This is a genomic window from Exiguobacterium sp. s127, from assembly GCF_018618695.1.
Classification (GTDB): domain Bacteria; phylum Bacillota; class Bacilli; order Exiguobacteriales; family Exiguobacteriaceae; genus Exiguobacterium_A; species Exiguobacterium_A oxidotolerans.
In genome coordinates, this window is record NZ_JACSMO010000006.1 from 1 (window position 1) to 57010 (window position 57010).

58 protein-coding genes and 5 riboswitches (1 of these 63 cut by a window edge) are annotated in these 57010 nt (G+C 49.4%); of the genes, 24 read left to right on the forward strand and 34 right to left on the reverse strand.

Annotated features, from left to right (window positions below; genetic code table 11):
• Positions 1-292: 292 nt before the first annotated feature.
• The 11 genes from KNP98_RS09315 to mtnK form a co-directional block, all read right to left on the reverse strand.
• Positions 293-1204 carry a proline dehydrogenase family protein gene (locus tag KNP98_RS09315; protein WP_051667367.1) on the reverse strand — a complete coding sequence of 304 codons (912 nt, stop codon included), beginning with the start codon at positions 1202-1204 and terminating at the stop codon, positions 293-295.
• Between the two features lie 92 nt (positions 1205-1296).
• A complete protein-coding gene (locus KNP98_RS09320) occupies positions 1297-2601 on the reverse strand; it encodes an NCS2 family permease (RefSeq protein ID WP_029332579.1) in 1305 nt (434 codons plus the stop codon).
• A gap of 134 nt (positions 2602-2735) precedes the next feature.
• Positions 2736-2837, reverse strand: a riboswitch (purine riboswitch).
• Between the two features lie 160 nt (positions 2838-2997).
• Complete coding sequence (gene guaA, locus KNP98_RS09325; RefSeq protein ID WP_088838417.1) at positions 2998-4518, reverse strand: glutamine-hydrolyzing GMP synthase; 1521 nt, start codon at positions 4516-4518, stop codon at positions 2998-3000.
• 129 nt (positions 4519-4647) lie between these two features.
• A riboswitch (purine riboswitch) is annotated at positions 4648-4749 on the reverse strand.
• A 37-nt stretch (positions 4750-4786) separates the two neighbouring features.
• Entirely contained in the window at positions 4787-6859 is a 2073-nt protein-coding gene (locus tag KNP98_RS09330) for a DUF4129 domain-containing transglutaminase family protein (protein ID WP_214811260.1), read from the reverse strand.
• Positions 6856-7938 (reverse strand): DUF58 domain-containing protein, encoded by a 1083-nt coding sequence (locus KNP98_RS09335; RefSeq protein ID WP_088836260.1) that lies wholly within the window; start codon positions 7936-7938, stop codon positions 6856-6858. Before KNP98_RS09335 ends, KNP98_RS09330 begins: the two co-directional genes overlap by 4 nt.
• Positions 7935-8891: an AAA family ATPase gene (locus KNP98_RS09340; RefSeq protein ID WP_029332575.1), complete on the reverse strand. Its 957-nt coding sequence runs from the start codon at positions 8889-8891 to the stop codon at positions 7935-7937. Before KNP98_RS09340 ends, KNP98_RS09335 begins: the two co-directional genes overlap by 4 nt.
• A 369-nt stretch (positions 8892-9260) precedes the next feature.
• Complete coding sequence (locus tag KNP98_RS09345) at positions 9261-10286, reverse strand: ABC transporter permease (protein WP_204251417.1); 1026 nt, start codon at positions 10284-10286, stop codon at positions 9261-9263.
• On the reverse strand, positions 10286-11803 hold the full coding sequence (locus tag KNP98_RS09350) for a sugar ABC transporter ATP-binding protein (RefSeq protein ID WP_214811262.1): 1518 nt from the start codon (positions 11801-11803) through the stop codon (positions 10286-10288). The genes KNP98_RS09345 and KNP98_RS09350 overlap by 1 nt, the downstream gene beginning before the upstream one ends.
• Positions 11800-12879 carry a sugar ABC transporter substrate-binding protein gene (locus KNP98_RS09355; protein WP_214811264.1) on the reverse strand — a complete coding sequence of 360 codons (1080 nt, stop codon included), beginning with the start codon at positions 12877-12879 and terminating at the stop codon, positions 11800-11802. Before KNP98_RS09355 ends, KNP98_RS09350 begins: the two co-directional genes overlap by 4 nt.
• A gap of 19 nt (positions 12880-12898) precedes the next feature.
• Positions 12899-13945: an S-methyl-5-thioribose-1-phosphate isomerase gene (mtnA, locus tag KNP98_RS09360; protein WP_214811266.1), complete on the reverse strand. Its 1047-nt coding sequence runs from the start codon at positions 13943-13945 to the stop codon at positions 12899-12901.
• The gene (gene mtnK, locus KNP98_RS09365; protein WP_214770506.1) at positions 13942-15111 is read right to left on the reverse strand and encodes an S-methyl-5-thioribose kinase; all 1170 of its coding nucleotides are present in this window, start codon (positions 15109-15111) and stop codon (positions 13942-13944) included. The genes mtnA and mtnK overlap by 4 nt, the downstream gene beginning before the upstream one ends.
• Before the next feature lie 76 nt (positions 15112-15187).
• A riboswitch (SAM riboswitch) is annotated at positions 15188-15290 on the reverse strand.
• Between the two features lie 204 nt (positions 15291-15494).
• Positions 15495-15596: riboswitch (SAM riboswitch) on the forward strand.
• 80 nt (positions 15597-15676) lie between these two features.
• Between mtnK and KNP98_RS09370 the strand changes: the two genes are divergently transcribed.
• From KNP98_RS09370 to KNP98_RS09395, 6 genes are all read left to right on the forward strand, one after another.
• The gene (locus tag KNP98_RS09370; RefSeq protein ID WP_088836252.1) at positions 15677-16867 is read left to right on the forward strand and encodes a 2,3-diketo-5-methylthiopentyl-1-phosphate enolase; all 1191 of its coding nucleotides are present in this window, start codon (positions 15677-15679) and stop codon (positions 16865-16867) included.
• The gene (locus tag KNP98_RS09375) at positions 16864-17523 is read left to right on the forward strand and encodes a 2-hydroxy-3-keto-5-methylthiopentenyl-1-phosphate phosphatase (protein ID WP_088836251.1); all 660 of its coding nucleotides are present in this window, start codon (positions 16864-16866) and stop codon (positions 17521-17523) included. Before KNP98_RS09370 ends, KNP98_RS09375 begins: the two co-directional genes overlap by 4 nt.
• Positions 17520-18140 carry a methylthioribulose 1-phosphate dehydratase gene (locus KNP98_RS09380; protein ID WP_088836250.1) on the forward strand — a complete coding sequence of 207 codons (621 nt, stop codon included), beginning with the start codon at positions 17520-17522 and terminating at the stop codon, positions 18138-18140. The genes KNP98_RS09375 and KNP98_RS09380 overlap by 4 nt, the downstream gene beginning before the upstream one ends.
• A 15-nt stretch (positions 18141-18155) precedes the next feature.
• A complete protein-coding gene (locus tag KNP98_RS09385; protein WP_088836249.1) occupies positions 18156-18695 on the forward strand; it encodes a 1,2-dihydroxy-3-keto-5-methylthiopentene dioxygenase in 540 nt (179 codons plus the stop codon).
• 188 nt (positions 18696-18883) lie between these two features.
• Positions 18884-19384 carry an arsinothricin resistance N-acetyltransferase ArsN1 family A gene (locus KNP98_RS09390; protein WP_088836248.1) on the forward strand — a complete coding sequence of 167 codons (501 nt, stop codon included), beginning with the start codon at positions 18884-18886 and terminating at the stop codon, positions 19382-19384.
• Positions 19385-19457: 73 nt separating this feature from the next.
• Complete coding sequence (locus KNP98_RS09395) at positions 19458-20213, forward strand: MBL fold metallo-hydrolase (RefSeq protein WP_088836246.1); 756 nt, start codon at positions 19458-19460, stop codon at positions 20211-20213.
• A gap of 91 nt (positions 20214-20304) precedes the next feature.
• Here the strand turns inward: KNP98_RS09395 and KNP98_RS09400 are convergent, their stop codons facing one another.
• Positions 20305-20952 (reverse strand): pentapeptide repeat-containing protein, encoded by a 648-nt coding sequence (locus tag KNP98_RS09400; RefSeq protein ID WP_088836244.1) that lies wholly within the window; start codon positions 20950-20952, stop codon positions 20305-20307.
• Positions 20953-21161: 209 nt separating this feature from the next.
• Here KNP98_RS09400 and KNP98_RS16250 point away from each other — a divergent pair, with 209 nt between their 5' ends.
• The 3 genes from KNP98_RS16250 to KNP98_RS09415 all read left to right on the forward strand — a co-directional run bounded on the left by KNP98_RS16250 (position 21162) and on the right by KNP98_RS09415 (position 23679).
• The gene (locus KNP98_RS16250; protein WP_214767169.1) at positions 21162-22487 is read left to right on the forward strand and encodes a Y-family DNA polymerase; all 1326 of its coding nucleotides are present in this window, start codon (positions 21162-21164) and stop codon (positions 22485-22487) included.
• Positions 22471-22800 carry a YolD-like family protein gene (locus KNP98_RS09410; protein ID WP_088836242.1) on the forward strand — a complete coding sequence of 110 codons (330 nt, stop codon included), beginning with the start codon at positions 22471-22473 and terminating at the stop codon, positions 22798-22800. Before KNP98_RS16250 ends, KNP98_RS09410 begins: the two co-directional genes overlap by 17 nt.
• Before the next feature lie 66 nt (positions 22801-22866).
• A complete protein-coding gene (locus KNP98_RS09415) occupies positions 22867-23679 on the forward strand; it encodes a ZIP family metal transporter (RefSeq protein ID WP_029332569.1) in 813 nt (270 codons plus the stop codon).
• 107 nt (positions 23680-23786) lie between these two features.
• Here KNP98_RS09415 and KNP98_RS09420 read toward each other — a convergent pair whose 3' ends face one another.
• Positions 23787-25877, reverse strand: a complete 2091-nt coding sequence (locus tag KNP98_RS09420) for a heavy metal translocating P-type ATPase (RefSeq protein WP_088836241.1) — start codon at positions 25875-25877, stop codon at positions 23787-23789.
• Between the two features lie 172 nt (positions 25878-26049).
• Here KNP98_RS09420 and KNP98_RS09425 point away from each other — a divergent pair, with 172 nt between their 5' ends.
• The 5 genes from KNP98_RS09425 (at position 26050) to KNP98_RS09445 (ending at position 29787) form a co-directional block, all read left to right on the forward strand.
• Positions 26050-26886, forward strand: a complete 837-nt coding sequence (locus KNP98_RS09425) for an undecaprenyl-diphosphate phosphatase (RefSeq protein ID WP_214805500.1) — start codon at positions 26050-26052, stop codon at positions 26884-26886.
• 111 nt (positions 26887-26997) lie between these two features.
• Positions 26998-27591, forward strand: coding sequence for a LemA family protein (locus KNP98_RS09430; RefSeq protein ID WP_088836239.1), 594 nt, complete (start codon positions 26998-27000; stop codon positions 27589-27591).
• Positions 27588-28328 carry a TPM domain-containing protein gene (locus KNP98_RS09435; protein WP_088836238.1) on the forward strand — a complete coding sequence of 247 codons (741 nt, stop codon included), beginning with the start codon at positions 27588-27590 and terminating at the stop codon, positions 28326-28328. Before KNP98_RS09430 ends, KNP98_RS09435 begins: the two co-directional genes overlap by 4 nt.
• Before the next feature lie 8 nt (positions 28329-28336).
• Positions 28337-28609 (forward strand): DUF1294 domain-containing protein, encoded by a 273-nt coding sequence (locus KNP98_RS09440; protein WP_369834755.1) that lies wholly within the window; start codon positions 28337-28339, stop codon positions 28607-28609.
• Positions 28610-28824: 215 nt separating this feature from the next.
• Positions 28825-29787 carry an EAL domain-containing protein gene (locus KNP98_RS09445; RefSeq protein WP_214811267.1) on the forward strand — a complete coding sequence of 321 codons (963 nt, stop codon included), beginning with the start codon at positions 28825-28827 and terminating at the stop codon, positions 29785-29787.
• Between the two features lie 41 nt (positions 29788-29828).
• Here KNP98_RS09445 and KNP98_RS09450 read toward each other — a convergent pair whose 3' ends face one another.
• Entirely contained in the window at positions 29829-30854 is a 1026-nt protein-coding gene (locus tag KNP98_RS09450) for an iron-containing alcohol dehydrogenase family protein (protein WP_214811268.1), read from the reverse strand.
• Between the two features lie 145 nt (positions 30855-30999).
• Between KNP98_RS09450 and KNP98_RS09455 the strand changes: the two genes are divergently transcribed.
• The gene (locus KNP98_RS09455) at positions 31000-31824 is read left to right on the forward strand and encodes an aldo/keto reductase (protein ID WP_214805504.1); all 825 of its coding nucleotides are present in this window, start codon (positions 31000-31002) and stop codon (positions 31822-31824) included.
• A gap of 58 nt (positions 31825-31882) precedes the next feature.
• On the opposite strand, the gene KNP98_RS09460 is transcribed toward KNP98_RS09455, so the two are convergent.
• The 3 genes from KNP98_RS09460 to KNP98_RS09470 form a co-directional block, all read right to left on the reverse strand.
• Positions 31883-32596, reverse strand: a complete 714-nt coding sequence (locus tag KNP98_RS09460; protein WP_088836233.1) for a general stress protein — start codon at positions 32594-32596, stop codon at positions 31883-31885.
• A 122-nt stretch (positions 32597-32718) separates the two neighbouring features.
• Positions 32719-33036: a DMT family transporter gene (locus tag KNP98_RS09465; RefSeq protein WP_214767181.1), complete on the reverse strand. Its 318-nt coding sequence runs from the start codon at positions 33034-33036 to the stop codon at positions 32719-32721.
• Positions 33033-33359, reverse strand: coding sequence for a DMT family transporter (locus KNP98_RS09470; RefSeq protein ID WP_088836231.1), 327 nt, complete (start codon positions 33357-33359; stop codon positions 33033-33035). Before KNP98_RS09470 ends, KNP98_RS09465 begins: the two co-directional genes overlap by 4 nt.
• Before the next feature lie 273 nt (positions 33360-33632).
• Here KNP98_RS09470 and KNP98_RS09475 point away from each other — a divergent pair, with 273 nt between their 5' ends.
• Positions 33633-34184 carry a GNAT family N-acetyltransferase gene (locus KNP98_RS09475; RefSeq protein WP_214805506.1) on the forward strand — a complete coding sequence of 184 codons (552 nt, stop codon included), beginning with the start codon at positions 33633-33635 and terminating at the stop codon, positions 34182-34184.
• Positions 34185-34395: 211 nt separating this feature from the next.
• Entirely contained in the window at positions 34396-37152 is a 2757-nt protein-coding gene (locus KNP98_RS09480) for an SH3 domain-containing C40 family peptidase (RefSeq protein ID WP_251135167.1), read from the forward strand.
• A gap of 55 nt (positions 37153-37207) precedes the next feature.
• On the opposite strand, the gene KNP98_RS09485 is transcribed toward KNP98_RS09480, so the two are convergent.
• Entirely contained in the window at positions 37208-37501 is a 294-nt protein-coding gene (locus KNP98_RS09485) for a putative quinol monooxygenase (RefSeq protein WP_029332555.1), read from the reverse strand.
• Positions 37502-37589: 88 nt separating this feature from the next.
• Between KNP98_RS09485 and KNP98_RS09490 the strand changes: the two genes are divergently transcribed.
• Both KNP98_RS09490 and msrA read left to right on the forward strand, forming a co-directional pair.
• Positions 37590-38762 (forward strand): M20 metallopeptidase family protein, encoded by a 1173-nt coding sequence (locus KNP98_RS09490; RefSeq protein WP_214811269.1) that lies wholly within the window; start codon positions 37590-37592, stop codon positions 38760-38762.
• A 70-nt stretch (positions 38763-38832) separates the two neighbouring features.
• Positions 38833-38939, forward strand: a riboswitch (SAM riboswitch).
• Positions 38940-39046: 107 nt separating this feature from the next.
• Positions 39047-39577 carry a peptide-methionine (S)-S-oxide reductase MsrA gene (gene msrA / locus KNP98_RS09495; protein ID WP_088836228.1) on the forward strand — a complete coding sequence of 177 codons (531 nt, stop codon included), beginning with the start codon at positions 39047-39049 and terminating at the stop codon, positions 39575-39577.
• Positions 39578-39974: 397 nt separating this feature from the next.
• Here the strand turns inward: msrA and KNP98_RS09500 are convergent, their stop codons facing one another.
• The 4 genes from KNP98_RS09500 to KNP98_RS09515 form a co-directional block, all read right to left on the reverse strand.
• Positions 39975-40454, reverse strand: coding sequence for a DMT family transporter (locus KNP98_RS09500; protein WP_214767191.1), 480 nt, complete (start codon positions 40452-40454; stop codon positions 39975-39977).
• Positions 40455-40466: 12 nt separating this feature from the next.
• Positions 40467-41144 carry a Crp/Fnr family transcriptional regulator gene (locus tag KNP98_RS09505; RefSeq protein ID WP_214770488.1) on the reverse strand — a complete coding sequence of 226 codons (678 nt, stop codon included), beginning with the start codon at positions 41142-41144 and terminating at the stop codon, positions 40467-40469.
• A gap of 11 nt (positions 41145-41155) precedes the next feature.
• A complete protein-coding gene (locus KNP98_RS09510) occupies positions 41156-41584 on the reverse strand; it encodes a DMT family transporter (RefSeq protein WP_214767195.1) in 429 nt (142 codons plus the stop codon).
• A 350-nt stretch (positions 41585-41934) separates the two neighbouring features.
• Entirely contained in the window at positions 41935-42873 is a 939-nt protein-coding gene (locus tag KNP98_RS09515) for an NAD(P)H-dependent flavin oxidoreductase (protein WP_214811270.1), read from the reverse strand.
• An 83-nt stretch (positions 42874-42956) separates the two neighbouring features.
• Here KNP98_RS09515 and KNP98_RS09520 point away from each other — a divergent pair, with 83 nt between their 5' ends.
• Entirely contained in the window at positions 42957-43472 is a 516-nt protein-coding gene (locus tag KNP98_RS09520) for a gamma carbonic anhydrase family protein (RefSeq protein WP_214767199.1), read from the forward strand.
• 105 nt (positions 43473-43577) lie between these two features.
• Here KNP98_RS09520 and paaX read toward each other — a convergent pair whose 3' ends face one another.
• From paaX to KNP98_RS09580, 12 genes are all read right to left on the reverse strand, one after another.
• Positions 43578-44465, reverse strand: coding sequence for a phenylacetic acid degradation operon negative regulatory protein PaaX (gene paaX, locus KNP98_RS09525; RefSeq protein ID WP_088836220.1), 888 nt, complete (start codon positions 44463-44465; stop codon positions 43578-43580).
• A 76-nt stretch (positions 44466-44541) separates the two neighbouring features.
• A complete protein-coding gene (locus KNP98_RS09530; RefSeq protein ID WP_088836219.1) occupies positions 44542-45312 on the reverse strand; it encodes an enoyl-CoA hydratase-related protein in 771 nt (256 codons plus the stop codon).
• Positions 45309-46517: an acetyl-CoA C-acyltransferase gene (locus KNP98_RS09535; protein WP_214805511.1), complete on the reverse strand. Its 1209-nt coding sequence runs from the start codon at positions 46515-46517 to the stop codon at positions 45309-45311. The genes KNP98_RS09530 and KNP98_RS09535 overlap by 4 nt, the downstream gene beginning before the upstream one ends.
• The gene (locus KNP98_RS09540; RefSeq protein ID WP_214811271.1) at positions 46514-47383 is read right to left on the reverse strand and encodes a 3-hydroxyacyl-CoA dehydrogenase; all 870 of its coding nucleotides are present in this window, start codon (positions 47381-47383) and stop codon (positions 46514-46516) included. Before KNP98_RS09540 ends, KNP98_RS09535 begins: the two co-directional genes overlap by 4 nt.
• A 52-nt stretch (positions 47384-47435) precedes the next feature.
• Complete coding sequence (locus KNP98_RS09545) at positions 47436-48944, reverse strand: aldehyde dehydrogenase family protein (protein ID WP_214811274.1); 1509 nt, start codon at positions 48942-48944, stop codon at positions 47436-47438.
• 16 nt (positions 48945-48960) lie between these two features.
• Entirely contained in the window at positions 48961-49737 is a 777-nt protein-coding gene (locus KNP98_RS09550) for an enoyl-CoA hydratase/isomerase family protein (protein WP_214811275.1), read from the reverse strand.
• Complete coding sequence (locus KNP98_RS09555) at positions 49715-50038, reverse strand: EthD family reductase (protein ID WP_214767211.1); 324 nt, start codon at positions 50036-50038, stop codon at positions 49715-49717. The genes KNP98_RS09550 and KNP98_RS09555 overlap by 23 nt, the downstream gene beginning before the upstream one ends.
• Positions 50039-50053: 15 nt before the next feature.
• Positions 50054-50551, reverse strand: a complete 498-nt coding sequence (gene paaD / locus KNP98_RS09560; protein ID WP_214811277.1) for a 1,2-phenylacetyl-CoA epoxidase subunit PaaD — start codon at positions 50549-50551, stop codon at positions 50054-50056.
• 13 nt (positions 50552-50564) lie between these two features.
• Positions 50565-51350 (reverse strand): 1,2-phenylacetyl-CoA epoxidase subunit PaaC, encoded by a 786-nt coding sequence (gene paaC / locus KNP98_RS09565; protein WP_214767215.1) that lies wholly within the window; start codon positions 51348-51350, stop codon positions 50565-50567.
• Positions 51347-51691, reverse strand: coding sequence for a 1,2-phenylacetyl-CoA epoxidase subunit PaaB (gene paaB / locus KNP98_RS09570; protein WP_029332538.1), 345 nt, complete (start codon positions 51689-51691; stop codon positions 51347-51349). The genes paaC and paaB overlap by 4 nt, the downstream gene beginning before the upstream one ends.
• A gap of 14 nt (positions 51692-51705) precedes the next feature.
• Positions 51706-52677, reverse strand: coding sequence for a 1,2-phenylacetyl-CoA epoxidase subunit PaaA (paaA, locus tag KNP98_RS09575; protein ID WP_214767219.1), 972 nt, complete (start codon positions 52675-52677; stop codon positions 51706-51708).
• A 20-nt stretch (positions 52678-52697) separates the two neighbouring features.
• Entirely contained in the window at positions 52698-53999 is a 1302-nt protein-coding gene (locus tag KNP98_RS09580; RefSeq protein WP_214811279.1) for a phenylacetate--CoA ligase family protein, read from the reverse strand.
• A 335-nt stretch (positions 54000-54334) separates the two neighbouring features.
• Between KNP98_RS09580 and KNP98_RS09585 the strand changes: the two genes are divergently transcribed.
• The 4 genes in view from KNP98_RS09585 to KNP98_RS09600 are tightly spaced (at most 46 nt apart) and all read left to right on the forward strand, a layout consistent with a single transcriptional unit that may run on beyond the window.
• On the forward strand, positions 54335-54730 hold the full coding sequence (locus tag KNP98_RS09585) for a thioesterase family protein (RefSeq protein WP_088836210.1): 396 nt from the start codon (positions 54335-54337) through the stop codon (positions 54728-54730).
• A gap of 46 nt (positions 54731-54776) precedes the next feature.
• Positions 54777-55922, forward strand: coding sequence for a Leu/Phe/Val dehydrogenase (locus KNP98_RS09590; protein WP_214811282.1), 1146 nt, complete (start codon positions 54777-54779; stop codon positions 55920-55922).
• A gap of 14 nt (positions 55923-55936) precedes the next feature.
• On the forward strand, positions 55937-56989 hold the full coding sequence (pdhA, locus tag KNP98_RS09595; RefSeq protein WP_214767223.1) for a pyruvate dehydrogenase (acetyl-transferring) E1 component subunit alpha: 1053 nt from the start codon (positions 55937-55939) through the stop codon (positions 56987-56989).
• A 1-nt stretch (position 56990) separates the two neighbouring features.
• Positions 56991-57010, forward strand: partial view of an alpha-ketoacid dehydrogenase subunit beta gene (locus KNP98_RS09600; protein WP_088836207.1) — the 5' end (the start) only. Its footprint extends 979 nt past the window's final position; the window shows 20 of its 999 coding nt (coding positions 1-20); its start codon is at positions 56991-56993; its stop codon lies beyond the right edge, outside the window.

A 57010-nucleotide genomic window follows, 5' to 3' on the forward strand; every position in this document is an offset into this window, starting at 1 on the left:
AAAGTCACGTTGACGAAGCTTGCGCTTCATTCATTGTTTGTATCCGAAGATACGTTTTTTGCCTCATCGTTCAGTTTTCAAAGTTCGTCATGTCGTATTAGCGACTTTAATAGATTAACAGGTTGTTTTGATTATGTCAACCGTGTTTTTGAAAAGATTTTTCAGCCCCAACAAACCGTTTATAAAAGGCGTCTCGCTGGAACATTTATTAATATAACAACAAAATTCGACAAACACAAGCATTATTTTAAAAAAACTTTACAAAAGCTTGTTTTGCGTTTTACATACAGCATCAGAGTCTTAACATACTCAATAAAGTAAACCCGATATTTGCAGGTCGTTCAGCCAGACGTCTCATCAAGTATGTATACCAGTCTACTCCGTGCGGTACATACACGACAACACGATATCCTGAATTGACCAACTCTTTCTGACGTTGCGGTCGCATCCCTTGAAGCATTTGAAATTCAAAACACTCATCTGAAATGTCAGCTTGTCGAATAAAGTCGAGTAGTTCCTCAATCATATCGTCATCATGTGTCGCGATTTGCGTATAACGTCCTTTCATCAAATTCTGTTTTACTAATAGAAGATAGTTGGCATCTACCATCGCCTTATCCTCGATGTAATGTTCCTTCGACCCCGTATATGCCCCTTTTACGATCCGGGTCATTGGTTCGAGTTGATCTAAGTCAAAACGACTACGGTGCAGATTTGCTTGAAGCGCCACACCAAGGTTCGGGTAAGAGAACTGAAGCACACGGAAAATTTTCAAAATCGACTCAGTCATTTCGTACTCTTCCATGTTGATCGTCACCCGGCGATTCAGCTGAAGTGCGACTTCAAGGATACGTTCCATCTGCATGAGGGCGAGTTCCGGATCTAACCGCACGCCGACGGATGTTAACTTTAATGAAATTTGTCCATCCACTTGTTCTTTCTCTAATCGGTACAAAACATCAATGCATTCATCCGCAATTGCCTTTGCATCCTGCACACTGTGAATAAACTCTCCTAAACAATCAATCGTGACTGCCCGACCCTGCGCATTCAACGTCCGGACTGTTCGGAACGTCTCATCGATTGTTTGCCCTCCTACGAATAATGTTCCCCCTAAAGGTAAGCCGACTGCTCGGGCCACACGAATAAGACGTTTATCAACAGCGAGTCGTTCGAATATCGGACCTGTTAGTTTTTCCAACACGTTCATCACCTCCTGTTTGTTGATTCCCTACTCTCCATAAAAAAAACGCCTTTCTTCTATATAGAAGAAAGACGTCAGCTTAATAAGAAAAATTAGTGTAACCAGATGAAGTATGCTAGGAACCCGAGTGACATAGCGTACATGATCGGGTGCACTTCTTTCGCGCGACCTTTCGCGATCATCGTGATTGGATAGAATAAGAACCCGAATGCGATTCCCGTTGCGATCGAATACGTAAGTGGCATCATGATGACTGTCAAGAAGGCTGGAACTGCATACTCGAACTTTTTCCAATCAATCTGGAGAAGTGAGGATGCCATTAACACACCAACGATGATGAGTGCCGGTGCTGTGACCGGCGCCGTGATGACGGCGAGAAGTGGTGAGAAGAATAAGGCAAGTCCGAAGAATAAGCCGGTTACGATTGCCGTCATTCCTGAGCGACCGCCTGCTGCGACACCTGCACTTGATTCAATGTATGAAACCGTTGTTGATGTTCCAAGGATTGAACCCGCGACTGTTGCTGTTGAGTCAGCGATCAATGCGCGTCCTGCACGCGGAACTTTATTTTCCTTAATTAATCCTGCTTGGTTCGCGACGGCAACGAGTGTTCCCGCTGTATCGAAGAAATCAACGAAGAAGAACGTTAAGATGACGACTGCCATCTGGACAGTAAAGATTTCATTGAAGTGAAGGAACGCTTGTCCGAATGTCGGTGCGATACTCGGTGGAGCTGAAACGATTTCCCCAAGGCTTGACGGAACAGGAATCAATCCAAAAATCATTCCCGCGATTGCCGTCAAAATCATTCCGAAGAAGATGGCGCCTTTAATTCCGCGTGTCATTAAGATCGCTGAAACGACTAAACCGAACACAGCAAGCAATGTTGTCCCTTGACCCAAGTTACCGAGTGAGACGAGCGTCGCTTCGTTTGCGACGACGATTCCACCTGTTTTCAAACCGATGAAGGCGATGAATAAACCGATTCCGGCAGCAACTGCCATTTTAAGTGGTTCTGGAATCGCATTGATGATTGTTTCACGAATTCCTGATGCCGTGAGTACCATGAAGACAAGACCCGATACTAAAACACCGGATAACGCCGTTTCCCACGGGATCCCCATTCCGATGACGACACTGTAGGCGAAGAACGCGTTCAGTCCCATACCGGGTGCGAGAGCAATCGGATAATTCGCGAGTAAGCCCATCGTGACTGAACCGATGACGGCAACAAGCGCCGTTGCACCGAAGACAGCACCAGGATTCATCCCGGCGTCTGCTAACGTATTCGGGTTAACGAATAAGATGTACGCCATCGCGAAGAATGTTGTCATACCGGCGATAAACTCTGTCCGCATGTTCGTACCGAGTCCGTCGAAGTCGAAGAATCGCGCGATCGCGTTCTCCTTTTGTTTAGGTTGTTGCGGTTTCATCTGTGTGCTCATGGTTGCCTTCTTTCCAAATAAGCCGTCTCAAGAAACGAAAAAAACGGCAGTTACCTAAGCGGTAAAAGCCGTTTCTTTAAGCGCACACTAGAATCAGTGCACGCCGTAGTAGGAACCTTTAAGGTGTTCCTGTAGAGACTTCCGGGCCATATCCCCAGAATTATACGGCATTATTTTTTGTTTTTTTAGTAGATGATTTAAAATAAGAACAGACACATCGTAGCATGCTCAAAATGCACGGTCAACCATAAAAACGAAATTTAAGGTCGTATTTTATCCGAACGTTCGGTTTTGAAAGCGTCACAAAAAACTCTTCTTCCTAATTCCTCGGGAAGAAGAGCCATAAAATTACTCCCATTCAATCGTTGACGGTGGTTTCGACGTTACATCGTACAGGACGCGGTTAACATTCTGGACTTCGTTGACGATCCGGACGGAAATCTTCTCGAGCACGTCCCACGGGATGCGTGCCCAGTCCGACGTCATGCCGTCGATTGACGTAACGGCACGGATGCCGACTGCATAGTCGTATGTCCGCTCGTCACCCATGACACCGACTGAACGAAGTGGTGGCAAGACCGTGAAGTACTGCCAGATTTCACGTTCAAGACCGGCTTTTTTGATTTCGTCGCGGAGGATGAAATCAGATTCACGGACGATTTCAAGTTTCTCGTCTGTGATTTCACCGAGGACACGAATGCCGAGACCGGGTCCTGGGAACGGCTGACGCCAGACGATTTCGTCCGACAAACCAAGTTCTTTACCGAGTGCACGGACTTCGTCCTTGAACAACGTATTGATCGGTTCGATCAACTTGAACTGCATGTCTTCCGGCAATCCACCGACATTGTGGTGTGATTTAATCGTTTGTGCCGTATCCGTTCCGCTTTCGATGATGTCCGTATAGAGCGTTCCTTGGGCCAGGAAGTCCATATCCGTCAATTTTGACGCTTCTTCGTCGAAGACGTAAACGAATTCGTTACCGATGATTTTACGTTTTTGCTCCGGATCTGAAATCCCTTTTAATTTGTTCAGGAAACGGTCTTGCGCGTCGATTTTAATGACGTTCATGTGGAAGTGATCGGCAAATGTCTTCATGACACTTTCCGCTTCCCCTTTCCGTAAGAGACCGTGGTCGACGAACATACATGTCAATTGGTCACCGATTGCCGCATGAATCAGTGCTGCGACGACAGACGAGTCGACACCGCCTGAAAGGGCACAAAGAACTTTTTTGTCGCCGACTTCTTCTTTAATCTTCGCGATTTCGATTTCGATGAAGTTCTCCATCGACCAGTCGCCTGTACACTGACAGACTTCGAACAGGAAGTTTTTCAAGAGTTCTTTGCCGAACATCGTGTGGTTGACTTCCGGATGATACTGAACACCATACATTTTTAACTCTTCGTTTTTGATGGAAGCGATCGGGCAGGAAACGTTTGTCCCATCGACGACGAAACCGTTCGGAACCGTTGTGACGAGATCACTATGGCTCATCCAGACCGTCTGCTCGAGTGGTAAGTTTGCATACATCGCGGACGGATCGTTCAGCGTCAATGTCGCTTTTCCGTACTCCCGGTGTCCGGCACGCTCGACTGTCCCACCGAAGTGTTGCGACATCAATTGCATGCCGTAGCAAATACCAAAGATCGGAATTCCGAGTTCGAAGATTTCCGGATCACAGCGGTACGCGTCTTCTGCGTAGACACTGCGTGGTCCACCGGAGAAGATGATACCCGCTGGTGCGATGTCTTTGATTTCTGCTGCCGTAATCTTGTGCGAATGCAGTTCACTGTAAACTCCGAGATCACGGATGCGTCGTGTGATCAATTGGTTGTACTGACCTCCAAAATCGAGGACGAGGATCATTTCTTGGTCCAAATGTGCTTCCAAATCTATTCCCGCCTTTCAAGTTTCATGCGTACCCCTATGAAAAAAACCCACTCTTCCCCCATGAATAAATGGAAAAAGAGCAGGCCGCTTCACAAAAAAATGTATACGAAGGGTCTGCTCCTTCATAGTCAGGTCGTTTAAGGTGACCCGGTAGAGACTCTCGCGCCATATCCGCGAGTATATACAAAGGAGATGCATGTATGATTTACGTTGTTCTCATTGTAACTGTATCAATTCAAAAATATCAACCCTCTACGCGACGAATCATATTTTCGAAATATTCACGTTTCTTTTCGAGCGACAACGTTTCACCACCATAAATCATCCGTTCATAGGCATCCGTCAACGGGCGCATCGCGTACGTTTCGTAATACCCATCGACTTCATGTGCAAGTTCCGCGAGCGTCCGTCCATCCTTATAATTGAACCCTTGTTTATCGAGACGTCGGAGCAAGAAGCGATACATCCGTTTGAATCCTTCCGGTCGTTTGATTTGGCTACGGAAGAAGAGAATTGCGGCCGTTCGTCTGATTGGTTTTCTAAACAGATAGAGGAACACAAGACCGAGCAACGCACCAATGATCGGCCAGACGGGAATCGAACGTTTTTCCGCCTGATTCGCTGTCGTCGCTTGGGCGTCATCGAGAAGATTTTCCTGCGGACGGTTCGGTGTTGCCGTTTCCGTATCTGTCTCTGTATCCCGTTGCGGATTTGATTGTTCCGTTTCGTTATCAGTCTCTTGATTGATCGTATATTGCCCTGTACCGTCAAAACTTACAGTCGGCTCGAGCGGTACCCAACCCGGTCCTTCGATGTAGACTTCGACCCAGGAATGGGCATTTTTGTTTCGGACCGTATAACTCGTGACAGCAGAACCGATGACATCGGATTCGCCACCTGTAAATCCTTTTACCCAGCGTGCCGGTAATCCAGCCGCCCGTAGTAACACAGTTGCTGAAGTCGAAAAGTTATCACAATAACCGAGCTTCGTCTCGAACAAGAATTGATCGACATAGTCTTGATCTTCTGCCGGGACAGCAACATCTTCCGTATTGTACTCAAAGTTTTCTTGCTCGAAGTAATTTTCAATCGCTTTCGCGCGCTCCCACGGTGTTTCTTCATCAGCAACGATCTCAGCCGCTAAATCACGAACCCGGTCCGGTAATGTTCCCGGCAGTTGCAGGTAACGATCTTGTTCCATTTCTGAAAGTTTTACCGGTTCATCCGTTTGGAGTAGTTTTTCAGTAAACAGTGGATACGCGTACTGAATCTGATAATTTTGTTGGCGCGTTGCATCGTCAAGATACGAAATTTTTTGATTTTCCGGGTTGATTAAAAGATTTTGTCGTTGATCAGCTGCCGTCAAGCGCACATTATCTCCATTGTAAGGGACAAACGGCAACTCACGAGCCAACTTGAACGTCGCACTCTCTTCACGTGTCTCGACGTCATCGCCAAAGTGCGAGAAGAAACCACGCCCGTTAATCTCCGGACTTGACTCCGATAAAATCCAACCTTTACCGGTGTAGACGTCCTTCGTCTCGACCCGCCAGTAACGATTCCCTTCACTCTCGACTTGAAAAACTTCCCGGTCGTCCATTTGGAATGGACCACCGAGCTGTTCATCGTTCGAGCCGTATCCGACTTTTTGAATCGCATTCGTCGATGTACCTTCTCCTTCAAAACGTGACGTCCAGTCATACCAACTGTTTTGCCACGTCGCTGTGATGACCGGACTTTGCAGTGCCGCAACGATCGTTACACCGATAATCAACAAGGCACTAATCGGCCGAACGTAAGAGGCAGTCGGTCGTTCATTGATTTCTGTCGCATACAACAAAAGTAATGCCAGGAGGATTGGATACAAGATGAACTGGTCACCCGAGTAATCCGTCCATGTGTCACAATAGGCGATGAAACCGATCACACCGACGGTCAACCCAACAACAAATCCCCGATTCGGGAAGGTTCGGCGACCAAGGTAGCCGATTAAAAAGCTAATTAGACCGATCGATAAGGCGAAGGCCGGTCGTCCCGGCAACTCCCCATTGATGACACGTGATACATCATCCGTAATTTCACCTAATAGTCGCCACGGGGCTTCTTCCGGTGTCAAGATGAAGTAAAAAGACACCATCAAAGCAAGTAGACTGCCACTTAAAAACCACCGTCTTCGGACGTGCGATAGCAGGAGTGGTGTCAAAAGAAGCGGCAAGAAAGGAACGATGCTGTCAAACGTCGTCAGTTCCAGTAGCGGGGGCATGAAGCTCGCAAGTAGTAACGCCGCGAGTAAGTTCCAAATCAGTCGTCGACTCATCGGCTCCCCCTCCTTTCCGGCGTATAGACATGCACGGTCGCTTCCTGTCTGATTTTAGACATCCACATTTCGTTATTCGATTCAAGGTCCGGCGTGATGAAGAGGACGTTTCCACTCAGACGTAATGCTTTTGAGGAATACTCCCACGACTCAATGAAGGACCGGGTCCGACTCGGTTGAGCCGTCATCAAATAATGTGTCAGCTTCGCCCCTTCAAGTGGTAGAGACAGGGACTGGACAGCATGACCGACGAGATGGATCCGGTAATTCAAGCGCCGTTTGTTGAGTTGATCGGTCGCATCGGCAAGCATCGAAATGCTCCGTTCGAACTGCGCATCACTCACCGTTCCTTCATCAAAAACAATTGTCGTTTCCCGCTCTTGTTCCCGTTCAAATGTCTTCGTCATCAAACCTTGGCGTTTCGCCGTTGCCTTCCAATCAATCTGGTTCATCCGGTCGCCACTGACATATTCCCGGACTCCAACGACGGTAAAGGATGACTGCCGCAAATCGAGCGAGACGGGCGAAATTCCGCCGTCCCCCCGATCGTCTTCATGTGGCAACTGCGTCGCGAGCCGTGCCGGTTCTATCGCGAGATATGTTTCGACCGGGTAGAGTTTTTTTCGCATGAATACACCGAACGGATCCGTAATTTCAATCACACAACCAGGAATCTGATACAGTCCACGACGAATCGATGGAATGACATATTCAATCTGTTCCGTCTTCCGGTAATGGGCACGTAACGAGCGCCGAATGTCTAAACGCTCCGCACTCAATGCTTCCGGTACTTCCTCTGTTACTTCGACGGTCCCGACAAGAAAAGGGTATTTTCGTCTAACTTGTAAAACGACAGGAATGTCCGTCCCGGCAATCAACATCTTATTCGAAACTTCTCGCGTCGCGACGGCTTTCGTCACGGGCCAGATTAAAAAAATCGTCCAGTAGACAGTCAAACCTGCCATGACGTAGAACAGTAACGAGGCTACATTTCCACCATCCACACGGGCGTAAATCCACAATGCCGTGACCATCAGGAGCAGGACGGCATAACGCCAGCCGATTTGCCACCGTTTCATAAAGACTCCACGTCGTGTTGAATCGGCACCGCAACTTCTTTTTTCACCTGTTCCAATACCCGTTCAGCCGACTGTCCGTGGTAGCGAGCATCTGCCGTCAAAATCAACCGGTGTGATAAGACGGGTGTCAACAGGTGTTTCACGTCATCGGGTAATACGAATTTCCGCCCTTCCATATAAGCCCAGGCTTGCGCGACTTTCATTAAAGCAATCGATGAACGCGGACTGGCTCCAAGGTAAAGCGAAGCATGCTCACGCGTGGCCTGGACGAGCTGAACGATATATTTTTTAACCGGTTGTGAAACGTGGACTTCCTTGACTTCTTCCTTCATCCGTAACAATTCATCGCGCCCGATGACCGATTCGAGCGTGTCGATTGGTTCATCGCGTTCGAATCGATTCAGCAACTTCATCTCTTGCTGAAAATCCGGATAGCCCATCTTGACTTTGACTAAAAAGCGATCGAGTTGTGCTTCCGGCAATGGATATGTCCCTTCATGCTCAATCGGATTTTGCGTCGCCATGACAAAGAAGGGATTCGGAAGCGTATGGATTTCTCCGTCCACCGTTACATTTGCTTCCGCCATCCCTTCCAGTAACGCCGATTGTGTTTTCGGAGAGGTTCGGTTGATTTCATCCGCGAGAACGATATTGCCCATCAATGGACCCGGACGATACTCAAATTGACTTGTTTTTTGGTTATACATCGAAACACCCGTTAAATCCGAGGGGAGTAAATCGGGTGTGAATTGAACACGCTTAAAAGTCAGGCCGATTGAGCGACTGAATGCGCGCACGAGCATCGTTTTCCCGACCCCCGGTACATCCTCAAGTAAGACATGTCCTCCGGCAAGTAGCGCTGCTAACGATTGTGTAATAACATCTTCCTTACCGACGATTACTTTTTCTACGTTGTCGATGATTGCTTGAATCTCTCTTGTGTATGTTCGCATTGTCAGGCCCCTTGCTCTTTAGTAGTTGAATTTTCTGACTCTTTCTATCTTCTCATACCCGTAGTCCCTTTGGAAAGGCATATGAGTCTCTCAATACGCACAAAAAAGGGGGCGCCGCAAAGCGACTCCCCTTTGTGTTTCAGGAACGATTACATGCCGTAAACCGTTCTTGATTCGTGCAGAGTGCACGTAAAACACGGGTACAATCCGTGTCTATAAACTTATTCCGTTCGTCAAGTCCGGTGATCCTCTTCTACTCGAAGCGACATGCGATCGTTCCCTCTACATTGATAATCATTCATGTGCATCACCATCCTTTCATATATTGAATATTACCGAATCTATTCGAAGTTAAACCTTGTTTTTTAATTATTTTTTTCGAAACCGGTAATACGTCGTTGCTAAAGCAAGTGCAAGGACAAGCCCCTTAATAATATTCAATGAGTAATACGGAACAGATAACATAACGAGCCCATTCTCAAGAATCCCGACTAAGCAGGCTCCGACTAATGTCCCGAGTGCGTTCGGTTTCCCTTGTCCGGCAAACGATGAACCGATGAAGGCAGCCGCGACTGCCGGCATCAAATAGCCGGATCCGGCATTAATCTGTGACGATCCAACCTGCGACGCAAGCAGGATTCCTCCGACTGCCGCGAGTAGTCCGGCAATCACATAGGCCAGTGCCCGGTAACGGTGCACCGGGATTCCCGTCAAGTGTGCCGCCTCCGGGTTTCCGCCGATGATGTATAAGAAGCGGCCGTGTCGTGTATGGTTCAAAAACAGATGCGTCACTGCCACGACGGCGAGCATGATTAGGATGATCCACGGTGCCTGACTGATTTTTAGGAAGGACTCCGGAATCATCCCGACTGTCGGTGTTCCGTCGAGACGGGGCATCCCGGCACTGATTGATCCGCCGCCGGTATACGTCATCGCCACCCCTTCAAAGATGAACATCGTCGCAAGCGTCGCAAACAAGTCGGGAATCTTGAATTTGACGATCAATAACACGTTGACCAGCGCGACGCTTAAGGCAATTAAAATCGCCAAGCCGATCGACAGACCAAGCGGAAGGCTGTACCAGACAAAAAATGAGACGACGAGCGAGCTGGCAAAGGTCGCGGTCGAACCGACCGATAAATCAAAACCGTTGACGGTCAGCGAAACGGTCAACCCGATTGCGATGATCGTCACAATCGAGATACTGCGCAAAATATTAATCAGGTTCGCGCCCTGTAAAAAGCTTGGTGCCGTCACGGCAAAAAAGACGATGAGTGCAAGGATTGCGAGGACGATCCCCCAGTCATTCAAAAAGCGTAACAACCGTTTACCGGATGCGTGTCGTTCCGTGTTTGGTTTTGATTCCGTCGTTGGTTCGTGAAGTACCTCGTTCATCAAGTCATCCCCCCTGTCGCATACAGCAGTAATTGGTCTTCCGTCGTCTCCGACGTATTCGTCTCGAACACGATTTTCCCGTCATACATGACATAAATCCGGTCCGTCACCGCCAGCAATTCATCGAATTCACTGGACGCATACAGAATCGCTTTTTGCTGTCCGGCCAGTTGATCGATCACGTCGAAGATTTCCCGTTTCGCCCCGACGTCGACACCTTTTGTCGGTTCATCGAGCAGCAGGACCGCAGCATCGGCGAGGAGCCATTTGCCGATCGCGACCTTCTGCTGGTTCCCGCCGGATAATCCTTCCACGCGTTGCGTTTCATCCGTTGATTTGATCGCCAATCGTTTGATGATAGCGTTGGCGGCAGTCCGTTCCGTTCCCGTCTTGACCCAACCGAACCGATTGACGAATTGTTTGAGACTTGCCGCGGTCATGTTTTGATAAATCGGATCCGTGACAAGGATGCCTTCTTTCCGGCGTTCTTCCGGGACCAGACCAATCCCGTGTCTGACTGCCTCGTGCGGCGACCGGATAGTCGCCGGTTCGCCGGCTATCCGAATCTGTCCCGCCACAGTCGGAGTCACTCCGAAAATCGTCTTACAGAGCTCGGTTTTTCCCGCTCCGACAAGTCCGGCAATTCCAATCACTTCACCTGCATGAACCGTCAATGACAGCTGATTGAATTCACCCGGGACCATCACTTGATTGAGCTCGAGCAAAGCTTGCCCGACGGTTCGGGTTTGCCGGTCCGTCTGTTGCAAACGTCTTCCGAGCATCTGTTCAACGATTGTCTCTTTCGTTTGCCCGGCTAATGCTTGGCGGGCGACAAGTTTTCCGTCACGCATGACGGAAATCGATTCACAGATTTCAAATAATTCCTGAAGGCGGTGTGAGATGAAAATCACGCCCAATTGTTCGCGTGTCGCGAGTTCCCTGATGATGCGAAACAAACGTTCCGTCTCCCGTTGACTGAGCGGCGCCGTCGGTTCATCCAGGATTAAAAAACGGCTGTCTTGGACGAGTGCCCGGGCAATCAAGACCAACTGTTTGTCGGCAAGGCGCAGTTCACTGACCCGTTGCCGGACATCAATCGAAGACTGGAGTTTCCCGAGCGCCTCCCGTGCAATCTGTTCCAACCGGCGTTGCCGGATGACCCCTTTGAGCTGTCCGTTCGTCAACAAATCGAGGCAAATGTTTTCTGCGACCGTCAAGTATGAAATCAATGCCGTATCGACTTCTTGGTAGACGATTTCAATTCCCGCCCGTTTCGCGGCACGCGGCGAATCGATCGTCAACGGCACACCTTCAAACGAAATCGTCCCGTCATACGCCGCATGCGCTCCCGCCAATACTTTCATCAGCGTCGACTTACCGGCGCCGTTCGCTCCGACGAGCGCATGAATTTCCCCGCGGCGGACGGAAAAGTCAACAGCATCAAGCGCTTTGACACCGGGGAATTCAATTGAAATCCCACGCATCTCGAGCCGGTTCGTCGTGTCCAGATGCGTCATTTCGCAGCATTCGCTTTCCGCAGTTTTTCCATCCACGGTTCATTGAATTTCTCGGATGTGCTCCAGCCCTTGATGATCGTATCGAGATTGTACATCGTCGTATCGGCTTTGAGCGCCTTTTGCTCGACTAATTTAGCGTCCAGATCAAAGCTGTCCGGTGTTTTTTCACCGGCGAGTTTTTTCGCGAGCAGGCGCATGTCCGTCTGTCCGATCAAATGCGGATCAACGGCACTCGTCGACACCCAGTTGCTTCCCTTCTCACGCATCAGGTTGATGTCCTGATTCGAGACATCGATTGAAATCAACGGGATTTCCTGACGTTTATTGTCTTTTAAGGATTTATAGGCGCCTTTCGCGACTTCATCCCAGGCTCCCCAGACGGCATCGATGCTCCCTTTCGGATATTTCGCGAGAATCGCGTTCATCTTCGTCGCGATATCGCCCTGGACATCCTGGAAATTCGTCGGTCCGACCGTTTCAAGCGTCTTGATTTTGCCGTCCGCTTCATACGTCTTATAGATTTCCTGACGGCGGTCAAGCGGTGCAAACCCCGGACCGAACCACAATTTGATGACCCGGACCGGCTTGTCGTCTTTCACTTTCGTCACTTCATCGAGTGAAAGTTCTGCCAGTTTGTGATCATCCTGGAACGTCTCCGTGATGCCTGTTAACGTCTGGTCCTTTTTCTTCGTCACCGTATCAAACGTCACGACCTGAATCCCTTTGTCGATCGCCGGTTTAATCATGTCGTAGGCATAATCTTCTTTTCCGTGCGAGATGATCAGTCCGTCATAATCCTGCTGAACGGCTTGCGCCACCAGTTCCTTGAACTTGACGTCATTGCCTTCGGAAATGAACGTGTTGACCTTAAACCCAAGCGCCTCCCCTTCCGAACGGGCACCGTCTAAAAATTGTTTCGTATGATCATCGGACGCCAGATTGCGGATGACGGCAATCTTGATGTCGCCTTGGACACTTTCCGGCACACCGCTGATTTTTTTCGCCGGTGTCGCTTCACTATTGGCGCAAGCAGCCAGCAAGACCGCCGGTGCGAGTAAGAATGCTAATTTTTTCATCTCGATCTCTCCTGTCTGTTTAGATGACCTTTTGTCCAATCGCCTGTTCGATCGTTTCCACGCTCGGCCGTTCAATGACGCCGAGTTCCGTGATGATCGCCGTGATGAGCTCGTGCGGTGTCACGTCAAACGCCGGATTAAAGACCTTTGTTCCGGCTGGTGCCGTTACTTTCCCCGCCAGTTGCGTCACTTCACTAGCATCGCGTTCTTCAATTTCAATCTCGTCACCTGATAAACTCGTCACATCAAACGTCGACAGCGGCGCGGCGACATAAAACGGAATCCCGAAGGCACGTGCGAGTAACGCCAGCTGGAACGTCCCGATTTTATTGGCCGTATCCCCGTTACGGGTGATCCGGTCCGCGCCGACGATGATGGCGGTGATCTGCTTTTCCTTGATCGTATGTGCGACCATATTGTCCGTGATCAAGGTGACGTCAATCCCTGCCCGTTGCAGCTCCCATGTCGTCAAGCGCGCCCCCTGCAACAAAGGCCGGGTTTCCGACGCATAGACGGATAACGGGATGCCTTGTTCCTTCGCAAGATAAAACGGGGCAAGTGCCGTCCCGTACGCCGCTGTCGCAATCGATCCGGCGTTACAAATCGTCAACACCCGGTCTCCCGCTTGAAACAGCTCCAACGCATGCACACCGATTTGCCGTGACGTCTTGGCATCGGCTTCATAAAGGGCAATTACTTTTTGTTCCAGACGTTTCGGCAGTTCCTCGAGCGTTGTGCTCGAAAGGATAAGCTGATTGAGCGCATCGAGTACGTTCCGCAAATTGACGGCGGTCGGCCGGGTCGCCAGTAACTCCGCCGATACCGTCAACAGTTTTTGTTTGACCTCGTCAAGCGATCCCGTCGTCCGGAACGCTTCCTGCACGAGGACGAATCCACCGAACAGACTGATTGCCGGCGCCCCCCGGACACGAAGTTGTTTAATCGCCTCAACCGCTTGCGCCAAATCATGAATGACTTCGTACCGTTCTTCTTGCGGGAGACGGGTCTGATCAAGGATCTTTAAGCACGCCCGCTCATAGATGACACTACGGATAAACTCGCTCATCGGCTCAATTCCTCCGTCACGTCAAAATTCCGGAGATCGGTAAACGTCTTACATTCGCCGCGCCGTTTAATCAATGCCGTCCCGAGGCGTAACGCATGACGTTTCCGTTCAAGGCGCGTCGCAGCATCCGGAATTTGTTCCAAATCAGCGACCGGTGCCAAACCAATCGTCCGCCGGATCAGTTCACAACCGGCGAAACCGAGCGCGTCTTGGAGAATTGTACTGAGGACATCATCGACAAGCCCGGGTACCGTCCGGAACGGTTCGACGGCTTCCCGTTCCCAAAGTGCCGTGAACGTCGAAGCAAACGTCAGCCAGAACGTATCGATATCCTTCACCCGCGTCTCCCGCAACTCAGCATAGTTCGGATACGCCGCAAAGCAGAGGTGGGCAATGAACTGACCGACATCAAACCCGAACGGTCCGTAAAAAGCGAACTCCGGATCGATGATTTTCGTTTCGCCCGCCGAAGCAAAAATGCTTCCTGTATGTAAATCCCCGTGTAATAAGGCTTCCCCTTTCGTGATGAACAACGTTTCGAGCTTCGCCACTTCCCGCTTCAGTTTTTCGTCCTGCCAGAGCTGCTGTACGTCTGTTTCCAAGCCGCTCTCGATATTGTTTGTTTCCGCGTCGTAAAACGGATCCGTAAAGATTAACTTTTCCGTGATGTCGCATAAATCCGGGTTGTAATAGTCACGTGCGACCTGCTTTTTTCCGACTGGACCGAGCGCAAAATCTGACGTGAAAAATAACGTCCGCGCCAAGTAAGAACCGACATGCTCAGCAAGGAGCGGGTAGGTTTCGCCTGCGAGCAATCCCGTCCGAACGATTTGCAGGTGCGACAAGTCCTCCATCACTGTATACGCTTCTTCATGACTCGCATGAAAGACCCGTGGAACGAATGGCGTCGCGTATTTTGCGAATTCCTTCAGTGCCAACTGTTCGATCCAGGCCCGCTCGAGTGACAAGGGCCAGCTTTCCCCGACGACTTTTGCATAAGGTAATGCCTGCTTCAAGATCAAACGTTCTTTCCCTGCCTGAATCCGGAAGACTAAGTTCAAGTTCCCGTCGCCGATTTCTTCTGCCGTCGCTTCTTCCTGTCCGATCAGTCCGAGTTCCCGGACACGTTTAATGGCGTCTTGTTCTGTAAATGCTTGATATGCCATCTTGCTTCCCCCTTCATTTCTACACAAAAAAACGCCGCTTTTCGTCATAGAAAAGAGGCGCGGGGTATCATCCGTCCTCTTATCTCTCAGACGAATGTCTGTTGGATGTAGCACCGTGCCGGATGGTCGGTTGCTGCGGCGTCTTCGGGCCAATTCCCTCTGCCAACTCACGATAAGAGTCATATGTGGTTGTTGTGTTCGATGTTGATTCGAATATTACGCCCGTCTTAAATCATCTGTCAATTCCAATTTTTAGTGAAAAACCATTTAAAAGACCGCCATCTATAGAAGCGGATTTCAAAAAAAATAAATTTTCAAAAAATTATTTGACATCACGTCCATCTCATGTAAAAATTGCAATTAGATTTCACAATTTCATCCAATTCTTATCAAGAGCAGACGGAGGGACGAGCCCTATGATGTCGCAGCAACCGACCAGTTGGCACGGTGCTAATTCTTGCAGCTAACACGCTGACAGATAAGAGTCCACGCGCAATTTTTCATGGTCTCTTGTCATTGACGAGGGACCATTTTTGTATTTTTTAACAAGGGAGAGACGACAATCATGGCGTACATTACCGCAACTTACCAACTCGGCGTGACCGATCAGTTACCAAAACGGGCAGAGCAAATCGCCCTCGGTCTGACGGTCGGCTCATGGACCGATTTGAATCACTTGGAACAACAACAGCTTGAATCCTTTAAAGGACAAGTCGTCCATACGGAAGAACACGACGGAAAAGGGTATGTCACGATCCGTTATCCGGAACACAACGTCTCACGAGACTTTTCGGCGATTTTGACGACCGTCTTCGGCAAGCTGTCACTCGACGGTCAAATCAAACTGACGGATCTTCAGCTTCCCGCTTCGTTCACACCGGATTTCCCCGGTGCTAAATTCGGCATCGAGGGCGTCCGCCAATTGATCCAAGTCCATGATCGCCCCCTGTTGATGAGCATCTTCAAAGGCGTCATCGGACGGGATCTCGTTTTTTTACGGGAACAACTGGAAGCCCAGCTCGCCGGCGGGATTGATCTCGTCAAGGATGACGAAATCTTATACGACAATCCGCTGACACCGGCACTCGACCGGGCGCGGATTGGACGGGAAGTCCTCGATGCACACTATGAACGGACCGGTAAACGGGCCCTTTATGCGATTACATTGAGTGGTCCGGTCTTCCGCTTGAAAGAGCAGGCGAAACGACTGGTCGAAGCCGGAGCGACAGCCCTCCTGCTCAACACGTTTACATACGGGCTTGATGTCTTGCGGGAACTGGCAGCCGATCCGGAAATCCCGGTCCCGATCTTTAATCATCCGGCGTTGAGCGGTGCCTTGATCGCCAGTCCCGAGTACGGGATTGCCGCCCCGGTCCTGCTCGGAACGTTGCCGCGGATTGCCGGTGCCGACTTGACACTGTTCCCGTCGCCGTACGGGAATGTCGCCCTCGCCAAAGACTTGGCCCGCGGGATTGCCGTCGAAGCGACCCGAATCGGTGAGACCAAAACAATTCTCCCGGTCCCGTCCGCCGGAATCCACCCGGGTCTCGTCGCCCAGCTTGTTCGTGATTTCGGCGTCGATTCCGTCATCAATGCCGGAGGCGGTGTCCACGGTCATCCGCAAGGTGCTGCGGCCGGAGTCATCGCTTTCCGCCAGGCACTGGGCGCAGCACTGGCCGGCGAATCACTGACAAGTGCCGCCCACCGGCACGAGGAATTACGTGTCGCTCTCGATGCTTGGGGGATCACGAAATGACGATCCGGATTTTATGTGACTTTGACGGAACAGTAACGGAGCACGATAATATCATCGCCTTGATGCAGGAGTTCGCTCCGCCGGAAAAATTTGAACCGTTAAAACAAGGTGTGCTCGACCGGTCGCTCTCGATTCAATCCGGCGTCGGACAGATGTTTCAGCTGCTTCCGTCCAGTCAAAAACAGGACTACATTGATTTCTTGATGACACAGGCAGTCATTCGTCCCGGCTTCGACACCTTACTCGCTTTTGCCAAATCAAACGAGATTGATTTTTCCATCGTCAGCGGCGGGATCGACTTTTTTGTCCAGCCGATTCTTGCGGATGTACTGACGGACGAAGCGATTTATTGCAACGGCAGTGACTTCAGCCAGGAGACGGTTCGAATCGAATGGCCGCATGCCTGCGACGCGGCCTGTACAAATCAATGCGGCTGTTGCAAAACCTCGATCGCCCGGAAGCTGAAGCAGAACGGTGACACGATCATCGCGATCGGCGACTCCGTAACAGATTTTGAACTGGCTAAGCAGGCGGATCACGTTTATGCACGGGATTATCTGATCACGCTATGTGAACAGCACGGCATCCCGTATACGCCGTTTGAAAACTTTCATGACATATTGAATCATCTGCAGACAAAGGTGGTGTACACATGACCTTCTTAAAACGATATGAAGAATTACGTGCCGTCAAACAGGAACTTGCAGCACGCGACTGGTTCCCCGGCACAAGCGGCAATCTCGCCATCCGGACAGCCGATCAACCGACTGAATTTCTCGTGACGGCAAGCGGGAAGGACAAACGGCAGGATACACCGGACGACTTCGTCCATGTCGACGCGTCCGGTCAACTGATCGGCGAACAGACGGGTCGTCCCTCTGCCGAAACGTTGCTCCACGTCGAGGTCTTCAACCGAACGACTGCCGGGTGTTCCCTTCACGTCCATACGATTGACAATAATGTCATTTCGGAACTGTACGGCGACCAAGGCGAGATTCGGTTTGCCGGTCAGGAAATCATCAAGGCACTCGGCCGTTGGGAAGAAGATGCGGAAGTCCGTGTGCCGATTATCCCGAACCATGCCGACATTCCGACGCTTGCCGCTGCCTTTGCAGCACATGTACATGCCGAGAGCGGCGCCGTCCTGATTCGCAATCACGGCATCACCGTCTGGGCACCGACTGCCTTTGAAGCGAAAAAACAGTTGGAAGCATTCGAGTTTTTGTTCAGTTACACCTTAAAACTACAAACGTGCCGACAGGCGATTCATTAAAAGGAGGAATTTACAATGGCAACAGTACTTTTCCAACAGACAAACGAACGGTATACGGATCAAAATGAGGTCTCTTCATTCCTTGCTTCACGCGGCGTCTTATATGAACAATGGGACGTCTCGAAGTTACCGGGCGACCTCGTCGAGAACTTTACATTAACGGATGACGACAAACAGACGATCTTAACGACATTCGCGGACGAGATTAAAGATGTTTCGGAACGTCGCGGTTACCAGACGGCTGACATCATCGCACTGTCGGATACGACACCGAATCTCGATGAATTACTCGTCAACTTCCAAAAAGAACACCATCATACCGATGACGAGGTCCGCTTCATCGTCAGCGGCCATGGCGTGTTTGCGATTAAAGACGAGGAGGTCGGCTATTACAACATCGAGCTCAATCCCGGTGATTTGATTTCCGTTCCCGTCAATACGCGCCACTACTTCACGCTCCAGGAAGACCGGAAAGTGGTGGCGATCCGAATCTTCGTCACGACGGACGGCTGGGTGCCGATTTACGAGCGGGACGCCCTGTCTTCAGCAAACTAATTCAGTCCGGTCCGGCCCAAGTCTTCTAGCAATAGAGGACCTGGGCTTTTTTTGTACGGAAACGTCGTCTGACAAACATGTTTGAGGAAAGCGCGTGTACGGAAGCATTTCCTATTCTAGAAACATGCCGTTTGTTTCGTCCATCTCCGATATAATGAAGAAAAGGACACAAAAAGGAGCTGACGTGTATGATGATTCGTCTCGTTCAAGAAACCGACTTACCGGACGTGCTCGCCATATATAATGAAGGAATCGAAGACCGGATCGCGACGCTCGAGACGGATACGAAAGATCTCGCCTTCATGCAGCAATGGTTCAGTGAACGCTCCGAGCGACATGCCGGTTACGTTGCCTATGAAGGGGCAAAGATTCTTGGCTTCATTTCGCTCGATGCCTACAATCCGCGTCCCGTCTATCAGTCCGTCGGCGAACTGTCCGTCTACATCACACGGACCCACCGCGGACAAGGAATCGGAAAACGACTACTCGACATCATCGAAGAACATGCAATCATTCACGGCATGCATAAGCTGATTCTCTTTACGTTCCCCTTCAACCGGATCGGACAAAAACTCTACATCAAAGCCGGATTCCGAATCGTCGGTACCTTTAAAGAACAAGGAATGTTAAACGGGTATTACGTCGATGTCCTGGCCATGGAAAAAATTCTCCCTAAACCGGACCAATGATGTTTTGGATTAAAGGTTCGGCAAGTCGGGAATATGAGACGAGGAAGATTCGTACAAGAAAGGAAGATTGCCTGTGAACATCCAGCAAATTCGAAATGCGACACTCGTCTTGACCTATGCCAACCAAGTTTTTTTAATTGATCCTTTTCTCGGTGAAAAGGGTTCGCTTCCTCCGTTCGACCATACACCGAACACCCACCGCAACCCCCTTGTCGACTTACCGGTCGATGTCTCGACCTTACTCGACCCGGATGCCGTCTTCGTGACACATCTTCACGCCGATCATTTCGATGAGGCCGCAAAACAATTGTTACCGAAGACGGTTCCGCTCTATGCTCAAAACGCGACGGACGCCTCTGTCATTAAAGAGGCCGGTTTCACCGACGTTCAGCCGTTCGACCAGGGTGTGACACTCCGTGATGTCAAAGTTTTCCGCACGAACGGTCAACACGGTGTCGGCGAAATCGGACAACGGATGGGACACGTATCCGGTCTCGTCTTTACACATCCCGATGAGCCGACGCTCTATATCGCCGGTGATACGATTTGGTGTGACGACGTCGATTCTGCGATTGATACCTATGCACCGGATGTCATCGTCGTCAATAGTGGTGCCGCCCAGTTCCAGACCGGTGAACCGATCACGATGTCGGAACGTGATTTATTAGCGGTCCACGCGGCAGCGGCTGAAGCGACGATCATCGTCTCGCATCTCGAAGCTGTCAATCACTGCCTGCTCCGCCGCGATATGATCGCTGACTTTTTAGCAGCAAATCATCTCTCCGCTCACTTTTTGATTCCGGACGACGGCGAGACGCTCTCCTTTTAAGTCTCTCCTTCGAGAGTCGTATGAATACAAAAAAACCGGACGTTTTCCGTTTCCCTAAAAGGAAGAGGAACAGCGTCCGGTTTTTTCATGTTCATTCTTGCGGAATGACAAGACCGAGTAATCGGGCAAATGCGATTGCTTGTCCTTCCGTCACGATCGCCCCTGTCAAAAAGCGTGGATCAATCGTAATCCCCGAGACGTCCGCTTGTCGCAAATCGAGTCCTTTTAACGGAGTTTCAACCCACTGGCTTTCCATCAATTCAACATCCTCAAAACGTAAATCGATGAGTTTCCCTTCGAAGAATTGTGTCTCCCGCATCGCCGTCTGCTCGAACGTTACTTGTCGGAGCGATGTCCGAATCACTTGTAAGTAATTCGCCTGGCATGCTTTTACCGTGACATGATCAAGCGTCGTTTCTTCTAATTGAACCCCCGTCAGGCGACAGTCCTGAAACAGAACGCGATGAAAACGACTGTCACGGAACTGACAACCCGTCAAATCACACTGCTCAAATCGGACATTTTCAAATGACGCGCGATCAAACACGAGACCCGCAAATGAGACATTCCGAAAACAGACTTGATTGGCATCGATCCGCTCCGTCAGCTCGATGGGTAACGTTTCTTTTTCATACAGCATTTGATACAAGTACGGATCATCGATTTCGATTTCTGCAAATGTTTCGACTGCTAAATTATTCGGGACATCCGGTAGATGGATCATCGGTTTTTTCTTCATTCTCTCCCAACCCTTCTTCTTCTCAGTCCTTAGTGTACCAAACCTGTTACCTAAATATGACTCAAGAGGATGATTTCTAAAGTCATGCTGCGCTCTAAAAAGTGATGACATGTACACTCTTTTTCAATTTTTGATTTGAGACACTTTGAGACCGTGCTAGAATCAACATAAATAAAATAAGAACAAACGTTCTAAAAGGAGTGATTTTCGTGTCTTCTGATGCGGACTTTCCAAACCAACGTATTTTTTGCGTGGATAGTGTCTCTTTTTATGCCAGTTGCGAGTGCCATTACCGAAATCTACCACCATTAACAACAAAATTAGCCGTCGTTTCCGATTTAAAACGGAGCGGCTCCGTCATTTTAGCGGCGAGCCCTGCTTTGAAGACGCTTGGTATCAAAACGGCAAGTCGTCTCTACCAGATTGAACAACTCCCGTACAAGGAACGAAAGCAGATTCACCTCGTCGAACCACGCATGTTATGCTACATGAAAACGTCGATTCGTGTCCTCGATGTGCTCCATCAATTCGGACCACCGGAAGCAATCCGGGTATACTCGATTGACGAAAGTTTCATTGACATGACGGGAACGGAGCACCTCTTCGGTACGGATTTTGAAGCTGCTAACCAATTACAGTCAGCTATCCTGGAACAAACCGGCATTCACGTCCGAATCGGGATTGGTCCTAATAACGTCATCGCGAAACTTGCCCTTGATTTACTCGGGAAAAAACAGGGCATTGCGCGTTGTGGTTATGCTGATGTCCCCCGTCTCTTACATGACTTTCCCGTTCGCAAGATGTGGGGGATTGGTCATCAAATGGAGCACCATCTGAATCAATTAGGCATCGAGACGATCGGCGATTTGGCGGCCGCACCATTAGAAACACTACACGAACGTTTTGGTGTCATCGGTGCCGAACTTTGGCATCATGCATGGGGCATCGATCAATCTCCGACGACGATTGATCCGACCGCTTTATTTCGTCCGGCATCATCCCGACAGAAGACGGTTGGTCATGGCGTGACACTGATGCGTGATTATTACGAATACGACCAGATTCGGCTGGTCTTAAGTGAGCTCGCAAGCGATGTCGCAGCCCGCGTCCGCTTTTCCAATCAACTTGGATGGACGGTTCACTTAGGTGTCCGTTACTCGAGACATATCGTCCGGGCAGGATTTTCAAAGCAACTCCGACTCCCTTATCCGACTTCAGACGAACGGATTATCCTGCGGCATATCCTTCAGCTGTTCGAGCCGAACTGGCTCGAACACGAACCGATTCGTTTTTTGTCCGTCTCGCTCGGTCAACTTGTCCCCGACCAAGGTGCACTGCAACTGTCGTTGTTCGAAGACAATACCCGTGTTTGGAAACGCAAACGCTTGTTAAAGGCAATCGATCATGTCAACGTCCGTTACGGGAAGGGAACCATCCGCCTCGCTGTTTCTTTTCTTGATACAAGTGTCGCCAAGCGCCGCCTCCGCTTCGTCGGTGGTCATCCGGGAGGTGACGGCAATGACACGGTATCGTGACCGTGGCAATTTAAAATGGATTCCGTTTTTGATGCCGGAGTACATTCAACTGTTGCGCGACTATTATAAAGATACGCATCGTTTAACACTACCGCCCATCGATGAACAACTTCAAGAATCATGGCAATTCATCCTCGAAGAAGCATTAATGGAAGGAAAAGAACTTGAAATCACGTATTATAAGGAAGGAAGCTATATCACACTGACCGGATTCATCGAACGAATCGAGCGCGAACGAGGACTTCTGTACGTCCGGAGTCAAAATTCGATCGAAATTCCCCTGATGCGACTAGTTCGGATTGAAAACGGGTAGGAGTGACAGTGGGCTTCAATAATGCACTTATCTCTTGAATTATGATTTGAAAGAAGGAATGTTTGTATGTTTGAATGGTTTACTTCACTCCCCGTCGTGATCCAGGCATTACTCGCCGGGATGATGACATGGGGCTTGACCGCACTTGGGGCGGCACTTGTTTTCGTCTTTACGACAATTGAAAAAAAGGTCATGAATATGATGCTCGGCTTCGCCGCCGGTGTCATGATCGCTGCGTCCTTTTGGTCACTGCTCGCTCCGGCGATTGAATTTACGGAACAGGATGGTGGCATCGCCTGGCTTCCGGCTGCAATCGGATTTTTAGCAGGTGGCTTCTTCGTTCGCTTACTCGACTTCGTAACACCACATTTACACTTATCCGCACCACTTGAAAATGCAGAAGGCCCTTCGACCGGTCTTAAAAAGGCAACTCTGCTCTTTTTAGCGATCACCTTACACAACATCCCGGAAGGTCTAGCAATCGGTGTCGCTTTTGGTGCTGCTGCGTTAAATATGGACGGGGCGACAGTCGCTGGTGCTTTGACGCTCGCACTCGGAATCGGAATTCAAAATATGCCGGAAGGTGCTGCCTTATCGATTCCGCTTCGTGGTGAAGGCATGTCACGCCGTCGCGCTTTCAATTACGGTCAAATGTCCGCCATTGTTGAACCGATTGCGGCAATGATCGGGGCGGCTGCCGTTTTCTTCATTCAACCGTTACTGCCTTACGCACTCGCCTTTGCAGCCGGCGCGATGATTTTTGTTGTCGTTGAGGAATTGATTCCTGAATCACAAGCTGAAAACGGCTCGGATTTAGCGACACTCGGTCTAATGGTCGGCTTTACCGTCATGATGATTCTTGATGTCGCCTTAGGCTAAAAACAAACTGATTGAACAAAAAAAAACTCCTTCATCGCCGGTGAAGGAGTTTTCAGATTGATATTGGAATGACTTTTGAGTCCTTACCTTTCAACGTGTACCTTTAATTATTTTTTGAGGATGCGCATCGCATTTAAAACAGCCAGGACGGTTACACCAACATCCGCAAACACAGCTTCCCACATCGTCGCGAAACCAAATGCACCAAACAGGAGAAACACGGCTTTCACGCCAAGTGCGAAGAAAATGTTTTGATAGACAATTTTTCGTGTCGCACGGGCAACCTCAATTGCTTCGACCAACTGCTTTGGTTCATCTGTCATGAGGACGATATCTGCGGCTTCAATCGCCACATCACTGCCGAGTCCGCCCATCGCGATTCCGACATCGGCTCGTGTCAAAACAGGGGCATCATTGATGCCGTCGCCAACAAAGGCCACTTTTCCATCCGCTTGCTTCAAAATCAGTTCGAGTTGTTCGACTTTTTGATCAGGTAATAGTTCTGCTGCAACTTCGTCAATCCCGATTTGACGACCAATCACTTCTGCTGTTGCCAGGCGGTCCCCTGTTAACATAATCGTTTTCTTCACACCGAGTGCCTTGAGGCGAACAAGTGCTTCAACCGTGCTGTCTTTAATGTGATCAGCAATTCGGATGTAGCCCAGGTACGTATCATTGCGTGCGACATGAACGTACGTCCCGTCTGCCGTTTGATCAAGCGTCTCATAACCAAGTTCGTTGAACCAACGGGCATTCCCGGCACGAATCGTATCCGTTCCGAAGCGACCGACGACACCTGATCCTGCGACTTCGCGATACTCTTGAACGGATTCCGTCACTTCACCATAACTTGCATATGTCCGTTGGATGGACTTTGCAATCGGATGATTCGAATGCTGTTCAACAAGCGTTGCCACTTTCAATAATTCTTCGTCTGAACAGGCAACCGGGCGGAGTTCCGTCACTTCAAAGACCCCTTCTGTCAAGGTCCCTGTTTTATCAAAAACGACCGTATCCAGCTGTTGTAATGACTCGAGGTGATTTCCACCCTTCACGAGAATCCCTCGTTTTGAAGCGGCACCAATTCCACTGAAGAACCCGAGCGGAATTGAAATGACGAGCGCACAGGGACAACTGATGACAAGAAAAACAAGTGCCCGGTAAATCCAGTCCTCCCATGTCGCACCCGTGACAAACAATGGAGGCAAGACAGCAAGCAATGTCGCAATCCCGACGACTGCCGGTGTGTAGACACGAGCAAATCGGGTGATGAATTTTTCCGTCGGCGCCTTGTGGCGCGAAGCATTTTCAACGAGATCAAGAATTTTTGCGACCGTTGACTCACTATAGAGACGGTCGACTTGAATCAACAGTCGCCCATCTGTATTGATCGTTCCTGCAAGAATCGTATCGTTCGTGCGGACACGTCGTGGTACTGATTCTCCCGTCAAGGCGACGGTATCGATGAATGCTTCTCCTTCAAGGATTGTTCCGTCGAGCGGAATCTTTTCGCCCGGTCGGACTAAAATTCGTTGCCCGACCTTCACTTGTAACGGACTAATCGTTTGTCCATTTTCAAGAGTTGCCGTCTCAGGACGAATATCCATTAATTCAGCAATCGATTTGCGGGATTGATCGACTGCCCGGTGTTGGAAAAACTCACCGACTTGATAAAACAGCATGACGGCGACCGCTTCCGGGTACTCGCCAATTAGAAAAGCACCAACCGTCGCGATGACCATCAAGAAATTTTCATCAAATACTTGTCCCTGACGAATATTTCGGATCGCGTTTCGTAACACATCCCAACCGATTAAGAAGTAAGCCAGCGCAAATGAGATAAGTTCAATTGAGCTCGGTAAAAAGAAGGCACTGATGAAGGCAACCCCACCGATGCTGTATTGAATCTTTTTCATTTTCGTTAAAAATGGACCGTGGTCATGAACATGACTTTCGTCAGATGGAACGTCACGAGAGACTTCGACGTTCGGCTCTAATTCTTGTACCCGTTTGACGACCGCATCGTATGTTGCGTCATCCGGTGCCTCTCCTTGATAAGTGATATAAAGCTTTTGTCCCGTAAAATCAAGATTTGCCGCTTCGATTCCTTCGACAGTCGAAACACCACGCTCGACCTTCGCCGCACAATTGGCACAATCAATTCCTGAAATTCGTAATCGCTCAGTTTTCGTTTCCATTCCTCCACCTCATTCAAATGTTCGTTTGATTATAAGTCCATCCTACTCTTTTTTTATTCATTCGACAAGGTGTTTTCGTTATCGGTCTTGCGCCCGATATTCAGATTAGTTCTATCTCAGAAGAATGAAACATGATATGTTTTTAGATAGTAAAATATAGAAGGAGAATAACATGACTATCATTGAATTACTTAAAGCACTCTTACTCGGTTTCGTCGAAGGGATGACGGAATTCGCCCCTGTCTCTTCAACTGGTCATATGATCATCGTCGACGATATGTGGCTTCAAACTTCAGAATTCTTAACTCAGTATTCCGCGAACACCTTTAAGATTGTCATTCAGCTCGGATCAATCCTTGCCGTCATCGTCGTCTTTTGGAAACGGTTGTTCAGCTTAATCGGACTCTATAAAATCGAAGGCGAGCATGATGCGACGGGCACACACAAATTAAAATTGCGTCACGTTTTAATCGGACTGCTTCCTGCTGCCGTGCTCGGTTTATTGTTCGAAGACTTCATCGATGAAAATCTCTTTTCGATTGATACCGTCATCATCGGTCTCGCTGTCGGTGCCATCTTGATGATTGCAGCAGATAAACTCGGTCCAAAAGAACCGAAAACGACGACACTCGACCAAATTACTTACCGTCAAGCAGCACTCATCGGATTGTTCCAATGTATTTCACTTTGGCCAGGATTTTCGCGTTCCGGTTCAACGATTTCCGGCGGTGTCTTCCTCGGGATGAATCACCGGACGGCGGCTGACTTTACGTTCATCATGGCCGTACCGATCATGTTCGGGGCCAGTTTCCTCTCGCTCGTCAAAAACTGGAATTACATCGAAATGGCTCACCTCAATTTTTACATCGTCGGTTTTGTTGCATCGTTCGCGTTTGCGCTACTATCGATTCGTTTCTTCTTGAAACTGATCAATAAAATCAAACTTGTTCCGTTTGCGATCTATCGCCTTGTCTTAGCTGGGATTCTTGCAATCGTCGTTTACATGTAAGAAACAAAAAAACTATCAGTTTTTTGCTGATAGTTTTTTGTTTTTTTGAAACTTATTGAAACCGTTTAGGGTATATAGTAGATGAGATACAGAAAAAGGAGTGAACGAATTATGGCACGTAGAAATCGTGGGGGTTCTAAATTACCTCTCATCATCGGAATTGCTGTTGTTGTCATCATTGCATTTTTAGCAATCGGACAATACAACAGTCTCGTAAACGTCGAAGAAGATGTTTCGAACAAATGGTCACAAGTCGATAACCAAATTAAACGACGGGCGGATCTCATCCCGAATCTCGTCGAGACTGTTAAAGGTGTCGCTGGTCAAGAAGAAAAAGTTTACGGCGATATCGCAGAAGCACAAGCCGGCCTCGCCCGCGCTGCTTCGACAGAACAACGGATTGAAGCCGACCAGCAAGTCACGTCTTCTCTCCGTGGATTAATCGCCTTACAAACGACGTATCCGGACCTCAAATCAAGTGAACGATTCCAATCATTGATGGATACTCTTGAAGGGACAGAAAACCGTCTCGGTATCGCACGGAAAGATTACAACGATTCAGTCACACTCTACAATAAGAAACGTCGCAGTTTCCCAACTTCGCTTTATGCTTCGGCGTTTGGTTTTGATAAAAAACCATACTATGAAATTTCAGAAAGCGACCGCGAAAACCCAACGGTCGATTTCAACAGTGATTCGAAATGATTTGGCGAAGAACGCGCCTCCTTTTGAGTGCGTTCCTCGTTTTCTTCCTTCTGACTCCGACTGCCGAAGCCGTATCAGAACGCACGGGAGCCGCTTTCTTCATCCAAGATGATGCAAAGTTGCTGACCGCGTCGGAAGAAGCGGAACTCGCTCGTCTTGGTCAGGAACTCGAACAATATACGACCGCACAAGTCGTTTTAAAAACTGTCCCCGACTTAAAAGGACAGGACTTGAGCACGTATGCGAATGAAACCTTCCGTGCCCAAGGGATTGGACAAGAAGGAAAAGATAACGGTGTCATGGTGATCGTGGCACCAAACGAAAAAAGCCGGAATTTCCGGATTGAAGTTGGCTACAAGCTTGAGGGTGTCCTGACCGATATCACGGCAGGCCGGATCCTCGACCAATATGCCGTTCCTTATCGTGACGAAGGCGATTACGGAAAAGCAGCTTCAGAAACCTATAAAGCCGTCATCAGTGTCGTCTCGAAGGAACAGTCACTCGAATCACAAGATCCGCCTAAAGCGAATGCTGAAGAGGGATTGAGTCTTTGGGTCAAAATCGTCATCGGTGCAGGCCTTGTCCTGTTATTGTTCTTGGATATGAAATTTACAGGTGGCATGTTCTTCTTCGCAATCATCAACATTCTGTCAGCCGTTATGCGCGGCGGTGGCGGTGGTGGTGGTGGAAGTCGTGGTGGCGGCGGTAGTTCCGGCGGCGGTGGCGCAGAAAGGTAGGAACAATAATGAACGGATTATACATGGTTCTTATTTTTTACGGCGTGATGACCGTCGTCGGCTTCTTCTCGATGTGGTCCGATAAACGTCGCGCGAAACAACACGCGCAACGGACGCCGGAAGCTACATTGCTTTGGATTGCCTTTCTCGGAGGTGCGCTCGGTTCATTACTCGGGATGCAACTCGTACGTCATAAAACACGCAAACCGAAATTCCAGTTACTTGTCCCGCTTGCTCTTTTGTTACACGCGACGGGCTGGGTTTTGTTCATGACAGCATGATCGATCGTTTTACTTTTCGTTTCAATCACCCGATAAAGAAGATAGAGGATTCGATTTTCTTCGAATTCTCTATCTTTTTTTAGTTTGGTCAATAGCGTATTAAATGTTTGAATTCAGGTTACATTTCAATTATCTTTGGGTAAAGTATTTAACCAATTTAATAAATACATCTTTTTTTAGATGTATCTCTCTACAGGAAAGGTGGAAATCATTTTATGTGGCATCCTTGCGCCGAATGTACGACAACGATTCGTTTTATAGAGGCCGGCTCCTTACATATCCAGTCGAGCATCCCTCAAGTTTATTCGTACACATCGTTTAACCAGTTAGAGGAGCTTCTTGAATCAACGTTACAGATTAATGATGTTCCCGTCTCATGTCGAAAAGATGGATCGCGCTTTTCTACCCCAATGCTTCTCGCTTCTGTTCTACTCGAGCAATTACGTCATCGTCAAGCCATCGACTTCATCCAAACAGGTAACATGACGAGTCACCTGCAACCGATTTACGATATTCAGGCCAACACGCTGTTCGCGAATGAGGCACTCCTTCGCGCCGCTGATCACAATGTCTCGATGTCACCAGGTATTCTTTTTTCGACTGCTTCAAAGATGGGACTCCACTCACGACTTGATCAACGCGCACGCGAAGAAGCGATTCGCGCGACACATCATATTGGCGGAACAGAGAAAACATTCATCAACTTCCTTCCCTCGACGATTTATAACCCAGAATACTGCCTTCGTCATACGTTCGAAATCGTTGAACGATATAATGTCGACCCGAGTCGTCTTGTGTTTGAAGTCGTCGAAACGGAAAAAATTGAAGACGTCAATCACTTGAAACATGTCTTCGAACAATATAAAAAACAAGGGATACAAGTCGCGCTTGATGATGTCGGCGCCGGCTTCTCGACACTCGATATGTTGACGTTGTTGCAACCGGACTATATCAAAATCGATCGGTCTTTCATCTCGAACTGTGATACGGTCGCAGAAAATGAAGCCTTCTTACGAAAAGCTCGCCATCTTACGAAAGAAATGGGAATCAAGATTTTAGCAGAGGGCATCGAACGCGAGGAAGAACTCGAGCTTTGCCGGCAGCTTAGTTTCGATCTTGGCCAAGGATATCTGCTTGGTCGCCCTGCACCTTACGCACAATTCGCAAAGGCACAATAACAAGAAAAACAGCCCCCATTTTTTAAGCAGGGGCTGTTTTTTCATGAAGTTGTGATGATCTCGACATCATTTTGCTTAAGCACGCCCAGTAAACGTGCTGGCGATAAATCCGTCTCAATCAACTGACATAATGGTTCTTGTCCGATTCGTGCTGCCAACTGACTAAGTTCTACCGATGTCAGTCCTAAATCAAGACTCGTTATCGGTTGTCCGTTTTTTTGTAAATACGTCCGCAACTCGTTGTATGCTTCACTTTCACCCAACAACTGCTCCTGGACCAAGAGACCATATCCGACCTTACTTCCGTGTAAAATTGAATGTGTTGATGCAAAAGGAGACATCGCATTATGGACACCATGACCAATTGCCCCACGCGTCGCATCATCACCAAACCCGCCGACACTACCCGCTAACGGAATGACGGTTTCCACCAAGTGTTCGATGCTGGACGGATACGCCCGAAAAATCTCCTCGCTGATTGGTGTTTTTAAGATGAGGTCTTTGCACTGCTCCGCAACCCGTAAAGCCATTTCAATGATTGGATTCTCCACTGTGATCCCACTTAAAGCACGTGCCTCATACCATTTTGCAAGTGTGTCTACGAGACCCGCGACAAAATAATCATAGGGGCTCGCCGACAGAATCCGATGGTCGAGTAAAAGTGCCTCGATGACAACCGGCAGCGTATCAAAACGAAGATATTGACCTTGCGTGTCGTACATGACGCTAAGTGGCGTCCACGGCGCACAATTCGAGATGATCGTCGGAATGACAATCAAAGGTCGGTTCAATTGAACAGCAACTTTCTTTGCCGTATCAATCAATGATCCGCCCCCTAACGCAACGATGACGTCATATGTCGCACATGCCTTGACTAATTCCGCGACTTGAAAATCCGTACAATGCCCTTGAAACAGGACTTTCGGTAATGCTGGCAAGTAAGGATTCGCCGCTTGTAAGGCTTTTGCTCCGTGTAGTAGCACGCCACTCCGCTTCCCGAGCAACGTGTCAAGCTGAGATACGGCTTCTTTTTCATGTATGTATTGCAAAACTGCTTGACGAATCATCTAAATCCCCTCATTCCATTATTTGTTATTGCTCAGTATACGCAGACTGTTCCTTTCTTACAACCCCTCATTTCATTCGATTTTCATACTGAATAAGCGTACACTTATGAAGATAAAACGATTACATGAAGGAGGACTTCCACTCATGCAACACGTCACACTCAACAACGGTCTAAGTATGCCTCAACTCGGTTACGGTGTTTTTAAAGTACCCGAAGAAGAAGTGTATCAAGCAGTACTGGAAGCGTTACGTGCCGGCTATCGTTCAATCGATACGGCGATGATTTATGAAAATGAAGCAGGTGTCGGACGCGCATTACGTGACTCTGGAATTCCGCGCGAAGAAATTTTTCTGACGACGAAAGTTTGGAATGCGGATCAAGGATATGCAGAAACGCTCGCAGCCTTCGAAACAAGCCTCACTAAACTCGGGGTCGATTATGTCGATTTATATCTTATCCATTGGCCGATGCCGAACGAAGATCGTTACGTGGACACATGGCATGCGCTCGAAGAACTGTACAAGCAAGGAAAAACGAAAGCCATCGGTGTTTCGAACTTCCATATCCCCCACTTAAAGCGGATTCTGGAAGAAGGAACCGTCGTACCTGCTGTCAATCAGATTGAATTACATCCGTTCTTAAGTCAGGAAGAAATTCGGACGTTTTGTAAGGAACACGACATTTTAGTTGAAGCATGGAGTCCGCTCATGAAGGGACGCGACGCCTTGACTGAACCTGTCATCACGGACATCGCGACGACAAAAGACAAAACACCAGCCCAAGTCATTCTCCGCTGGCACATTCAACACGGGATTATCGCAATTCCGAAATCGGTCACGCCGAGTCGAATTCGTGAAAACCTGGCAGTCTTTGACTTCGAACTTTCAGCAACTGAGATGCAACAACTTGATGCGTTAAATCAAAATCAACGAACCGGTTCGAATCCGGATGAAATGCATAAAAAATAATCAAAAAAGGGAGGGCCGTTTTCGGCTCCTCCCTTTTAGTGACTTTTTCAAGAGCGGATTAACGATCGAGATTGTTTCCGTGATCTTGCTCGGCTACATCATCCGAGTGTGACTGCGTCTGTTTCTTATTTTCTTCATCACGCTCAGAGTCGAGCCGTTTGAAATCGTCATCGCGACGCATCGCAATGTCCGGCTTGCGGTCCTGTTCTACTTTTGCCCGATTGATGGCTTGTTCGTCTTGCGGCATCTGATCCGTTCCGGCTCGGTGTAAATCAACTTCGGCATGTTCTTCCTTAGAGTCCCGATCGACATCAAGCGTATTCCCTGAACCGAGTTGGGCATTTGAATTTGCAGCGCTCGATGTGTGCGTCTCATCATAACTGCCGTAACGGACTTTGACATCTTCATGTGTATTGTCCGTATTCAAATGCGGATCAAACTGAATATCCTGAACCTCAATCAGAAGTACGAATCCGCCGCCCTCGACTTCGACTTTACGTTCTTCTACATCTTCTGCAGGTAAATCAAGTGAGTCGAACAATTGATCGACTTCTTGATCGCGCCCTTTGTTGCCGCGGATCCGATCCATCCAAGATGGTTTTGTCGCCGCAATTTCCGCGTCCATTTGACTGCGGACGAGTTCGATATCTGATTTTTCCTTGACGATGACATAAAAATCTTCTTCACGGTGCCCCTGAATATGCAATTCATCCATTTTCGAGATTAACTCTTCTTCCGAGTAATACGTACCGATGTATTGTTTCGTTTTCATATGAATCTCCCCTTATGTTCGTTTTGTCGTACAACGTATCCTTATAAGGAGTATTTCCTGTTTCTCTGTAAAATATGCCAACAAGTCGGCTCTTCCATAAAAAAATAATCTATTTGACATGTTTATTCGCCAATCAGCTTTAATCCGACCGTCGCACTAAGAATCAGACCGATACATACTATCCGCTTCCAGTCTTTCGCTTCCTGATAAAAAATCATACTCAGTACTGTTCCACCGGCTGCCCCGATTCCTGTCCAGACAGCGTAAGCTGTTCCCATCGGCAATCCGTTCATCGCAAGTGTCAGAAAAACAAAACTCAAGCCGAATCCGCCAAACATCAATAGACCATTCTTGAACGTTTTATGCTGATTAAACGTATTGATGAAAACGACACCCAGCATTTCAAACAATCCGGCAATAATGACAAATAACCAACTCATTCTTCCACCTCCCCACTGACTAATTTCAATCCGATGACACCCATCAAAAGCACACCAATCAATCCTAACTTCATGACTGACGCACTTTGGTCAAATAAAATGATGTCCAATATGACCGTCCCGACTGTTCCAAGGCCGACGAAGACCGCATAAACTGTTCCAACCGGCAAATGGTTACTCGCCTTAATCAAGACAGCAAAGCTGATGATGATGCTGATGATTGTTCCCATCCATTCAAGTACGCTATCTGCATGTTTCAAACCGACTACCCAAGCAACTTCAAAAAAGGAAGCCACTAGAATTCCTAACCAGTATTTCGTCATCACTTTTCCTCCTAACATTCATCCTAAAAAATAAAAAAAGCCCGGAAGCAGGCGTCTAGACGCTCTACTCCCGGGCTTTTATCCCTCCGTTGCATGAGGTGTACTCATGTGCCTCCCTCGGTCCAAGTCTACGTTGCCGTACGGAACCCTAGAGGCTAGCTATTTCGTTCGATGTCTTCACCCTAGCACGCTTGATTTTATGTGTCAAACAGGAGAATCCACTACCGTTAGCCAATATAGATAAGTGAATCAATGAAAGAGGAGGGTCTCATCATGCGCTACAAAATCAACGATCAACTTCGGATTCGACGTTTCACACCAGAAGATTTGGAAGCTGTCCATTCCTATGCCTCACAACCAATCGCCAGTCAGTATCAGTCGTGGGGACCGAACTCTGAGAGTGATACAAAACAGTTTTTACACGATGCACTTGAAAGTGAACTCGAAAGTCCACGTCGTCGCTATGTCTTCGCCGTCACCTTTCCTGACGATCATGTCATTGGCGCGGGAGAGCTCATCGTCACCGACACAGAACATAAAATCGCAGAAATTGGATATATTTTATCGCCTGACGAATGGGGCAATGGTTACGCGACATCGATTGCAACATTTTTACTCGAATTCGGCTTCGAAAAATTAAACTTACATCGCATCACGGCAACATGTGATCCGCGAAATGTCGCTTCGGAGCGTGTCTTGCAAAAGGTTCGGATGACGCGCGAAGGTTTGTTACGGGAAACCGTTTATTTAGAAGACCACTGGCGCGATTCGTTGATTTACAGCATGCTCGACTGGGAGTGGCAGATTGATCACGAAGCAGAATAACTTCATTTCACCAAAAGAGATGGTCGAATTTCTAGCGAAATTTGTCCGTCTCTTTTTTGATTTATTCACGGCGGAATATGTCCTACGAAATCGTTCCCATAATTTAGTTCATTTTTACTATTTCTGATATCCAGCTCTTTTTCCAAAAAGAAAGTGCTAAACTTATCTTTAGACATGCTAAATTACAATTTTAATGATAGGAGCTCAATGAATGAAATCTTATAAATATTGGTTTACGAGTATCACGGCATCTGTCATGTTACTCGGGTCTCTCCCACTACAAGGCCACGCGGATACGAATCCGACACCAACGGAAGTGACAGAACAAACAGAAACAGAACAAGCAACCGGAACGCAGTACACACTTTCCGAAACTCCTGTTTTTGAGACTGCTGACGAGACGACTCTCGTCAAGACGTTACCAGAAACGACCGCCGTCGAAACCTTTGGCACAGATGGTCTCTTTACACGCATTTCAATCGACGGCGTCTATCGCTTCGTCAAGACAACGCAACTTGCAAAGCAACCGGTTTATCAAAAAATCGATTCGCAATACATAACAGCACTCGCGCCTTCCTATACGACTGCTTCAATTGATACGCCGACAGGAAAATCAATCACTCAAAATACGTTAATCGATACGTACGGGACATCGGGTGACTTCACGCGGATTAAACAAGGCGACGTTTACGTCTTCGTTTCAAGTAAATTCTTAAGTAAGACACCTGTTTATGAAACGACAGGCACTCAATTCGCCCAACAACAAACTGTGATTTATACAGATGCCGATACGACAAGTAAACAACTTGGGAGCTATTCTTTAAATGCTACCGTCAAAACATACGGGACGTCCGGCACATTCACCCGTGTCCAGTTCAATGGTGTTTACGGCTTCGTGCTTACAAAACAACTCGGTTCAAAGGAAGTTGAATCGTATCCGCTGACCGGGAAAAAGTACGCCCAACAAACGACATCCATTTACGACAAAGCAGCAACAAGTTCGGTCATCGGGACGCTAGCACCGAATCAATCGGTCGATCTTTACGGGACATCTGGTCTTTATTCCCGCGTCCGAATCAATGATACCTACGGATACGTATTGACGGCGCACCTCGGCGATTCCGTCGTCTACGCAAAGACCGATCGGCTTTACGTCCAAGATACGACACCGATTCAGGTAGAGCCAAACAGTTCGAGCACCGTCTTGAAGCATCATAAACAAAATACACTTTTGACGATTTATGGCACGAGCGGTGCCTACAGCCGAATCATTTTCCGTGGCGAGTATGCGTACGTCTTGACGAGCTCGCTCGCGAAATCAAAAGTCTATGCCAAAACAGACCGCCTGTACATCCAAAAAACGACACCGATTCAGGTAGAGCCAAACAGTTCGAGCACCGTCTTGAAGCATCATAAACAAAATACACTTTTGACGATTTACGGGACGAGTGGTGCCTACAGCCGGATCATTTTCCGTGGCGAATACGCGTACGTTTTGACGAGCTCACTCGCGAAATCAAAAGTCTATGCCAAAACGGATCGCCTGTACGTCCAAAAAACGACACCGATTCAGGTGGAGCCAAACAGTTCGAGCACCGTCTTGAAGCATCATAAACAAAATACACTTTTGACGATTTACGGGACGAGCGGCGCCTATAGCCGAATCATCTTCCGCGGTGAATATGCGTACGTCTTGACGAGCTCACTCGCGAAATCAAAAGTCTATGCCAAAACAAATCGCCTGTACATCCAAAAAACAACACCGATCCAGCAATCCCCAAGCAGTTCAAGTACGGTTCTTAAGCATCATCAAAAGAACACGCTCTTGACGATTTACGGGACGAGCGGCGCCTATAGCCGAATCATCTTCCGCGGTGAATATGCATACGTCTTGACGAGTTCGCTCGCAGCAACGAAAGCAGATCTGTATGCGACGACAGGAACACGTTACGTGACCGAAGACAAGTTGGTCGTCCATCCAAAAGCCAGTCTTAGCGGAAACATTGGGACACTGAAAAAAGGAGCATTAATCACGACCTATGGAAAAAGCGGTTACTACACACGCGTTAAAATCGGATCACGCTTCGGATTCGTTGACTCAAGTCGGCTCGGTTTAAATAAACCGACATCTAAAGCCAAAGTCGGGACCGTCTTTTACGTCCATTTCAACCAGACACCACTCTTTTCTGCTGACGTCGCCTACAGTCGTCCGGCGAGTCACTTAAGCAAAGGAACGAAATTGATCGGATTAAAATCGATTGATGATGACTTTTGGCAAGTCCGTCTACCGAATGGTCAAACGGGTTACGTCCTCAATCCTTATATCGGAACGAGCAAACCGGATATGCGGTATAACGAGCAAGCCATCAATCGTTCAAAAGTCTATACGGTCAAAGCAACGACTTCATTTTATGACACACCTGCCAGTCCAAAAAGTGCCGGGTTGGTCGAAAAAGGCAAGCGTGTGTATCCGCGTTACCGCGTCGGTAATTTCTATGTCATTCAATCCGGCTGGACGCCCGTCTACATCCCGGTGACGGCCCTTACAGTGACGAGCGAAACAAAAGTTGACAAGAAAAATAATTCACGTGGCGAAAAGTTGATTCAAGCTGCTGTTGCCCATATCGGTACTCCGTACACATGGGGATCACAAAACGTGGCGAATGGTGGATTCGATTGTTCCGGCTTGATTCATTATGCGACGAACCAAGCCGGAAAATACGGCGGACGGACGAATGTCCGCGGTTACTGGTACGGAGCGTTCTTTACAAATCAACGCACAAGTATCAGTTCCGGAAAACGCTCGGATATCGTCTTCTTCGAAAACACGTATACGGATGGCCCCTCGCATATCGGGATCATGTTAGATAGTAAACACTTCATTCATGCCGGAGGATCACAACTGCAAATCAGTTCAATTTACGAGCCGCACTGGCGTGAGCACTTCCTCGGTTTCAAATCAATGTAATGATTAAAAAAACGGACCTTCCCTAACCCGGGAGGTCCGCTTCTTTTAGCTAACATTAAAATGTCATTTCCGCATATTTCGTAACTTGGCGATCGATTAAGTACAATTCGATTTGCTCGCGATACGCTTTATAGTGGTCTGACGCAATATGCGCTTCTAACGCTTCTTCATCTTGATAGACTTCATACAGCATGAACTGATGTTCATCTTCAATCGATTGATGTAAGCTATAACGCAAGCACCCCGGCTCGTTTTGTGAAGCTTTGTAGACCGTACTTAAAATCGGAAAGACTTGATCGGCTAAACCTGCTTTGACTGTGATGACCGCGTTGACAATAATTTCTCCCATGACTTGTTTTCCTCCTCATCATTCATTACTCCTATCTCTACCCGTTTTATAGAAAGTCATACCTCAAAAACCTGAAAGGATGATTATGATGCAACAGCAACTCTTCACTCAACTCGATCAACTCGAACAACAAATCATTGAAAGACGTCGTGATCTGCACCGTCACCCGGAACTCTCTTTTCAAGAAGTGCGGACACCAAACGCCATCGCCTCGTTTTATGAGGAGCTTGGTCTCCCTTACCGCAGGAACGTCGGTGGTAGCGGGATCGTCGCGACCCTCAAAGGAAAACATCCTGGAAAGACCATCGCCATTCGGGCCGATTTCGATGCCCTGCCACTGCAGGAGGAAACGGATCTCGCCTTCCGTTCGATTCATCCGGGTGTCATGCATGCGTGTGGACATGACGGACATACGGCGATTGCACTCGGTCTTGCCTCGGCCTTTACAGCACTGCAAGAAGACCTTCACGGAACAATCGTATTCATTCATCAACACGGGGAAGAAGTCTTCCCGGGTGGTGCCATTCAAATGATTGAAGACGGCTGTCTTGACGGGGTCGATGCAATTTTCGGTACGCATCTCGAAAATGACTTACCTGTCGGAACAATTGGCTATCACGCAGGACATACGCTGTGCGCCATCGATGAATTCGAAATCGTCGTCCACGGACAGGGTGGTCATGCGCAAGCCCCTCATAAAACACAAGATGCACTCGTCGCCGGGGCACAACTCGTCTGTAATCTCCAACACCTTGTCAGTCGGCGAGTTGATCCGTTTTCACCGGCCATCATCGCAATCGGTTCATTCCATGCCGGAACGGCTCCGAACATCGTTACTGGTGAGGCACGGATTGTCGGTGAAATCCGGACATTCGACGAAGCGCTGCGTCACCAGTTACGCCAGCAGGTCGATTTAGTTGCTCGGACGACGTGTGCCGGAATCGGTGCGAGCTACTCCATCGACTTTACGACGGGTTATCCATCCCTTTGGAATCATCCGGTAGAAACAAATCTCGTTAAAGAGGCGACGGCATTTTTAGGTGAAGCCCATGTCAAAGAACTCAAACCGATGATGGCAGCAGACGATTTCGCCTATTATTTAGAGCGTACCCCAGGAAGCTACTTCTTTACGGGGTCCGCCAAAACGGACGGGAGTACGATTTATCCGCAACACCATCCGAAATATGAAATCGATGAACGGGCACTACTCGTCGGCGCGAAATCTCTAGGTGCGACCGTCCTGCATGCCTTACAATCTTAATGATTGACTTTGTCGTTTTAGAGATGCTATTATCACATCAATGATAACGAATTTAATCAACTTCATATAACACTTATCAAGAGTGGACTGAGAGATCTGGATCGATGACGTCCCAGCAACCTGCCTTCAGTGGCAAGGTGCTACGACCAGCAAAGCGCAAGCTTTGGTTGATAAAAAGCGACGACTCCTTTTGCAACCAAGCAAAGGAGTCGTTTTCGTTTTCTCGCTGTCAGAGCACGAATGATTACAGGGCGACTACCGCCAGCGGAAAGGACGAGATATAGATGGAAAAAGCAACATTCGCAGGAGGCTGTTTCTGGTGCATGGTGACACCATTCGAAGAACTGCCCGGTATTCACGGAATTGTTTCCGGTTATACAGGAGGACAAATCGAAAATCCGACATACGAACAAATAAAAACAGGCACGACCGGTCATTCGGAGGTCGTCGAGATTACATTTGATCCGGCGTTATTCTCATACGAGCGGTTACTCGAACTTTACTGGCCGCAAACGGATCCGACTGACGCCGGCGGACAGTTCCAGGACCGTGGGACACAATACGCACCTGCCATCTTTTATCATACGGAAGAACAGCGCCTTGCTGCGATTGCTTCACGTGACGCGCTTGCTGCGAGCAATCGCTTTAAGCAACCGATCGTCACACGAATCGAAGCGGCACAAGCCTTCTATCCAGCAGAAGACTATCATCAAAACTTCCACAAAAAGAATCCGGAGCACTACAAAAAAGACCGGAAAGCATCCGGTCGCGATGAATTCATCGATGTGGCTTGGAAAGAAGAAGTATCTGTCTAAACTAAAAAAAGCCCGCTTCGTGCGGGCTTTCAGCATGTAGACAAACTCTTATGAAGAGTGACTATGCTATAACAAGAGGCAATCCGTTCGCGTTTCCCTGTCTCATCTCGTCTTCAAAGCGATTCGAGACAGACTGTGCTCTAACACTACTCTATGATTTTCTCTGCGGTACACCCTGAAAGCTTCGTTTTTCGTTGACTCCTACGGGAAAAAGCGCGTGAACACGCGCTGCCAAGAGGCTGGCAAGACCCTGCTCGTTGTCCGTGAGGATCAAGGAGCAACGGCTTGCGCCTCGCCCGAGGAAAGCAACGAAAAGAACGAATCTTTCATTCCACAACTACTGATTCGTCTTCGCGCTAAAAAATCGACTTTATACTGCCAGAGTTAACCGTAAGAATTACGATACCTTTTCCGACAACTCATCCGAAGATTCGATTTCTACGACTTGATATCGTTTCAACACAAAAATACCGGCTAGCATCACAAGCAATCCAGCGACTTGTCCGAGCGAAAGCTCAAGTTCCGGTAAACCGAACCAACCGAACAAGTCGACACATAATGCAAAACTCAGTTGCGAAATCAAGACGACCGAAATCGCAATCGATGGACCGAGCAACTGAATCCCGCGCATCACACAAAATACGACACCGACACCGACCAGACCACCGAATAAATAAAGCGGTTCGACCGTTTGAATGTTCGAGAATGTGCCACCCCGAAATACGAGTAGCGCAAACAGTGAACCGATGAACCCGACAAAAAAGACGAGGGTCGTCGTCGCCCATGCCCCGAACGCATGACTCATCCGTGCATTCAATACCGTCTGTAAACTAATCATCATTCCTGCCGTAATCGCACAAAACATACCTAGTCCCACGCTAGCCCCTCCTTATTCGTAACTATTTCCGTTCGCTTTTTCTTTAATCCGCTCTACATCTAAAATAATGATTTTCCCGCGTCGTCTCGCCAAGATTTCTTCTTCACAAAGTGTTGAGATGATACGGTTTAAATGACGGTAACTCGTCCCGAGCCAATCGGCGACGTCATGGAGATTCGACGTTCGCATCTCTTGATAAAACAGACTGTCGGAAACGTCCGAGGTAATCGATAACAGATATCCGGCAAATCGTTCTTCGACCGAATAGAGGACATGAAATGATGCTGATTTCGAGTCCGCGTACCACTTGGTCGTAATGACCCGCAGTAAAAATTGTAAAAAGGTGTTCGTCGTATTGTGCTCACGTAAGATCGCATACGGAATGCTGAGTGCCACGACGTCCGTAATCACCTCGATGGTATTCAAGACTTCCCGTTGATTGATATATTCCGCATCACCAATCACCGTCATCGCCTTTTTAAAGCGTAAAATCCGTTGTTTCCCTTCAGCCGATGCTGCAGAGATTTTAATTTTTCCTTCGACGATGAAATACATCCGGTCAATCGGTTCACCCGTCACACATAACAGGTCCCCTTCCGAAAACGTTTCGATGCGTAAATAGCCTTTACTGGTCTCCGTAAAAATATCCGCTAAGTCGTACTGTTTTAAATAGGTCTCAATCGTCTGCATAGGCCCTCCCTTTAGGACAGTGAAAAAATCGCAACTCCGGCAAGCATCAAACTGATCCCGATCCACTGTCCCCGGTTACTCCTTTTTTTGATGACACCAAACCAGCCGTTCAAATCAATCACGAATGCACATAAAATTTGTGCGACGAGCAACAAACACATCGCCCACGTCATGCCAAGTAACTGGATCGACGTCAGTTCGGTCACGACGACGAGTACGCCAAGCAATCCGCCACTGGCATAGAGGAGCGGAAGCTGTCGAAAACCGCCGATTTTCCGGTCACGAACCACACTATAAATCGCTAAGCACCCCATCAATCCGACGAAATGAACGATCGTCACCGAAAACCACGGACCAATGGCATCTCCTAAACGGGCATTAAAAATCCCCTGCAACGCAATGAATAGTCCACTCATTAATGCGAATATAACTCCCTGCACTTTAAGGCACCTCCTTTTGTTTCTTCTGTTATGAGTAGACACTATTTTCTCCTTATCTGAAAAGGACAAATGTCCCATTTTAAAAAATTGTATAAAAAAAGACGGATTGCCCGTCTTCAGCGTGTAGATAATCGATTAAGAGGCGTAACCATGCGATATCGGGATGCAATCCGTTCGCGCTTCCCCGTCTCGCCTCGTCTTCAAAGCGATATCACCTAAAAAGCGTCACGTTTCGTTGACTCCTACGGGGAAAGCAACGAATAACGACGCTTGATCTCCCGATCGCACGTTGTCTACAGTCCGAAGACGGATTGTTCGTCTTCTCAGGAACAATCCGCCTCACTTCTCGATTACATATAATCCGCCCGCACCCGTTCAATTTGCGTATACGCTTCCTGTTGCATCCGCTCGAATAATTCAGATACGGTCGGAATATCTGTAACGAGACCAGACACGAGACCGGCGTTGACATACCCGTTGACCTCGTCACCATCGACCGCACCCGTCACGTGATACGCTTCTGTCGTCTTCGCGTTAAACTCATCAAGCGATGAAACACCTTGTAGTGCAGCAACGTACGGTCCATTTAACACACGCCGGACACGGCCGACGGAACGACCGATGATTCGTGTCTCAAGATCCGTTGCTCCTACGAGATGGTTCTTGTAGTTCGCATGAACGGCTGCTTCTTGCGTCGCAATCAGACGCGTTCCAAGCTGCACCCCGGACGCACCAAGCATCCAAGCGGCTGCAAGTCCACGACCGTCTCCAATTCCACCAGCCGCGATGACGGGAAGCGTGACCTGATCCACGATTTGCGGAACCAGTGTCAGCGTCGTCAGCTCGAGCGGTGAATTGATACCTGCCGCTTCCACACCTTCTGCAACAAGCAAATCGACCCCGGCCGTTTCTGCCTTTAATGCATGTTTGACTGACGCGATGACCGCAATCGTCGTAATTCCGGCCGTCCGTAAACGTTCAGTATAGGGTGCTGGGTTTCCGGCTGATAAGGACACGACCGGAATCTGTTCTGCTATCGCTAATTCAATCAGGGCTTCCGTATGCGGCGAGACACCAATCGCAATGTTCAAGGCAATCGGATGCGTTGTTAATTGACGGGTCTGCTCAATCAAACGGCGCATTTCTTCCGGCGAACGTGTGCCACAACCGAGTGTTCCTAAACCACCGGCATTCGAGACGGCTGCCGTTAAGGCAGCATGACTGACATTTCCCATTCCGCCTTGGATGATTGGAACGCGGATTTGCAGTAACTCACATAATCGGGACATCGTCTTCCTCCAATCTGCTGTTTAAGAATGATATACTAAGTAAGACTGAATTGAAATTCATTAATCGGAAAAGAGGGATTTTTATGAATATTCCATATCGTGATACGACACCTAGACTTGCGGAGACCGTCTTCGTGGCGCCGGGAGCATTCTTAATCGGTGACGTAACGATCGGTGAAGAGTCAACGGTTTGGTTCAACGCCGTATTACGCGGGGACGAAGGACCGATTACAATCGGGAAGCGTTGCAGCATCCAGGACAACGCGACGATTCATTTATACGAAGGGGCACCTGTCATCGTCGAAGACGAGGTGACGGTCGGACATAATGCGATTCTCCATGGCTGTCGCATCGGTCGCAGATCGATCGTCGGCATGGGGGCGACGGTCCTTGATCACGCCGAAATCGGTGAAGAATGTATCATCGGCGCCAATACGTTGATTCCCCCGGGCAAGAAGTTCCCGCCCCGCTCCTTGATTGTCGGGTCCCCCGGTAAAGTCGTGCGGCAGTTGACACCAGCTGATCTCGAGATGATTCAGGAATCAATCGACTCCTATGTTGATAAAGGGTACGCCTTCCGGGAACAGCTCGGACAATAACTGTTTTCCACATGCGAAAAGTGAACTTCCAGAAGACCGGAGTTCACCTGTAATAGATTCATTTCTCAATTGACGCTACGGTCGTAAGCACAAGGTTACTTTCGCTTACGACCGCTCCGCAAACAATGGATGCTCCGACGCATCGTAGTCAGCACTTTTTTGTGTCACGTCGTGTGTCTCTTTGAAAATCGACTCAAAAAATCGGCTGGCCGGTGCCGCAAGCAGGCGATAGTATTGTTCGAACAATACTGCCGCATGGTGTCCGTTCCAGGCATCCGGAAGTAATTCTTGCGGGAGACCAGGATCCGTAAACAAAAACTTCCGGTATTCATGGACGAGCTTCGTCCGTTCGACAAAACACTGTTCCTCATCCATCTCTCCGAGTTGGATTTGGCTTTGGTGGACGATGTAACGCCGGCTGTACTCAACGATGAATGCTTCGTACCGCGCTTGCAACTCGTCGAGCGGAAAAGCACGTTCGACGAGCGATTGATCTTGTTGCGGTCCGTGGTATTCGCCGACGAAAAAATCGACGTATTCGGTAATCTGATACGCCTCGATCAGACGTGTCGCTTCTTTTTCAAGCGGGTTCGGAGAAATCCAGACCCCGTTTGATAAGTTACCGAAACCACTCCACGTCAGTTCCTTCCGCAACTCATCCCGAATCTGACGTTTTTCCTCCGGAATCGTATACATCAATGTCCGCCATTTCCCATCCCAGACGTGTGGCGTCGACTTGTAAATCCGCCGCGCCGCCTCTTCCATCCGTTCGACCCCACGGTCCGTCAGCGAATAAAAACTTTTTGTCCCTTGTTTTTCAGAAATCAACCATCCTTGCTTGACCATTCGTGAAACGGCAACGCGAACGGCTTGTTCGTTATGTCCGAACTCCTTCAACAACCGAATCAGACTTCCCACCCAAACCTGATTCCCGTAGTGCCGGATGTAATCGCCATAAATCGTAAAAATCATCGATTGGGTATTCGCACTCATGTCATTCACTCTCTCTTTGATATAACGTTTTTTTGTGTACCGTTAGTATACGTGTTATTTCAGGTGGCGACCATCCTCATCTCCCTTGAAACTGCGGTGTTCGCTTCTCAGCAAAGGCGCGGAGTGCTTCAAGCCGGTCCTCGGTCGGTATGACTGCCTCATAGGCTTCCGTTTCAAGTCGTAAGCCGTCAGCGAGCGACACATCCATTCCGCCGTCGATCGCTTGTTTCGCCTGACGAATGGCAATCGGCCCATTGCGGAGCATCGCTGCTGCAAGTTCAAAGCAAGCCGGTAACAACGCATCCTTTGTCGCGACGACTTGCGAGACGAGCCCGTATCGTTCTGCCGTCTCGGCATCAATTTTCTTCGCCGTAAAGATCAGTTCTTTCGCCCGTGTCTCCCCAATCAGACGCGGAAGGCGTTGTGTTCCACCCGCTCCCGGGATGATACCAAAGCTCGTTTCCGTCAGACCGACCAACGCGCCGTCGACGATGATCCGGAAATCGCAGGCAAGCATCCACTCAAATCCCCCGCCAAGCGCGTGACCGTTAACTGCTGCAATCGTCGGTTGAGGCAACGCCGCGATGCTCGCAAAGACTTCACGGATTGCCAGCACATTCCGACGGACTTCTGTTTCATTCAGTGTCACCCGCTCTTTTAAGTCAGCACCGGCACTAAATGCTTTCCCTGTCCCGGTAAATACGACGACCCGGACCGATTCGTCCGTTTTGACGGCATCCACAAGTTCCTGTAGCTCGACCAGCGTCGGATAATCAAAACAATTCATCCGTTCCGGACGATCAATCCGAATCAGCGCAAGTTGTCCACTTCGTTCAAAATGAATCATGTCAGTCCCTCCCGTTCGACTATCAAGGCGATTCCTTGTCCGACCCCGACACACATCGTCGCCAGCCCGTATGTCCGGTTCGTCCGCTTCATTTCATGCAACAAGGTCGTCAAAATCCGGGCACCACTTGCACCGAGTGGATGACCAAAAGCGATCGCCCCTCCGTTGACATTGACCTTGTCTGCATCAAGACCAAGTTCGGCAATACAGGCTAGACTTTGTGCCGCAAATGCTTCATTCAGTTCAACCAGGTCGAGTTGCTCGATCGTCAGTTCCGCACGGCGTAACGCTTTTTTTGTCGCGTCAATCGGACCAATCCCCATGATGGCAGGTTCGACACCTGCCGTCGCACTTGCCCGGTAAAACCCGAGCGGCGTCAGTCCAAGCTCGCGTGCGTGTTCCTCACTCATCAATAACAAAGCGGATGCACCATCATTGACACCTGACGCATTCCCCGCCGTGACCGTTCCGTTTGGAAACAACGGGCGCAATGTGCCGAGCTTCTCGCGCGTCGTCTCCGGTCGCGGATGTTCATCTTGACTGACCTCAAGCATCGCTCCCCGTTTATTTGCGTAACGAACAGGAACGATTTCGTCCGCAAAACGTTGACTATCGATCGCCTGTTTCGCCCGGAACTGGCTTGTATACGCGAAGTCGTCCTGGGCATCCCGGCTGATTCCGTAACGCGACGCGACATTTTCCGCCGTTTCCGGCATCGAGTCGGTTCCGTATTGTTCGGCCAGCCGTTCATTGACGAACCGCCAGCCGATTGTCGTATCGTATAACGTTTGATTGCCACGCGGGAACGCCGCATCCGGTTTCCCCATCACGAATGGAGCACGCGTCATACTTTCCGTCCCGCCGGCGATATAGACGTCGCCTTCGCCTAAGGCAATCGCCCGTGCGGCTGCGATGACAGCATCAAGTCCGGAACCGCATAGCCGATTCATCGTCGTTCCGGCGACGCTGACCGGTAAACCGGCAAGTAAGCCCGACATCCGGGCGACATTCCGATTGTCTTCGCCCGCTTGGTTCGCGTTGCCGAAAATGACTTCTTCGATTGTTTCAGGGGCAACTTGTGTATTACGGGCGAGTAAGGCTTCGATGACGATTGCTCCTAAGTCATCCGGCCGGACGTCTTTTAACGCCCCATTGTACCGTCCGATCGGTGTCCGGACGGCGTCGATGATCGCGACACGCCTCATGGTGCCTTCACCCCGCTTTCCGCATAGTCATATACTCCGCGTCCCGTCTTACGACCGAGTCGTCCCGCTTTGACGTATTGCTCGAGCAATGGAGCCGGACGGTATTTTTCTCCGAGCTTCTCATGTAAGTAACGTAAATTATGCAGGCGCGTATCGAGCCCGACTAAGTCTCCCAGTTCGAACGGTCCCATCGGATAATTCAACCCAAGCTTGATCGCCTTATCGATTTCTTCCGGCGTCCCAAGTCCTTCTTGTAGCATGTAGAAGGCTTCGTTACCGACGAGCGCACTGATCCGTGACGTGACGAACCCCGGGAACTCCTGAATGACGACCGTTTCTTTCCCCATCCGTTCGGCGACGTCCGTCAGCGCCGTCACGGTGTCATCCGACGTCTCAAGTCCACGGACGAGTTCGACAAGCGGCATCAGATGAACCGGATTAAAGAAATGCATCGCCATGACACGGTCCGGTCGCATCGTGAACGAGGCGATTTCCGTCGGGCTCATCGTCGACGTGTTCGTCGCGAAAAAACATGCCGGCCGGGCTGCGGCTTCAATCGTCCGGAAGACAGATTGTTTAATCTCGAACCGTTCCGGAACGGCTTCAATCACGAGATCGGCGTGTGCTGCGGCCGCTGTTAAGTCTGTTGAAAAACGAAGGTGTAAAAACAGTTGTTCGACTTCATCCGCCGACATCTTCCCGCGGATGATTCCTTTTTCGGCAATCCGTTCCAACTCCTGTTTGGCAGAAGTGAGTAAGGCCGTTTCGATGTCGACGAGTGTGACTTCGAATCCTTTTGCGGCTGCGACGTAGGCGATTCCGCGCCCCATGACGCCTGATCCAACAACGACAATCTGATTAATCATCTGAATTCCTCCTTATAAAAAAATGTGCGGACTCGCGTCCGCACGTTGGTGTTTACAGTCCGAACGGATTAAGCGGACGGCTTCCGTAATACGATAAGATACTTTTCGTTTCCGTATATAAATCAAGCGTTTCGATACAGAGTTCACGACCGAAACCGGATTGTTTGTAGCCACCGAACGGCGTACCCGGGAAGGCTGAGAACGGACAGTTAACCATGACAATCCCGGCTTTGATTTGGTTCGCGACTCGTGTCGCCCGCGCCCCGTCCTTCGTCCAGACCGCTGAACCGAGACCAAATTCCGTATCGTTCGCGAGACGAACCGCTTCTTTTTCATCTTTGAATGGCATGACGACGACGACCGGTCCGAAGATTTCTTCATTGACCGCTTTCATCTCGTGCGTGACGTCCGTGATGATCGTCGGTGCATACCAGAAGCCTTTTTCGAATCCTTCGACCTGTTCGACTTGACCGCCCGCAAGGATCGTTGCCCCGTCTGCTTTTGCCGATTGGACGTACCCGTCGATGACATCGAGTTGCTGTTGATCGATGATTGCCCCGACGTGTGTCCCTTTATCGAACGGATTCCCGAGGACAAGCTGCTTTGTCTTCGCGACGAATTGTTCCATGAATGTTTCGTAGATCTCTTCATGGACGTAAAGACGTGACCGTGCCTCACACGATTGACCGCTGTTATAGAAGATGCCGAACAATGAGCCGTCGACAGCAGCCGTGATATCCGCATCTTCAAAGACGATGTTCGGCGACTTGCCGCCGAGCTCGAGCGTGACACGCTTCAGTGTCTCGGATGCCCGACCCATGATGTCTTTCCCGACCGGTGTCGAACCGGTAAAGGCTACTTTATCGACGTGCGGATGCTCGACGAGATGGTTCCCGATTTCGCGTCCTGATCCCGGAATGACGTTGACGACGCCTGCCGGGACACCGGCTTCCAGACAAATTTCTCCGAGAATGATGGCAGTCAGCGGCGTCAGCGTTGCCGGTTTGACGACGACGGAACAACCGACCGCGATCGCTGGTGCGACTTTCCAGGCAGCCATCATCAACGGATAGTTCCATGGAATGATTTGGGCACAGACACCGACTGCTTCTTTTTCTGTGTAGTTATGGAATTGTCCCGGCACGTTATTGACGACACCGCGGTGACCGACGATCGCCCCGGCATAAAATTCGAAGTCTTCGATTGCCTGCGTGACTTGTCCTTGCGCAGCCGCTAACGATTTCCCGGTATCGAGAATCTCGAGTTCCACGATTTCATTGAAGCGCGACCGCATGATGCTGGCGATTTTGTTCAGGATTTGCGCACGACGACCAACTGGCCACATCTTCCATTTGCCATGGTCAAACGCCTCACGTGCTGCTTTGACGGCACGGTCGGCATCTTCTTTGGACGCTTTCGCCACTTCTGCCAAGACTTCGCCGGTCGCCGGGTTATAGGTCTTAAACGTCTCGCCTGTCGTGCCTTCGACTTGTTCCCCATTGATGACGAGGTGGTAGACCGACCGTTTCATTTCGATTGTTTTTTCGTGTACCGTTGACATGACATCCACTCCCTTTTTAGTTTCCTTTGAATGTAGGTTGACGTTTTTCGAGAAAGGCTTGCATGCCTTCCGTTTGATCGTCTGTCGCAAATAACAAGTAGAAATTTCTCCGCTCGTGTTCCATTCCGTCCTGAATCGACAAGTCGCCGGCTTTATCGACGGCATCCTTAATCAGACGGACCGACATCTTCGGTTGCGCCGCAATCCGGTGGGCAACGGTCAATACCGTCGCTTCGAGTCGGTCGGCTTCGACGAGGCGGTTGACGAGCCCAAAACGCTCCGCTTGATCTGCTGTCATCTGCTCCCCCGTCCATAACCATTCGAGGGCACGTGTCCGGCCGATCCGTTTCGTCAGTCGCTGTGTTCCGCCTGCTCCCGGCATGACACCAAGATTGACTTCCGGGAAACCGAACCGTGTCGTATCTGTTGCATAAATTAAATCGCAGGCAAGTGCCAGTTCAAACCCGCCACCAAGGACATATCCGTGAACGGCAGCGAGCAGCGGTTTCTTCAACCGGCTGATGCGATCCCAATCGGCGAAAGGGTCCAGGAGTTCCATCGAAATCGGTGTTGCCTCTACCATCTCATCGATATCTGCCCCGGCAGAAAATGATTTTCCGGCGCCACTCAATACGATGGCACCAATCATTTCGTCGCGGTCGAACTGCTCCATCGCTTCAACGATTTCACGAATCATCGCCCGGTTGAGGGCGTTGTACCGCTCCGGCCGATTGAGAGTGATGCGTCCGACCGCTCCATCAATCGCCGTCTTAACGTACTGTTGCATCGGCATGGACTTCTTCACCAATCATCAATGTGACGAGATCCCCAGCGAAGCTCATCAAGTCCTTCCCGGATGCTTTCCCTTCAAGTGAACGCATACCGGCCTGCATCGACTCGTGACTTTCGTAGACCATTTCACACATCAAATAATATTTTCCTTCGCCACCCATCGGTGAACCGACGATTTTCGTCACGGTCATCTCTTGTAAGCCGGGAATTTTAGCCGTGATCGGACCATGAACATTGAAGTAGTGCTCGTCAAACTGTTCCTTGTTCTCCGGGTGTTTATAAAGCGCGATTAGTTTTACCATATCAATTACCTTCCTTCACATGAGAGTAGAGACGGGTTTCATCGCCTCGAATGGATTTTTACACGTTTTACAGTACAGAATGCTGCGACAGGCCGTCGGACCAAAGAGGTTTTCGATCGATACGAACGTCGAACCACAGTACGGACAATCAATTTCCCAAGATCCGTCGACGACGCGGGGTGGTGCAATTCCGAATGACTTCAGTCCCTCGATTCCCCGCTCAGTGATCCGGTCCGACGTCCACGGCGGGTCAAAGATGAAGACGACGTCGATTGTTTGTAACGCCGTAATTTGCTCGAGTGCTGCAATCGTATTTTTTTTGATGATGTCGAGTGCCGGACACCCGAGGAATGTCGGAAGTAACGTCACCCGAAGCGCGTATCCCGTCGCAGATTCCGTCAACTCCATCTTGTCGAACATACCGAGATCAAGAATGCTGACGGCATCGATTTCCGGATCCTTGACGGTATCGAGCGCGGCCTGGATTTCTTGTTGTAACGCAAGCGTCGTCATGACGCATCCCTCCTCACCATACGGCGGACTGGTCAATCAAGTAGACTTCTCCGAGCGTCGACAAGGCATCGTTCAAGTCAGCCGAATGTTCACCGTTGCGGCCATTGGCTGACATCCGCATCTCCGGTAACGTGACATTCAACTCGACGAGCGTCGGCGTCAATGTCTGATACCAGCGATCAAGTAAGATCCCCTGTCCTTCAATCAATCGCATCTCTTCGATGACATCCCCATGCGCCCCGTAGTCAAACATGTCGCCGAAGTCCGCCAGCACTTGTTCGAGTGCCGCATCCATCTTTTGACGTGCCGTCGGAGTCGCTTGATACAGTTGCGTGAACCACGTTTGCCAGTGGAGCAAGTGATAGTACAATTCCATATTGATTTTGACGGCGGCTGCGGCGAGTGGGGCATAGCTGCTGTTTTTTAAAGCATCGATGCGGATTTTTTTTGCCAGCGTGTAACAGTAGTTCCGGACGACGGCATACGCCCAGTCATATTCCGGTGTCTCCATGTAGTATCCGGGACCGTTGACCCGTTCGACGAGAATCGAATTTTTCCGTTCATGCGCCAGCCGGACGTGTGCCAATGCGTCCGCCTTCCCCTCCCCTAACTCTTCGAGCAACTGATAATACATCGCCGCGTGTCCCATCGAATCCTGGGCGATGGATGAGGACGCGACATCTTCTTCGATATGCGGTGCCAGACCAAGCCATTCCGAGCCGCGGAACGCATAAAGGAAATCGTCATCCGCTAACTGATACAGTAACGCTGCGAGCGCTGTCCGTTCTTGCTCCGTCATTTCGAGTCGCCTCCCTGCCAAGACATGATTTCTTTTTCGTCGAGCATCTGCTGTTCATAATGGCGCCACTTTTTCTTCAAGTAGCCGTACCCTTTCGTCGTCCGGTAATCCTTGTTATCGAGTCGCGTCAACATCTGCTTTTCGTCCGGAGTCAGGCCGCGGACGTCCGTCCGTTTGACGACCCAAATGTCGACGACCGGTTCGCGGCGCATGAAGTTTTCTTGCGCCATCAGTAAAGCCATTTCCTTGTTTGGTGCAAGCAAGCTGAATTGATGCGTGAACGCGGCGTTCGGCGTCCGTTTACTAAACACTTCGAACTCCTGATAAAATGTTTCCGTCATGTCGTTCCCCTCCTTCATGCCATCGTCTCGGCCAACGCTTCACGGACCCACGCGTTATTTTGATAAGACGTCCGGCGTAAGGCGAGACGCTCCTTCGAACGCGGTCCTCCGCCTTGAATGATTTTCTTAAACTCCGACCAATCGGGCTGGGCATAAATCCATTGTCCCGATTCTTCGTCAAAACGGAGCGTTGGATCCGGAATGACCAGTCCAAGCGATTGAATCCGCGGGACATACTTCGTAAAGAAATTTTGCCGGAGTTCTTCGTTTGTCTTCGTCCGAATCTTATAAGCGATCGTGATATCCTGTTTTGATGTCCCGGTCGTTTCTTTTGTCGCCGGACCGAAGAACATCAACAGTGACTCCCACCATTCATCCAGTGATTCCTGAATCATTGCTTTTTGTTCGGGTGTTCCTTCAGCAAGTGCCATGATGATTGATTCACCATGCTGCGCATGGAACACTTCTTCCGCACAAATTCGTTGTAAGGCACGGGCATACGGACCGTATGACGCCCCTAACATGTTCGTCTGGGTGATGATTGCCGCCCCATCAACGAGCCAACCGATCGTTCCGGCATCTGCCCATGTACGGGTCGGCATGTGGAAGACGTTGTGAAACTTCAGACGTCCCGTAAACAGGTCATCCATCAAATCACCGCGCGTTTTCCCGTACGGTTTCATCAAATCCTCGACGACGCGGAGCAACAGTTGTCCGTGCCCCATTTCATCCTGGACTTTCGCCATGATCCCAAGTTTTCGCCGGAGGGACGGGGCTTTCGGGACCCATTCCTTCTCTGGTAAGGCGCCCATGATTTCGCTGATTCCGTGCATCGAAATCAATTTGATTAACGTATCGCGGTAAAACGCAGGCATCCAGTCATCGGCTTCAATCTTTTCACCATTCTCGATTCGTTCCGTGAACCGGGCGAGCTTTTCATCTTCCGTCATGACTTCCGGTTCGAACAAGTGTGTTGCATCGTACATGTTGAGTTCCTCCTCTTGTCTTAAACAGGTTCTTTATCCGACGTTTCGGTCCGACGATCGACAATCCGCTCTGCTTTTCCTTCTGAACGGGTGACGCCATACCGCGGGTGACAGATCATTTCAATCGAAATCAGGCATTCTGATTTGATGGCTTCACAGACGGTTCGCATGACTGCTTCCTGCTGCGTCTGTTCTTCGAGCTCGACGTGCAGCTCGATCGCATCAAGTCCATGTCGTTTGACGAGATGAATTTGATAATGCGGTGTGACACCATCTTGTTTCAACAGGACACGTTCAATCTCCGACGGGAAGACGTTGACACCGCGGATGATCATCATGTCATCCGTTCGTCCTGTAATCCGGGACATCCGGGTCGTCGTTCGACCGCAAGCGCATGTTTCACGTGTAATCGAAGCGAGGTCCCCCGTCCGGTAGCGGATAATTGGAAGCGCTTTCTTTTTTAAACTTGTAAAAACGAGTTCCCCGACCATCCCTTCTGGTAACGGTTCCCCCGTGCTGGGATCAATGACTTCCGTGATGAACAAGTCATCCATGATGTGTAATCCCTGTTGCGCTGGACATTCGATTGCGACGCCCGGACCCATGATTTCGCTCAGTCCGTAAATATCAAGTGCAGTAATATTCAATTTTTCTTCGAGCGTCCGACGCATTTCTTCCGACCACGGTTCAGCTCCGAAAATTCCATAACGTAAGCCCGTTGCCCGAGGATTGATGCCCCGCTCTTCCATCCGTTCTGCGAGGCGCAGCACATAAGAAGGTGTCCCGCAAATCCCTGTCGGTTTGAAGTCTTCGATCAATGTGATTTGCCGATCCGTATTCCCGCCTGATACGGGGACGACCGTCATCCCGAGTTTTTCTGCTCCGGCATGTAAACCGAGCCCACCCGTGAACAGTCCATAACCATACGCGTTATGCAACAAATCCGTCCGTTTTGCACCTGCCATGACGAGACCACGTGCGACGGCACCTGCCCAGTCGTCCAAATCTTCCTGCGTGTACCCGACGACCGTCGCTTTGCCGCTCGTTCCGGACGAGGCGTGAATGCGCGCAACCTCTTCTTGTTTGACGGCAAACAGCCCGAACGGATAGTTCTCACGTAAATCACTTTTTCCGGTGAACGGAAGTTTTTGAATATCTTCTAGCTGATCAAAGGCAACAGCATCAAGCCCGGCTTCCTCAAAACGTTTCCGGTAAAACGGCACACGTTCCATCGCATACCGGACCGTTTCACGTAAACGATTGAGTTGCAGTCGTTGTCGTGTTTCATGCGTCATCGTCTCAAGTGCCTCATCATAAAACATAGCGCACCTCCCCATTCATTTAACACAATAAAAATACGCCCGTTTAAATTTAGTTATACGTTAAACCTACGATACGTTCACAATGTTGTCAATGATTCATTTTGTTAAAAGCTCCCATATCTTTCGTCACCCAATCGAATCTTCGTCATTTTTCGGATTTAAGGTCTTTTCACCATCATAAAACGGCATAACATACTACTGTTTGGAAAAAATTTCTGAAATGGTTTGCTCATTTTGTAACTGATTGATAAAATATCGTGTGACAAGTGTTATACTATTTTTGGTAAGACCACTTGGAGAGAAACAGATATGTTTTGAAGATAGAGGAGGATTCTATGAAACCTGGTTTAGCCCTTGGTCAGACGGCACGCGTCGAAACGACCGTCACGGAAGAGATGTTCGCACAGTTCGAAGGAACCGTCGTCCATCCCGCCTACTCCACTGTGTCGATGGTTTATCATATGGAGTGGGCCGCCCGCAAAATCATCCTCCCTTATCTGGAATCGTCAGAAGAAGGCGTCGGGGGAGCAGTCAACGTAAAACATCTGAATATGGCACCACTCGGATCACAGGTCAGCATCATAGCGACGGTGACAGAACTGCGGGACAACCGCGTCCGGACAAAAATCGACGTCACGAACGAACACGGGTTGATCGGCGTCGGCGAAGTCACGCAAATCATTTTGGATAAACGATTTATTGAGGACAAGTTGACGACACACGTTTTTTAAACTAAAAAATGAAAGCGCTTACTTAGAAATCCAAGGAGGCTTTGACATGAACATGATCAATCCATCTACAAACACATCTTTATCAATCATGGAAAAAATCGCAGGACACGAGCAGGTCGTCTTTTGTAACGATCCGATTTCGGGACTTCAAGCCATCATCGCGATTCACGATACGACACTTGGTCCGGCACTTGGCGGTTGTCGCATGGCACCGTATGCGACCGTCGATGAAGCACTAGACGATGTCTTGCGTCTGTCGCGCGGCATGACCTATAAATGCGCCGCTGCCGACGTCGATTTCGGCGGAGGGAAAGCTGTCATCATCGGTAATCCGGCAGCGGACAAAACGCCGGAAATGTTTCGTGCTTTCGGTCGATTCGTCGATTCGTTAGGCGGACGTTTCTATACGGGGACGGACATGGGGACGACGATGGACGACTTCGTCCATGCGAGTCGCGAAACCTCACGGATCGTCGGCATCCCGGAAGCCTTTGGCGGGAGTGGTGATTCGTCGATTCCGACTGCTGAAGGTGTCATCAATGGATTACGTGCAACGATTCAGAGCCTGTTCGGATCGGACGACTTGAGTCGTGCCTCTTACGCCGTCCAAGGACTCGGAAAAGTCGGTTATAAGGTCGCAGAACAACTTTTACATGCCGGTGCCAATCTGTATGTCTCGGACATTAACGAAACAGCACTCGCCTCGATCGTCAAAGAAGCCGAGATGACACCGGGAACGGTTCATGTTGTCGCCCCACACGAGATTCACCTGACGGATGCCGATGTCTTCGTCCCTTGTGCCTACGGCGGTGTCATCCGTGCGGATAACATCGCAAGTCTTCCGTGTAAGGCAATCTGCGGTTCAGCCAACAATCAGCTCGCAGACGATTCGCTCGCTGAAGAATTGATGCAGCGCGGCATCCTTTATGCTCCCGATTACATCGTCAATGGCGGTGGTCTGATTCAAGTCGCAGATGAACTGTACGGAGCCAATCATGAACGGGTCCTCCTGAAAACACGTCACATTTACGATGCCGTCCTGGAAGTATTCGGACAATCACGTGCCGAGTCGATTACGACACTCGAAGCCGCAAACCGAATGTGTGACAAACGGATTCACGTCCGCGCCCGCCACAATAACATCTTCACGAACACAACGAAACCGAAGTGGAACATTCGCAATCAATCTTGATGGAGGTGGACGAGATGGAATCACAATTCCCGATTCAACGTATCATCGACGATGCCGGTCAAATCGTCGACGAGACGAAACGAGACGCTTTGACGAAAGAATTAGCGTTACAGTTATTCACGCACATGAACCGGATTCGGACATTCGACCGAAAAGCGATCAACTTGCAACGCCAAGGGCGACTCGGAACCTATGCCCCGTTTGAAGGACAGGAAGCGGCTCAAGTCGGCAGTGCCCTGGCGTTAAACGATACGGACTGGATTTTTCCGACGTACCGTGATCACGGGGCGACGTTGACGTTCGGTGCCGATATGGTACGGACACTCCTTTACTGGAACGGACGGGTCGAGGGGTGTGTCCCGACGGACGACTTGCATATCTTCCCCCCTGCCGTTCCGATTGCCACACAAATCCCCCACGCGGTCGGTGCCGCATGGGCGGAAAAACGAAAAGGAACGTCCGCCGTCTCCGTTGCCTATTTCGGAGACGGGGCGACGTCTGAAGGTGACTTCCATGAGGGGATGAACTTCGCAAGTGTCTTCCAGGCACCGGTCATTCTGTTCAACCAAAATAACGGTTATGCGATTTCTGTCCCGATCCAAAAGCAGATGCACTCGGAGACAATCGCCCAAAAAGCACTCGCTTACGGCATGCCGAGCGTCCGGATTGATGGAAACGATGCCTTTGCCGTCTACTTCACGATGCAAGAAGCTGTCGCCCGCGCACGGAACGGTCAGGGACCGACATTGATTGAGGCCGTCACATGGCGGTTCGGTGCCCATACGACAGCGGACGACCCGTCGAAGTACCGCGATCAAGAACGGTCGCGCGACCGTGTCGATCCGCTCGAGCGCCTCGAACAGTTCATGCGCACGCATGGATTTTACGACGACACGGAAATCGATGCAATCCGGACACGCCATCAAATGGAGGTCGAGGAGGCCGTCAAAGCGATGGAAGCCTTCAAGCTACCGGCAATCGATGACCTGTTCGATCATACCTATGCGACGTTGCCAGCAGACGTCGCGCGTCAAAAAACCGCTTACCTGACTGCGAGGGGGAACTAACATGGCGACACCAATCAATCA

Excerpts from the sequence above, each read along its gene's own strand:
- guaA (WP_088838417.1), bottom strand. The coding sequence starts at position 4,518 with ATGATCCTCGTCCTCGATTTTGGAGGTCAGTACAACCAATTGATCACA.
- KNP98_RS09330 (WP_214811260.1), bottom strand. The coding sequence starts at position 6,859 with ATGAGTCGACGACTGATTTGGAACTTACTCGCGGCGTTACTACTTGCG.
- KNP98_RS09335 (WP_088836260.1), bottom strand. The coding sequence starts at position 7,938 with ATGAAACGGTGGCAAATCGGCTGGCGTTATGCCGTCCTGCTCCTGATG.
- KNP98_RS09340 (WP_029332575.1), bottom strand. The coding sequence starts at position 8,891 with ATGCGAACATACACAAGAGAGATTCAAGCAATCATCGACAACGTAGAA.
- KNP98_RS09345 (WP_204251417.1), bottom strand. The coding sequence starts at position 10,286 with ATGAACGAGGTACTTCACGAACCAACGACGGAATCAAAACCAAACACG.
- KNP98_RS09350 (WP_214811262.1), bottom strand. The coding sequence starts at position 11,803 with ATGACGCATCTGGACACGACGAACCGGCTCGAGATGCGTGGGATTTCA.
- KNP98_RS09355 (WP_214811264.1), bottom strand. The coding sequence starts at position 12,879 with ATGAAAAAATTAGCATTCTTACTCGCACCGGCGGTCTTGCTGGCTGCT.
- mtnA (WP_214811266.1), bottom strand. The coding sequence starts at position 13,945 with ATGAGCGAGTTTATCCGTAGTGTCATCTATGAGCGGGCGTGCTTAAAG.
- mtnK (WP_214770506.1), bottom strand. The coding sequence starts at position 15,111 with ATGGCATATCAAGCATTTACAGAACAAGACGCCATTAAACGTGTCCGG.
- KNP98_RS09370 (WP_088836252.1), top strand. The coding sequence starts at position 15,677 with ATGGCGTACATTACCGCAACTTACCAACTCGGCGTGACCGATCAGTTA.
- KNP98_RS09375 (WP_088836251.1), top strand. The coding sequence starts at position 16,864 with ATGACGATCCGGATTTTATGTGACTTTGACGGAACAGTAACGGAGCAC.
- KNP98_RS09380 (WP_088836250.1), top strand. The coding sequence starts at position 17,520 with ATGACCTTCTTAAAACGATATGAAGAATTACGTGCCGTCAAACAGGAA.
- KNP98_RS09385 (WP_088836249.1), top strand. The coding sequence starts at position 18,156 with ATGGCAACAGTACTTTTCCAACAGACAAACGAACGGTATACGGATCAA.
- KNP98_RS09390 (WP_088836248.1), top strand. The coding sequence starts at position 18,884 with ATGATGATTCGTCTCGTTCAAGAAACCGACTTACCGGACGTGCTCGCC.
- KNP98_RS09400 (WP_088836244.1), bottom strand. The coding sequence starts at position 20,952 with ATGAAGAAAAAACCGATGATCCATCTACCGGATGTCCCGAATAATTTA.
- KNP98_RS09410 (WP_088836242.1), top strand. The coding sequence starts at position 22,471 with ATGACACGGTATCGTGACCGTGGCAATTTAAAATGGATTCCGTTTTTG.
- KNP98_RS09415 (WP_029332569.1), top strand. The coding sequence starts at position 22,867 with ATGTTTGAATGGTTTACTTCACTCCCCGTCGTGATCCAGGCATTACTC.
- KNP98_RS09420 (WP_088836241.1), bottom strand. The coding sequence starts at position 25,877 with ATGGAAACGAAAACTGAGCGATTACGAATTTCAGGAATTGATTGTGCC.
- KNP98_RS09425 (WP_214805500.1), top strand. The coding sequence starts at position 26,050 with ATGACTATCATTGAATTACTTAAAGCACTCTTACTCGGTTTCGTCGAA.
- KNP98_RS09430 (WP_088836239.1), top strand. The coding sequence starts at position 26,998 with ATGGCACGTAGAAATCGTGGGGGTTCTAAATTACCTCTCATCATCGGA.
- KNP98_RS09435 (WP_088836238.1), top strand. The coding sequence starts at position 27,588 with ATGATTTGGCGAAGAACGCGCCTCCTTTTGAGTGCGTTCCTCGTTTTC.
- KNP98_RS09440 (WP_369834755.1), top strand. The coding sequence starts at position 28,337 with ATGAACGGATTATACATGGTTCTTATTTTTTACGGCGTGATGACCGTC.
- KNP98_RS09445 (WP_214811267.1), top strand. The coding sequence starts at position 28,825 with ATGTGGCATCCTTGCGCCGAATGTACGACAACGATTCGTTTTATAGAG.
- KNP98_RS09450 (WP_214811268.1), bottom strand. The coding sequence starts at position 30,854 with ATGATTCGTCAAGCAGTTTTGCAATACATACATGAAAAAGAAGCCGTA.
- KNP98_RS09455 (WP_214805504.1), top strand. The coding sequence starts at position 31,000 with ATGCAACACGTCACACTCAACAACGGTCTAAGTATGCCTCAACTCGGT.
- KNP98_RS09460 (WP_088836233.1), bottom strand. The coding sequence starts at position 32,596 with ATGAAAACGAAACAATACATCGGTACGTATTACTCGGAAGAAGAGTTA.
- KNP98_RS09465 (WP_214767181.1), bottom strand. The coding sequence starts at position 33,036 with ATGAGTTGGTTATTTGTCATTATTGCCGGATTGTTTGAAATGCTGGGT.
- KNP98_RS09470 (WP_088836231.1), bottom strand. The coding sequence starts at position 33,359 with ATGACGAAATACTGGTTAGGAATTCTAGTGGCTTCCTTTTTTGAAGTT.
- KNP98_RS09475 (WP_214805506.1), top strand. The coding sequence starts at position 33,633 with ATGCGCTACAAAATCAACGATCAACTTCGGATTCGACGTTTCACACCA.
- KNP98_RS09480 (WP_251135167.1), top strand. The coding sequence starts at position 34,396 with ATGAAATCTTATAAATATTGGTTTACGAGTATCACGGCATCTGTCATG.
- KNP98_RS09485 (WP_029332555.1), bottom strand. The coding sequence starts at position 37,501 with ATGGGAGAAATTATTGTCAACGCGGTCATCACAGTCAAAGCAGGTTTA.
- KNP98_RS09490 (WP_214811269.1), top strand. The coding sequence starts at position 37,590 with ATGCAACAGCAACTCTTCACTCAACTCGATCAACTCGAACAACAAATC.
- msrA (WP_088836228.1), top strand. The coding sequence starts at position 39,047 with ATGGAAAAAGCAACATTCGCAGGAGGCTGTTTCTGGTGCATGGTGACA.
- KNP98_RS09505 (WP_214770488.1), bottom strand. The coding sequence starts at position 41,144 with ATGCAGACGATTGAGACCTATTTAAAACAGTACGACTTAGCGGATATT.
- KNP98_RS09515 (WP_214811270.1), bottom strand. The coding sequence starts at position 42,873 with ATGTCCCGATTATGTGAGTTACTGCAAATCCGCGTTCCAATCATCCAA.
- KNP98_RS09520 (WP_214767199.1), top strand. The coding sequence starts at position 42,957 with ATGAATATTCCATATCGTGATACGACACCTAGACTTGCGGAGACCGTC.
- paaX (WP_088836220.1), bottom strand. The coding sequence starts at position 44,465 with ATGAGTGCGAATACCCAATCGATGATTTTTACGATTTATGGCGATTAC.
- KNP98_RS09530 (WP_088836219.1), bottom strand. The coding sequence starts at position 45,312 with ATGATTCATTTTGAACGAAGTGGACAACTTGCGCTGATTCGGATTGAT.
- KNP98_RS09535 (WP_214805511.1), bottom strand. The coding sequence starts at position 46,517 with ATGAGGCGTGTCGCGATCATCGACGCCGTCCGGACACCGATCGGACGG.
- KNP98_RS09540 (WP_214811271.1), bottom strand. The coding sequence starts at position 47,383 with ATGATTAATCAGATTGTCGTTGTTGGATCAGGCGTCATGGGGCGCGGA.
- KNP98_RS09545 (WP_214811274.1), bottom strand. The coding sequence starts at position 48,944 with ATGTCAACGGTACACGAAAAAACAATCGAAATGAAACGGTCGGTCTAC.
- KNP98_RS09550 (WP_214811275.1), bottom strand. The coding sequence starts at position 49,737 with ATGCCGATGCAACAGTACGTTAAGACGGCGATTGATGGAGCGGTCGGA.
- KNP98_RS09555 (WP_214767211.1), bottom strand. The coding sequence starts at position 50,038 with ATGGTAAAACTAATCGCGCTTTATAAACACCCGGAGAACAAGGAACAG.
- paaD (WP_214811277.1), bottom strand. The coding sequence starts at position 50,551 with ATGACGACGCTTGCGTTACAACAAGAAATCCAGGCCGCGCTCGATACC.
- paaC (WP_214767215.1), bottom strand. The coding sequence starts at position 51,350 with ATGACGGAGCAAGAACGGACAGCGCTCGCAGCGTTACTGTATCAGTTA.
- paaB (WP_029332538.1), bottom strand. The coding sequence starts at position 51,691 with ATGACGGAAACATTTTATCAGGAGTTCGAAGTGTTTAGTAAACGGACG.
- paaA (WP_214767219.1), bottom strand. The coding sequence starts at position 52,677 with ATGTACGATGCAACACACTTGTTCGAACCGGAAGTCATGACGGAAGAT.
- KNP98_RS09580 (WP_214811279.1), bottom strand. The coding sequence starts at position 53,999 with ATGTTTTATGATGAGGCACTTGAGACGATGACGCATGAAACACGACAA.
- KNP98_RS09585 (WP_088836210.1), top strand. The coding sequence starts at position 54,335 with ATGAAACCTGGTTTAGCCCTTGGTCAGACGGCACGCGTCGAAACGACC.
- KNP98_RS09590 (WP_214811282.1), top strand. The coding sequence starts at position 54,777 with ATGAACATGATCAATCCATCTACAAACACATCTTTATCAATCATGGAA.
- pdhA (WP_214767223.1), top strand. The coding sequence starts at position 55,937 with ATGGAATCACAATTCCCGATTCAACGTATCATCGACGATGCCGGTCAA.